Origin of the sequence: Vibrio rhizosphaerae, from assembly GCF_024347095.1 — a bacterium.
Classification (GTDB): domain Bacteria; phylum Pseudomonadota; class Gammaproteobacteria; order Enterobacterales; family Vibrionaceae; genus Vibrio; species Vibrio rhizosphaerae.
Genome location: NZ_AP024904.1, coordinates 1 through 57671 on the forward strand (window position 1 = coordinate 1; position 57671 = coordinate 57671).

42 protein-coding genes (1 of these 42 running past the window's edge) are annotated in these 57671 nt (G+C 46.2%); 24 read left to right on the plus strand and 18 right to left on the minus strand.

Annotated features, from left to right (window positions below; translation table 11 throughout):
* The first annotated feature begins 6 nt into the window (after positions 1–6).
* From OCV37_RS15270 to OCV37_RS15285, 4 genes are all read left to right on the plus strand, one after another.
* Entirely contained in the window at positions 7–1224 is a 1218-nt protein-coding gene (locus OCV37_RS15270) for an AAA family ATPase (protein WP_038184491.1), read from the plus strand.
* Positions 1225–1230: 6 nt separating this feature from the next.
* A complete protein-coding gene (locus tag OCV37_RS15275; RefSeq protein ID WP_038184489.1) occupies positions 1231–2202 on the plus strand; it encodes a ParB/RepB/Spo0J family partition protein in 972 nt (323 codons plus the stop codon).
* Between the two features lie 149 nt (positions 2203–2351).
* Entirely contained in the window at positions 2352–4385 is a 2034-nt protein-coding gene (locus tag OCV37_RS15280) for a GNAT family N-acetyltransferase (RefSeq protein ID WP_038184487.1), read from the plus strand.
* A gap of 152 nt (positions 4386–4537) precedes the next feature.
* Positions 4538–6217: a FapA family protein gene (locus OCV37_RS15285; RefSeq protein ID WP_038184485.1), complete on the plus strand. Its 1680-nt coding sequence runs from the start codon at positions 4538–4540 to the stop codon at positions 6215–6217.
* A gap of 55 nt (positions 6218–6272) precedes the next feature.
* Here the strand turns inward: OCV37_RS15285 and OCV37_RS15290 are convergent, their stop codons facing one another.
* From OCV37_RS15290 to OCV37_RS15305, 4 genes are read right to left on the minus strand one after another with little or no spacing between them, the layout of a single operon-like run.
* Positions 6273–8384, minus strand: a complete 2112-nt coding sequence (locus OCV37_RS15290) for a type I secretion system permease/ATPase (RefSeq protein ID WP_038184484.1) — start codon at positions 8382–8384, stop codon at positions 6273–6275.
* Positions 8385–8410: 26 nt separating this feature from the next.
* Entirely contained in the window at positions 8411–10324 is a 1914-nt protein-coding gene (locus OCV37_RS15295; RefSeq protein WP_038184482.1) for a bifunctional diguanylate cyclase/phosphodiesterase, read from the minus strand.
* Positions 10325–10330: 6 nt separating this feature from the next.
* Positions 10331–10999, minus strand: a complete 669-nt coding sequence (locus OCV37_RS15300) for a transglutaminase-like cysteine peptidase (RefSeq protein WP_038184479.1) — start codon at positions 10997–10999, stop codon at positions 10331–10333.
* Between the two features lie 51 nt (positions 11000–11050).
* Positions 11051–12442, minus strand: coding sequence for an HlyD family type I secretion periplasmic adaptor subunit (locus OCV37_RS15305; protein WP_038184475.1), 1392 nt, complete (start codon positions 12440–12442; stop codon positions 11051–11053).
* A gap of 247 nt (positions 12443–12689) precedes the next feature.
* Here OCV37_RS15305 and pdxH point away from each other — a divergent pair, with 247 nt between their 5' ends.
* Positions 12690–13340, plus strand: a complete 651-nt coding sequence (gene pdxH / locus OCV37_RS15310; RefSeq protein WP_038184473.1) for a pyridoxamine 5'-phosphate oxidase — start codon at positions 12690–12692, stop codon at positions 13338–13340.
* Positions 13341–13444: 104 nt separating this feature from the next.
* Here the strand turns inward: pdxH and OCV37_RS15315 are convergent, their stop codons facing one another.
* Positions 13445–15277 (minus strand): SUMF1/EgtB/PvdO family nonheme iron enzyme, encoded by a 1833-nt coding sequence (locus tag OCV37_RS15315; protein ID WP_038184698.1) that lies wholly within the window; start codon positions 15275–15277, stop codon positions 13445–13447.
* A gap of 157 nt (positions 15278–15434) precedes the next feature.
* Complete coding sequence (locus OCV37_RS15320; RefSeq protein WP_038184471.1) at positions 15435–16541, minus strand: PEGA domain-containing protein; 1107 nt, start codon at positions 16539–16541, stop codon at positions 15435–15437.
* Positions 16542–17075: 534 nt separating this feature from the next.
* Between OCV37_RS15320 and OCV37_RS15325 the strand changes: the two genes are divergently transcribed.
* The 4 genes from OCV37_RS15325 to putP all read left to right on the plus strand — a co-directional run bounded on the left by OCV37_RS15325 (position 17076) and on the right by putP (position 23622).
* Positions 17076–17891 (plus strand): AraC family transcriptional regulator, encoded by an 816-nt coding sequence (locus OCV37_RS15325; protein WP_038184469.1) that lies wholly within the window; start codon positions 17076–17078, stop codon positions 17889–17891.
* 306 nt (positions 17892–18197) lie between these two features.
* The gene (gene putA / locus OCV37_RS15330; protein ID WP_038184467.1) at positions 18198–21353 is read left to right on the plus strand and encodes a bifunctional proline dehydrogenase/L-glutamate gamma-semialdehyde dehydrogenase PutA; all 3156 of its coding nucleotides are present in this window, start codon (positions 18198–18200) and stop codon (positions 21351–21353) included.
* On the plus strand, positions 21343–22041 hold the full coding sequence (locus OCV37_RS15335) for a 1-pyrroline-5-carboxylate dehydrogenase (protein WP_038184465.1): 699 nt from the start codon (positions 21343–21345) through the stop codon (positions 22039–22041). Before putA ends, OCV37_RS15335 begins: the two co-directional genes overlap by 11 nt.
* 90 nt (positions 22042–22131) lie before the next feature.
* The gene (gene putP, locus OCV37_RS15340) at positions 22132–23622 is read left to right on the plus strand and encodes a sodium/proline symporter PutP (RefSeq protein WP_038184463.1); all 1491 of its coding nucleotides are present in this window, start codon (positions 22132–22134) and stop codon (positions 23620–23622) included.
* Between the two features lie 704 nt (positions 23623–24326).
* On the opposite strand, the gene OCV37_RS15350 is transcribed toward putP, so the two are convergent.
* From OCV37_RS15350 to OCV37_RS15365, 4 genes are all read right to left on the minus strand, one after another.
* Positions 24327–24866 (minus strand): MltR family transcriptional regulator, encoded by a 540-nt coding sequence (locus OCV37_RS15350; RefSeq protein WP_038184460.1) that lies wholly within the window; start codon positions 24864–24866, stop codon positions 24327–24329.
* Positions 24867–24933: 67 nt separating this feature from the next.
* Positions 24934–26079, minus strand: coding sequence for a mannitol-1-phosphate 5-dehydrogenase (locus OCV37_RS15355; protein WP_038184457.1), 1146 nt, complete (start codon positions 26077–26079; stop codon positions 24934–24936).
* A 63-nt stretch (positions 26080–26142) separates the two neighbouring features.
* Positions 26143–28032 (minus strand): PTS mannitol transporter subunit IICBA, encoded by a 1890-nt coding sequence (locus OCV37_RS15360; RefSeq protein ID WP_038184454.1) that lies wholly within the window; start codon positions 28030–28032, stop codon positions 26143–26145.
* A 685-nt stretch (positions 28033–28717) separates the two neighbouring features.
* Complete coding sequence (locus OCV37_RS15365; protein WP_038184451.1) at positions 28718–29074, minus strand: DUF413 domain-containing protein; 357 nt, start codon at positions 29072–29074, stop codon at positions 28718–28720.
* Between the two features lie 176 nt (positions 29075–29250).
* Here OCV37_RS15365 and OCV37_RS15370 point away from each other — a divergent pair, with 176 nt between their 5' ends.
* Positions 29251–30141, plus strand: a complete 891-nt coding sequence (locus tag OCV37_RS15370; RefSeq protein WP_038184450.1) for a LysR family transcriptional regulator — start codon at positions 29251–29253, stop codon at positions 30139–30141.
* Between the two features lie 13 nt (positions 30142–30154).
* Here the strand turns inward: OCV37_RS15370 and OCV37_RS15375 are convergent, their stop codons facing one another.
* Positions 30155–30595 carry a DoxX family protein gene (locus OCV37_RS15375; protein WP_038184447.1) on the minus strand — a complete coding sequence of 147 codons (441 nt, stop codon included), beginning with the start codon at positions 30593–30595 and terminating at the stop codon, positions 30155–30157.
* 279 nt (positions 30596–30874) lie between these two features.
* Between OCV37_RS15375 and OCV37_RS15380 the strand changes: the two genes are divergently transcribed.
* Positions 30875–31273, plus strand: a complete 399-nt coding sequence (locus OCV37_RS15380) for a hypothetical protein (RefSeq protein WP_038184444.1) — start codon at positions 30875–30877, stop codon at positions 31271–31273.
* 95 nt (positions 31274–31368) lie between these two features.
* Here OCV37_RS15380 and OCV37_RS15385 read toward each other — a convergent pair whose 3' ends face one another.
* The gene (locus tag OCV37_RS15385; protein ID WP_038184441.1) at positions 31369–33018 is read right to left on the minus strand and encodes a methyl-accepting chemotaxis protein; all 1650 of its coding nucleotides are present in this window, start codon (positions 33016–33018) and stop codon (positions 31369–31371) included.
* Positions 33019–33643: 625 nt separating this feature from the next.
* Here OCV37_RS15385 and OCV37_RS15390 point away from each other — a divergent pair.
* Positions 33644–35050, plus strand: a complete 1407-nt coding sequence (locus OCV37_RS15390; protein ID WP_038184437.1) for a glycoside hydrolase family 1 protein — start codon at positions 33644–33646, stop codon at positions 35048–35050.
* A 182-nt stretch (positions 35051–35232) separates the two neighbouring features.
* On the opposite strand, the gene OCV37_RS15395 is transcribed toward OCV37_RS15390, so the two are convergent.
* The 3 genes from OCV37_RS15395 to OCV37_RS15405 are packed head-to-tail and all read right to left on the minus strand — an operon-like array spanning position 35233 to position 37822.
* The gene (locus tag OCV37_RS15395; RefSeq protein ID WP_038184434.1) at positions 35233–36267 is read right to left on the minus strand and encodes a DUF2955 domain-containing protein; all 1035 of its coding nucleotides are present in this window, start codon (positions 36265–36267) and stop codon (positions 35233–35235) included.
* Between the two features lie 13 nt (positions 36268–36280).
* A complete protein-coding gene (locus OCV37_RS15400) occupies positions 36281–37339 on the minus strand; it encodes an HlyD family secretion protein (RefSeq protein ID WP_038184430.1) in 1059 nt (352 codons plus the stop codon).
* Between the two features lie 21 nt (positions 37340–37360).
* On the minus strand, positions 37361–37822 hold the full coding sequence (locus OCV37_RS15405; RefSeq protein WP_038184426.1) for a MarR family transcriptional regulator: 462 nt from the start codon (positions 37820–37822) through the stop codon (positions 37361–37363).
* A 577-nt stretch (positions 37823–38399) separates the two neighbouring features.
* Here OCV37_RS15405 and OCV37_RS15410 point away from each other — a divergent pair.
* Entirely contained in the window at positions 38400–39938 is a 1539-nt protein-coding gene (locus tag OCV37_RS15410) for a carboxylesterase/lipase family protein (RefSeq protein ID WP_211252083.1), read from the plus strand.
* Between the two features lie 135 nt (positions 39939–40073).
* Here OCV37_RS15410 and OCV37_RS15415 read toward each other — a convergent pair whose 3' ends face one another.
* Positions 40074–41990: a methyl-accepting chemotaxis protein gene (locus OCV37_RS15415; RefSeq protein ID WP_038184423.1), complete on the minus strand. Its 1917-nt coding sequence runs from the start codon at positions 41988–41990 to the stop codon at positions 40074–40076.
* A gap of 314 nt (positions 41991–42304) precedes the next feature.
* Between OCV37_RS15415 and OCV37_RS15420 the strand changes: the two genes are divergently transcribed.
* The 10 genes from OCV37_RS15420 to OCV37_RS15465 all read left to right on the plus strand — a co-directional run bounded on the left by OCV37_RS15420 (position 42305) and on the right by OCV37_RS15465 (position 53076).
* Complete coding sequence (locus OCV37_RS15420; protein WP_038184421.1) at positions 42305–43105, plus strand: DODA-type extradiol aromatic ring-opening family dioxygenase; 801 nt, start codon at positions 42305–42307, stop codon at positions 43103–43105.
* A gap of 102 nt (positions 43106–43207) precedes the next feature.
* A complete protein-coding gene (locus tag OCV37_RS15425) occupies positions 43208–43897 on the plus strand; it encodes an alpha/beta fold hydrolase (RefSeq protein WP_245609147.1) in 690 nt (229 codons plus the stop codon).
* A gap of 379 nt (positions 43898–44276) precedes the next feature.
* Complete coding sequence (locus tag OCV37_RS15430) at positions 44277–44609, plus strand: type II toxin-antitoxin system RelE/ParE family toxin (RefSeq protein WP_038184415.1); 333 nt, start codon at positions 44277–44279, stop codon at positions 44607–44609.
* Entirely contained in the window at positions 44596–44910 is a 315-nt protein-coding gene (locus tag OCV37_RS15435; protein ID WP_038184412.1) for a helix-turn-helix domain-containing protein, read from the plus strand. The genes OCV37_RS15430 and OCV37_RS15435 overlap by 14 nt, the downstream gene beginning before the upstream one ends.
* 439 nt (positions 44911–45349) lie before the next feature.
* Positions 45350–47491, plus strand: a complete 2142-nt coding sequence (locus tag OCV37_RS15440) for a TonB-dependent siderophore receptor (RefSeq protein ID WP_157635065.1) — start codon at positions 45350–45352, stop codon at positions 47489–47491.
* Positions 47492–47666: 175 nt separating this feature from the next.
* A complete protein-coding gene (locus OCV37_RS15445; RefSeq protein ID WP_038184410.1) occupies positions 47667–48575 on the plus strand; it encodes a Fe(3+) dicitrate ABC transporter substrate-binding protein in 909 nt (302 codons plus the stop codon).
* 44 nt (positions 48576–48619) lie between these two features.
* On the plus strand, positions 48620–49603 hold the full coding sequence (locus tag OCV37_RS15450; protein WP_038184408.1) for an iron chelate uptake ABC transporter family permease subunit: 984 nt from the start codon (positions 48620–48622) through the stop codon (positions 49601–49603).
* Positions 49600–50562, plus strand: coding sequence for a Fe(3+) dicitrate ABC transporter permease subunit FecD (gene fecD, locus OCV37_RS15455; RefSeq protein WP_038184405.1), 963 nt, complete (start codon positions 49600–49602; stop codon positions 50560–50562). Before OCV37_RS15450 ends, fecD begins: the two co-directional genes overlap by 4 nt.
* 2 nt (positions 50563–50564) lie before the next feature.
* Entirely contained in the window at positions 50565–51332 is a 768-nt protein-coding gene (gene fecE, locus OCV37_RS15460) for a Fe(3+) dicitrate ABC transporter ATP-binding protein FecE (RefSeq protein ID WP_038184403.1), read from the plus strand.
* Between the two features lie 187 nt (positions 51333–51519).
* Complete coding sequence (locus OCV37_RS15465) at positions 51520–53076, plus strand: hypothetical protein (protein ID WP_038184401.1); 1557 nt, start codon at positions 51520–51522, stop codon at positions 53074–53076.
* A 150-nt stretch (positions 53077–53226) separates the two neighbouring features.
* Here OCV37_RS15465 and glpK read toward each other — a convergent pair whose 3' ends face one another.
* Positions 53227–54741, minus strand: coding sequence for a glycerol kinase GlpK (gene glpK, locus OCV37_RS15470; protein ID WP_038184400.1), 1515 nt, complete (start codon positions 54739–54741; stop codon positions 53227–53229).
* Positions 54742–54829: 88 nt separating this feature from the next.
* Positions 54830–55687, minus strand: a complete 858-nt coding sequence (locus OCV37_RS15475; RefSeq protein WP_038184399.1) for an MIP/aquaporin family protein — start codon at positions 55685–55687, stop codon at positions 54830–54832.
* 517 nt (positions 55688–56204) lie between these two features.
* Between OCV37_RS15475 and glpA the strand changes: the two genes are divergently transcribed.
* Positions 56205–57671 carry the 5' portion of an anaerobic glycerol-3-phosphate dehydrogenase subunit A gene (gene glpA / locus OCV37_RS15480; protein ID WP_038184397.1) on the plus strand. 186 nt of this gene lie beyond the right edge of the window, so only the first 1467 of its 1653 coding nucleotides appear in the window; its start codon is at positions 56205–56207; the stop codon falls past the right edge of the window.

Genomic DNA, 57671 nt, shown 5'->3' on the forward strand with positions numbered 1-57671 from the left:
TTGGCAATGAAGAGAGAACACACTATAGATAATCTCTACCAACTCGCTGAACAAACCAAACAAGTTCAGGCTGATCGGATTGAGATCGTCCTTGAGGAACGTAAAGACGAGCACTTTCCCCCAATGTCAAAGGCATTGATGGAAACGCGTTCCGGTCTGACGCGACGGAAGCTGGATGAAGCGATTGCGAAAATGGAAGCTGAGGGACATCAGTTTACCAAAAATAATGCCAATCATTATTCGATCTCTCTTGCTGAAGCGCACATGTTAATGGATGCGGCCGGAGTGTCCACTTTCCATCAACGTAAAAAGAATAATGATAATAAGCCTTGGATCATTAATGTTCAGAATCAAAAAGGTGGCACAGGAAAATCGATGACTGCGGTTCATCTGTCTGCTTGTCTGGCTTTAAATCTGGATAAAAGATATCGCATCTGTTTAATCGATTTGGATCCTCAAGGATCGTTACGTCTATTTCTGAATCCTCAGATCAGTACGGAAGAGAATGAAAGTATCTTTTCTGCTGTTGATATCATGTTGGATAATGTGCCGGAAGATACGGTTGTTGATCGTTCCTTTCTGAATAAAAATGTGCTGATGTCCACCCAGTACCCCAATCTCAAAACCATTTCTGCATTTCCTGAAGATGCGATGTTTAATGCTGAAGCATGGCAATATTTGTCGCAAAATCAGTCACTGGATATCGTCCGGCTCTTGAAAGAGAAGTTGATTGATAAAATTGCAGATGATTTTGATATTATTGTGATTGATACCGGGCCGCATGTCGATCCGTTAGTCTGGAATGCAATGTATGCTTCCAATGCGCTGCTGATACCATGTGCTGCAAAGCGTCTCGACTGGGCATCAACGGTTAACTTCTTCCAGCATTTACCGACCGTCTATGAAATGTTTCCGGAAGATTGGAAGGGGCTTGAGTTCGTTCGTTTAGTCCCGACGATGTTTGAAGATGATAATAAAAAACAAGTTTCTGTTTTAACAGAAATGAATTATCTGCTCGGAGAGCAGGTGATGATGGCAACGATACCGCGAAGTCGGGCATTTGAAACTTGTGCTGATACCTATAGTACCGTGTTTGATTTAACTTCCGGTGATTTTGAAGGTGGGAAGAAAACACTGGCGACTGCACAAGATGCTGTTCAAAAAAGTGCGTTAGAGCTTGAAAGAGTGCTACATACACATTGGCCATCGTTGAATCAAGGGTAAGAGAATATGGCAATGAAAACATCAGAATTAAACGCAAAACTGTTTGGGAAAGCAGATAAGCGTCGGGCAACGACCCCACAAGAAGCGCAAAATGCAGCAAAAGCAAAAGCGCATGTGATTGAGTTAGCGGTGGCGGGGCAAGATTTAGTCACCTTTGAATTGCAACGTATACCCGCGGACAGCATTGCAACCAAGACGACTGTTTTTGAGCGTAATGCTCGTGAGCAGTCTTTTCTGAATGAACATGCATTGTCTGATATTCTGAGTACCTTGCAAGAACGAGGGCAACAATATCCGGCGGTTGGACGAAGAACAGCCAATGGTTTGATCGAAGTGCTCGACGGCAGCCGTCGTCGGATGGCCTGTATGTTGGCGAATCAGGATTTCCTCGTTTATGTTGCAGATGGTATCAATGAAGAACACGCCAAATTCTTGTCTGACGTGGCAAATGCACACAAACCGTTATCTCTTTACGAAAAGGGAAAAGAGATGCAGGCAAAGCTGGATAGTGGCGATGCTGAGGATCAGAAAGCGTTAGCCAAAATGTTCCAGTGTAGTGAAGCGTTGGTGAGTGGTGCGCTGAAGGCCGCCGCTTTACCACTTGAATTACTTCAGGCTTATCCTAATGTTGTTGAGCTTGGTCGCCCGACGATCGTAAAACTTCACAAGCAATATAGTGTGTTGGATGAGGAACAACGGGAGCAACTCTTAGATAAATGTCGTGCCGATGGTGAATTTGTCTGGCAAAAGAGTGATGCACAAGGGGTTGCCCGGTTAACGAAAGAAGTGACAGAGACGCTGGAACAATGGATGGCTTCATTGGCACCAAAGCAGAAAGCGGCCTCTCATAAAATTGAATTAGTCAAAGGACGTGCGAGTTATACCCGCAAAGGTAGTCAGTTAGTTCTAAACCTGAAGCGGGTTGATGACCAGCTGATGGATGAACTGTTTGAATTTATTCAGAGTAAAATGAAGTAGCGTCTCGATTGATTGTTTGAAATAAGCAAGCCCGGTGATTTTTCACCGGGCTTTTTTGTCTCTCCTACTCCTCATGAGAAACTCTTTCTTTTCCTCAGATGATTTGTATGATGTGATACCCATATCCCTGTTTTTACGGTTTTGTGTTTATGTCTGCTTTTTCTGAGGTTATCCCCCCATTACAGTCTTATCTGGAACAAACCTTCTATCGTGCCGGTATTGTGCTCAGAGGAACACCGCAATGGACTGAAGCTCGGCTACTGCAATTGAAGAATTATTTTGTTGGTCGATATATACAGCTTGGGGGGCATCCCAGAGAAGGATATGAATGGTTCAATATAAAGTCCGGCCGGCGTTTACTGGGGCAGGAATGTGGGCTGCTATTGGTTGATTTATCGGTTGGGTTTGATGCTGACAGTTTTAATGCTGCCTTAGGAACGCTCCGAGGCGGCGGGCTGCTGGTATGGGTTGGTGATTCGCAGTTACTGGCTGATAATTTAGAACCTGCCCAGCAGTGGCTACGGCGAGCTCTGGACCAACTCATGATAGTGGATGAGTTCCAGCCCGCTGGCAGCATTGATTTTCCGCCAATATCCTTGACGCAAGTCGATCGGTTTGAACAACAGCGAGAAGCCATCGCGTCTATTGTTCATGTTGTCGAGGGACATCGTAAACGCCCCTTGGTATTGACCGCAGATCGTGGTCGGGGGAAAAGTAGTGCTCTGGGCATTGCTGCGTCCATTTTAATGGAACGTCGTTCAGCTATTCAGATCAGGGTCACGGCACCTGTCTTTGCTGCCGTTGCTCCGATTTTTGAACATCTTCAGCGGATGCTTCCCGAAGGGCAAATACAGGGAAAGACCTTTATTTATCAGCAAGCCAGACTTCAATTTATTGCTCCGGATGAACTCATTCACATCCGGCCGGTCTGTGACCTGTTGTTGATTGATGAAGCTTCCGCAATACCCATACCACTGCTCACCGCTTTGACGCATCACTACCATCGTTTAGTATTTTCGACGACCATTCATGGGTACGAAGGGTGTGGCAGAGGATTTACGCTTAAATTTTTACCGTGGTTGAAACATCACCGGCCCGGTTTCACTCATCAACAATTATCAACTCCGATTCGCTGGGCTGAAGGTGATCCACTTGAGCAATGGCAGTATCAAACATTTTTACTTGATGCTGAGTTACCCGCCGTAGAGGATGTACAAGATGGGCCGGTTGAATATCGTCATTTGACGCGCGAGCTCTTACTCAATCATCCTGAATTATTTGCAAATGTCTTTTCGTTACTAACCCATGCCCACTATCAAACGACACCGAACGATTTAATGAGTATGCTCTCTGATACGAAGATGACGGTCTTGATTGCCGAGCGCTCGCATCATCTTATCGGCTGTATTCTTGCGATACGAGAAGGACCTTTATCGTCAGCCGCGGTGGAGAGAATTCAACACGGTCAGCATCGTCCTAAGGGGCATCTTGTTCCGACATCGCTGGTGAATCAACTTGGCTTGTCTGATACAGCGAGTTTATCTTGCTGCCGAGTGATGCGTATTGCGATTCATCCTGCATGGCAAGGTCGGGGATACGGCTCTGGTTTACTTTTTGCATTGAGTCGTCAATGTTCAACTGACTATATCGCCACCAGCTTTGGCGCAACGTCTGCACTCCTCCAATTTTGGGGCAAGAATGATTTCCATCCGGTGAAAATCGGTTCGCGCAGAGATCAGGCGAGTGGCTGTTATTCTGTTGTGATGATTTACCGCAACTCGCATGCGTGGTTTGATGCGGCGAGAAAACAATTCTCATACTATTTTCTGCATGCTTTGAAAACTGAACTGACTCGGCTCGAGCCCGATATTGTCCGGCAGTTGTTAAAGATGAGCGTCACTTTACCGATAATAGATATACCCATAGCATTGATTCAAAATTATGCGCAGGGTGGTTCCAACTATGAGAGTGTTGCGGTGTGGCTCTCCCTCTATATTTCACGCCTGCCACATGAGAGTATCGATATGATTGACGACTTATTGATTGAGAAAGTTTTACAGAATCAGGAATGGTCAACCATTGTTTCCCATGCATCTGTGACTGGCAGAAAACAAATTGAGCAGACAATCAGAGATAATCTTTCATCCCTTATTGCAAGTTTACAGTGTAAATCTGAGTCGTAATTACTCAGTTGAACTTGCCTATTTACACTGTAAATTTGCTAAGTTGGTGACCCAGCACTGAATTTTTAATGGCGCTTATTTAGTTGCGTCATGGGATGAGTAAAATATAAGCAAATAGAATAGATTGCGATATGTACGATAAGGGCGAATAGATGTGGAAAAGAATCTTATCTATTACAGAAGATAAAAAATCAGTCATCGCGAATCTGAAACCGATAGAAACGCTGAGTAAGAAATTATCGAAAAGCGGAATCATGGAAGCTTTAGCAAATTTAGGTGCCTCTGAGTTCTATTTGGATCAGGATGTATTGGAACGTTTTATCAATGATGCCAACGAAGGAAAAGGAGAAGCTTATCAAGATTGTGTCGTTGCAAAGCGTCTCCATGCGCAAGTGAGAGTCGATCTGGCTGAACAAGATATGCTTGCAAGTATGGTGGTCACAGGTGCATACGGTGGGCGAGGGTTATTTGGCAGTGATTTAGTTCATGCACTTGCTCAATCAAAAGTGACCAAAGGCATCAATAAAACGGCACTGAAAAAAGTTTTAATCGTCAGTCGCACTCTCTCCCCCGGAGAGATTTTCGTTCAACCTATTGCTCAAGGCAAAAATCCAATCAATGGGGTTGATACGAAATTTATTCCTTTAGTTGATGATGTGACCAAACGTGTCTTGGCGCCACAGCAGAAAGAAAACTCGTCAAAGCTCGATATGAGAAATTTGGGAGAAACCATCACGGTTGGGGAAGGCGATCAAGTGATGCGCCGCATTCCTGCCACAAAAGGAACGCCCGGCTATACGGTTCAAGGAAAAGTTATCCCCGCCAAAGCGGGGAATGACTCGCCCATGAAAGAAGGTAAAGGCACCGCTATTTCAGAGAAAGACCCCAATATTTTAGTTGCGACCATCTCTGGGATGCCGCTGATTAAAGATCGAAGTATCGATGTGGATAATGCATTGTGTATGCAAAATATCAATGTGGGTACGGGGCATGTGAAATTTAAAGGGGCTTTGATTGTTGCTGGCAATATTGAATCCGGCATGATTGTCCGTGCAACAGGTTCGATTACTGTCGGCGGATTTATCGAATCTGCAGATGTGCAGGCTCAGGGTGACATTCAAGTCGGGAAAGGCATTATTGGTCATACGACAAATGATGATGAAAAACGCACTTGTGTCGTGAAATCTGGTGCAACGATTAAAGCCAACTATGCACAATACTCTGAACTTCAGGCACACGACGACATTCATCTGACGGTACATAGTATTAGCAATAATATTCGTTGTGGGCAGGATCTGTATATTATCGATGAAAAAGAGAAGCAAGGGACATTAAGTGGCGGCATGACGAAAGTCGGCGGCAAACTGGTCTGTGTTAATCTCGGGGTTGAGGGGGATACAGCAACCCGCGTTGAAGCATTTGGCTGCTATGCGAGTTACAGAGAGCGTCTGGAACAGTATAAAGAACAGTACAAACAGACGCAGGCCAAAACCATGGATATCGTTCGTCGAGAATTAGAGTTTAATAAGAAACCCAAAGAAGAACGCACGGAAGAAGGGCGTGCAGCGATTGAACGTCTTAAACAGGAAACGAGCGAGCAGATGAATAAAGAAAAAGAGATGCTCGCAGTACTGGAAGATGAATTTGAAGATATGCTGAGAGAAAATACTATTGAGGTCAAAAGTAAAGTGTTCAGTCATGTGACCGTTCAATTTGGCGATGAACGCATTGTTATCAAACGATCTCATGGCCCGAGTATTTTTAATTTCACACAGTATGAAATCAAATGCCGCTCACTACTTGATGAAAATGATGTCGTCTCTGAAATCTGAGTTAATGCCGCGGCTCCCCGCGGCACACTGAGCATCTTTTTTGCTGATGGGCGGGTTAAACGGCCCGGACGTTTCCCTGACGCAGATTATTGAGCACTTCCTCTTTGGCTCCGTCTGCAATCACATACCCTTTTTCCATCACGATAATTCGATCGACAATATCCAGCATTGATGTTTTATGCGTGATAAGTATCAGTGTCTCGTTTGACGTTAACTGCTTAAACTGATGCTTCACATGCATTTCTGAGCGGTTATCCATGGCACTGGTTGGCTCATCCATGAGTAAAACGGGAGGACGGCCTAACAAGGCGCGGGCAATCGCAACCGCTTGTTTTTGTCCACCGGAAAGTAATTGTCCGCCTTCCCCGACTTGCCGTTCCATTCCTGCAGCATCTTGTTGAGTAAACATTGTTACGCCAGCCCGATTGGCGGCATCGAGAACATCCCGATCATCAACCAATGGTCTTCCGAGTGTGATGTTTTCCCGAATTGTCCCGAAAAATAGCAGGCTATCTTGTGGAACACAGCCAATATTTCTACGAATATCAATATGGTGTAGCTGAGAAATATTGGTATCGTCAATACGAATGTGGCCTTCTGTGGGCTTATATAATCCCATGATTAAGCGTTCTAATGTCGTTTTTCCTGACCCCACTCTGCCGATGATCGCAACTTTTTCTCCGGGATTGATGGTCATACTGACATCACGAATCGCGGCTGAAGCAGAACCGGGGTAATGAAACGTCACATTATCTAACTCAATTTTGCCTTTAAAGATGGGGCGATGAATATAGCGTTTACCTTCTTCTTGCTCATCCGGCATCGACATAATGCCTTCGATTAGCGTAAATGCCGATTTAGCCTGAGTATATCGGGTCGAGAGTAAGGAGAGCTGGATCATTGGTGCGATTGCTCTGCTACTGAGCATCGTCGCCGCAATCATGCTCCCCATAGTCAGGTCACCTTCAGAAATCAAATAAACACCGACAATAATCATTCCCACGTTACTGACTTGCTGAACAAATCCGGCAGCGTTCTGAACACCGTTGGTTATTTTTCTGCTTTTGATGTTCCAATTCGCCATGTGTGCCACTGCTTCTTCCCAGCGATATTGGAATTGACTTTGTGCACCGAATAATTTGACCGTTTCTAAACCGGCAAGACTTTCAATCAGGTTGGCATATTTCTGAGAAGCCAATCTGGAGCCTTCTTCGATGGCAACTTTGAGTTTTGCCTGAATGAAGTATGAGTAACATGCCAGTATCACCACACCGACAATCGGAACGATAACTAATGGACCTGACATTAACCAAATCAGTAACAGGAATAAGAAAGCAAATGGTAAATCAATCAGTGATGAGATCGTGGCTGATGTGAAAAACTCCCGGATGGACTCGAATTCTTGTAAATGTCTGGCAAATGCACCGACCGAAGGCGGGCGATTTTCCATCCGAATGCCCAATACCTTACTGTAGAGTTTTGACGAGATGAGAATGTCTGATTTTTTCCCGGCAACATCAATAAAATAGCTTCTCAGCAGTTTTAACGTGATATCAAACAGAAAGATACAGACGATCCCACTGGAAAGCACCCAGAGAGTTTCAAATGCAAGGTTTGGCACGACTTTGTCATAAACTAACCGGGAGAACATCGGGGCAGCAATCGCAAAGGCATTAATCAGCAGTGAAGCGATCAGCACATCGCGATAAATATTTTTTGATTGCCAAATCGTACTCCAGAACCAGTGTCCCTGATTTGTTTTTAAAACCTCCGGAGACCGTTCATCATAGCTGAACTGCTTTTTCACCATAAAGTAACGGCCGATATAACGTTCTTTCAGTTCTTCAAGAGAGTAGGAAATCGGCACCATACCGGATGCTTCCGTCACGACTTCAGCCTCTTGTTGCTCTTCATGAATACTGAGTAAGACACATGATTCGCCACCTTTTAATAAAAGTACAACAGGAAATATCAGCCGGGGAATATCGTCCAGTTTGGTGCGGTTTTCCTTGGCAACCAATCCAGCTCTTTCTGCTGCCCGGGGAAATAAAAACGGGGTTAGCCGTCCGTCTGATAATGGTAATCCATTAATCAGTGCTTCCGGGGAATTGGCTAAGCCATAATACCGACTGATATAAATCAGCGAGTTAAGTAATGTATCTTGCATTCAAGCTGACCTTTTGTATTCTTCCGTCACTTATCAACAATAAAGCCCTGGAATACGTCAATAAAGTGTTCAGCCAGAAAGTCCAGCTGCTCTTGTGTTTCTATCCTTGACGCGACTGTTGTAATGTCCAGATTATGCGCGGCTCTTGAAATCGATGCCAGTGTATATGTCTGTTTCTCATCTTTTAGGTTATGCGTAAATAAATAATCCAGCTTCACGTAATGTGGTCGGAATTCGTTGAGATAATCCAGTGTCTGGAAATGTCGTCCATAGTTATCGACACCAAAGTCCGCACCGGCATCTCGAATAGCATGACAGAAAAGTGCCGTATAACTGGCTATATCAATGAAACAGGCTTCCGGAATTTCAAAATGGAGTCGTTGAGCTGCTGATGGATTTTGCATAAGCAACTGTGAAACCCAGCGGATGAAACTCGGATCCGAGATACTGCTGGCAGAAATATTAATTGCCAGAATATCGCTGCCGCCTTCATCCTGAACTAATTTTTCGAACATTTGCTCAATCACATACTCATCGAAAATGTGACTGACGTTAAGCTGCTCCAGCGCAAACAGATATTGCGTGGCACTATATCGCTGGCCAGCCTTTTTGATAGAGGAGAACACTTCTTTGTGTAATTCCTTACCATCTTTGTCACATGCCGCCTGAAAACGAAAATGAACCAAATTATCTTTGATTGCTTCATCAACCAGCGCTTTCCACTGTTGTTTACCCATGACTAATCGATTTTCGTCACTGTTGATATAGCTGTATGGTTTAGTCCGGTTTGCTTTTGCCGACGCTAAGGCATTATCCAGCAATGACAGAATGTTGGTGGTGGTGGTTTTCGATTTATTCAGTACCATCCCCAGATATGCTTCCGGAGAAACGAGCCCTGTCGGATCGGGAGTCATGCCTGAGATGCAGTTCATAATATCTTCAGCAATCGACTGAATCTCATCGTCTTCTGCATGCGGGAAAAGAAAAGCGAATTCACTATTAGATAAACGCGCAATAATCGTTCCCGGAGCGTTCACCGAGAGTTTGAGATGCTCTGCCAGTGTTTCCACCTGTCTGTCTCCGCTCTCATACCCTTGAACCTCGTAGCTCTCTTCGATAAAAGCAGCCTGAAGCATCGCAACGGCACCGTCTCCGCCTTCGCTTAACCAACTCTCCAACTGATTCATATAGTAAGAACGATTGCCCAGTTTTGAGACAGGATCGAGATAAGCCCGATCGCGGAGTTGTTGTGCTTCTCTTGCCTGAGCCATAAACGATTTTTCAACCTGAGAAGACATCCGGTTGATGCCATCAACGACATGAACGAGATCTTTGGTCATTGGCGGCGGTAAAGGTTTTCCAAACTGGCTGCGTGCGACCTGCTCCATTTTGATCACTATTGCATGAAGTGGCCGTAGAGAGTGTTTGATAATCAGCGCTATTGCGATCAGCCCGAATAGAAAAACACAGCCGAAAACAATACTCAGGCGAATGAGGGCATCCCACAGCTGGCGGTATGCTTCACCCGGGTGGCTGACAATTTCTACTTCGGCTAATTGCATCCATCCACTGGTCACCACGCGGCTTTCATTGATAGGTTCAAACAACTTAAGGTGAGTGAACCATGCCGGTACTCCGTTGGGGGTGATTGGATAAGTCCGTACAATGGCTGGTCGATTATCGAAAAAGGTTAATTTGACCAGCGAATACGTACTGCCATCAAATAGCGCATTGATCACCGATTCAGCTGCAACCGTATCCTTATCTTCCAAATACGGCGCCAGCGCCAGCCCTACAGTATTGATGGTATTGCTGACTTCTGAACGTTGCTGTTGTTCAAGGTTGCTGCGAGTGGTATTAAATTGAATAATAAATACCGCACTAATCAGCAAAATAAACAGCGCAATCATTCCCATAACGATTTGCTTGTAAAGAGTCATATTTCCCTACCCATCGTAACTAACTATCGGTTTATTCAAAATGAGCGCCCGTTCCCGATCTCTCAAGTCATTCCACAGACTCAGGCGAGATGAATCGCCTGCCAGCTGACCGTTTTTCGATTTCATCAGCCATAGATTCCGACCATTGAAACTGTAGATCGGCAATAAATCTGTTCTGTTTCTTGCTGGCTTGATTTGCGGTATCAGATTATCGAGGATAAGAGGCTCTGCATCTGGTGTGTTGTAATAGGCCAACACCATATGAAACTGATTTAATTTTATGGCTTTAACATAGATTAATCTCAGCTTGTTATCCGGTATGCCGATTTCTCTGAGTGAGAAATATTTGGCAATTGTGAAATCCTCACAATCACCAGCATTGGCGCCCAGAAATTCCAGCGGGGTTGCCCAGTAGTCTTTTTTGCCCCATAGGTCGATATCGCTGACGAAGTGGAGTTGGTTAAAAAAGGCATTCACTTTTTCCAACTTTTCCTGAGTTGGAAGCGGTTTATATTCGGTCAAAGCATTTCGCCACGCTTCTACGCGTTTACCTGCTCGTTCACCGTAAACACGGATCACTGCATTCACCCATTTCTGTTCCGTCGTATCCAGGGCTTGCAAGGACGATACCGTCAGTAGTGATAGCATAAAGGTGACTGTCAGCCAGCGTTTCATAATGCCTCTATTGTTCTGATCGGATTGTTCATTGGCAAATGTCGGGCTCCATTATTCTTTCAGTGCATTTTCCTGAGCACCGAGTATCGGCTGTAAGAGATACTCCATCACGGTTCTCTTTCCGGTAATAATATCAACCGATGCAGTCATCCCCGGGATAATGGGAAGGTCTCCGTCATGATGCAAGGTTGTGGAAAAAGTCCTGACCCGAACAATATAGAAACTGTTGCCTTCTTCATCTTGAGAGGTATCAGCACTGATATGTTCAAGTGTACCTTCCAGTCCGCCGTATTTACTAAAGTTATAAGCAGTAAATTTAACGATAGCATGTAAATTCGGACGGAGGAAAGCAATGTCTTGCGGGGCGATTTTTGCTTCAACGAGTAATGTATCCTCCGATGGAACAATTTCAACAATGTCCATCCCCGGTTGAATGACGCCACCCACAGTATTGACATTGAGTGTTTTGACCGTGCCAGTGACAGGAGAGACGACCACCGTCCGGTTGACTCGGTCTTCCAGACCGACAGCCGATTCGGTGAGTGCCGATAACTTATCCTGAGCCTGATTTAACTTATCTTGTTGTTCAGAACGGAAGGTCTGTGCGGTATCAATACGACTATACATTGCTTCTTTGAGGGCCGCTTTTGCCAGTGGAATTTTTAATTGGGCAGAGGTCATGTCCCGGCGGATGTCGTTGACCTGCCGTTGTAATTTGAGGATTTCAATCTCTGGCACAACCCCTTCTTTTGCCAGCGGTTCAGTCATTTGAAGTTCTTTTTGAACGTACTCATAGCTTTGCTTCAAATTTTTGACTCTGGCTTGTAATTCGATCAGATCCTGATTCTTTTGTTTGATCTGTTGATCAACAACCGAAAGTTGGTTTCTCAAGTTGTCCAGTGCCTGAATGTACTGTGCTTTTTGTCTTTCCACCAATTCGGTTTTTTTTTCGGCCAGCGTTTGAGGGAACTTTAAATGATTGTAGGTGACGACAACACTTTGCTGCCAATTGGTTTCGTCAAATTTCTCATTAATTTGTACACTGTCAATCGACGCAGACAATTGGACAACGCTGGCTGTCAAGTTAGCAACTTCTTGCTCCCGTTCGCGGTAATCGGATAAGAAGCGCGTGTCATCAAGGAGGATCAGTTGTTGACCTTTTTCGACATGCTGACCTTCTTTGACCAGAATTTTTTTGACCAGACCACCTTCTAAGTTTTGAATCACCTGAACTTGGGAGGAGGGGATGACTTTGCCGGTGCCGACCGTCACCTTATCGATTTCGGCAAAAGAGGCCCAGATCGTTGCGATCACAAAAAAAACGACCATAACCCATAGCATAATCCGAGCACTATTTGGGGTGTTCAGCAGAAGTGCCGCAGTTTTATCGTCAACATAATCTAGTTCTTCTGATGAAAGCTCGCTGTAGCTGTCTTTGCGCATCAAGACATCCTATTTGGTTCGGATTACTCTATTGATTTTATTACTAGTCTGATGAAATGTTAAGAAGTGACGCCAGACCGATGCTGAAAATCGTTGAATTCTTTGATTGTCGACGGAAACTGTATCATACCTTCCCGAGATTACTTGGTTTTTCTTCAATTTGTTGCCGTTTAGGTTGGCAATTGACGTGATACTTGTCTTATCGATATGAAAGGCGCACAATCACGAAAAAAACGCAGGAGCGCTCATGAAACTCTCAGATATTCGTCGGGAATATATTCAAGGTGGTTTGAGGAGAAAGGATTTGTTGCCAAATCCTTTTCATCAATTCGAGCATTGGTTACAACAGGCAATTGACGCCAATATTTCAGATCCGACAGCCATGACAGTCGCCACTGTTGCTCCCGATGGCCAACCTTTTCAGCGGATTGTGCTATTGAAGGATTCTGGAGAGCATGGGTTTATTTTCTATACCAATCTGGGCAGCCGCAAAGCGCAGCATATTGAACACAATAATCGTGTGAGTCTCCATTTCCCATGGCATATGCTGGAGCGTCAGGTACATATCACTGGGCGGGCTCAGAAACTTTCAACGATGGAAAATTTCAAATATTTCTCCTCCCGTCCGAAAGACAGTCAACTGGCCGCGATTGCCAGTCACCAGAGTCAGCGTATTTCCGCCCGGGGGATACTGGAAGGGAAATTTTTAGAGCTCAAGCAAAAGTTTGCCAAAGGAGAAATTCCTGTTCCTAGTTTTTGGGGAGGATATCGGGTGATTCCTGAAAGCTTTGAATTTTGGCAGGGTGGGGAACACCGTTTGCACGACCGGTTCATTTATTCACAAAGTGAAGCCCTTCAAGGGGACGGGCAGTGGGAGATTAACCGTCTGGCTCCGTAACCTATGATGTGTGATGAAATGATAGATACAGAAAAGGGAAGCAATTGCTTCCCTTTTTAGTTGTGATCCCTAAACCACCGCACAAGGCGGTGGTTTAGGGTCGATTATTCTTTAATTTCTCTGACGACTCGAAAGCCGATATAGTTAGCGGCTGTTGACGGCTCAGAGAAGAGTTGACTATAGGCCACGGCATTGAGCGGAGAGAAACTCCAGGCACCGCCTTTAAGGATACCTTGAGGCGCACTGGTCCACTCCCAGACATTCCCGACAACGTCATACAGCCCCAGCGGGTTGGCTGGAAATGATTTGACCGGAGATGTACTTTTGTTGGCCCAGAAAGAACCACTCCATCCGGTATTGGCTAAGCCAGTCGCAAAATCATCACCCCACCAGTAATTGGTTTGCGTACCCGCCCGAGCGGCAATTTCCCATTCATCTTCTGTTGGGAGACGATATTTAAATCCAGTTTGCTTTGACAGCCAGTTGGTAAATGCTTTGGCATCATTTTGGCTGACGCAAACAACGGGTGATTGTGAGGATTGTTTAAACCCGGGATTACGCCAGTAGTGACCGGACTGTGGGGTCATTTGGTTATTGATCATCGCCACACACGTTTTCATCAGTTCTGCGTCTGAACGGTAATTAGTTTGGGTGACAAAAGCTTTGAACAGCCCGACCGTGATCGGCGTTGATGAAATTGCGAAAGCATGATCAAGGAAAACTTGAGTGGATGCATGTTCCCCGATAAAGAATTTCCCTTGGGTTATCGTGACCAATTCAGGACCTGAAAGGTCTGGTGATAATGCATCAGCAAAAGCATAGCCATTTTTCAACTGATTATGCTCTTCTTTCAAAACAGCCCGAATTTGGCTGTCTGATTTCAGGTCAACTTCTGTGTGATAAGAAACATAACCTGTTTTTTCGATGCGAACTTGATGGACACCTTCCGATAACGTTAACGTCAGTGGGGTATGACCATAACGAACATCGTCAATGATGACTTGGTCGTCATACAGATTGGAACGAAGTGTCAGATTAAACCAAGCCACTTCCTGCTGGATTGGCTGTTGGTTATCAAGGATACAGTACTGAGCATCAATATCTAAAAGTTGGCAAGGCGCAGCATTATCCGGTCTTGCTCCCAAGCGGGCTTCAACAATTGTTTGATAACGGCTGGCATCAGAGAAACCGGATTGAATCGTCTGGTGCTGCAAGACATGAATATTCAGGGAAGCCTTCGCCGCATGTTTAACCGCGATTGACGACTCGCTGACGCCGTTGAGCAAAGAGGTCTGAAACTGTTTGACGGCTTTTTGCAGCGCTAGTTTTATGGTCTGCTGTTCACATGCGGCAATGGTCATTGATGGATGACACCGGTTGGTGAAACTGACTTTCTCCGTGCCTTCTTTTAGTAACTCTTCCCGTAAACGTTTCGCTCTGGCTTTCAATTTATTGCGTTGAAGATCAGCAATGTTTTTCTGGAGTAGAGAAACGGTTGTTTCCTGATCTTTGAGTAATCCTTCCTGCTCTTCCAGCTGGTTATCCAATTCAAACAAACTCTTCTGATTTTGCTTGTATTTTGACCATGCATTCTGATAAGTGGACTGATAAGGGGTGATATCCAATTTGGGATCCGAGATCATCTTTTGATAAGCGTTTTCCAAATCTTTTTTGGTTTGGTTCAGCTGGGCTGAAAGCGCCTTATCTTGTTGACGAAGTTTATTGAGCTCGGCTTGTTGGTTTGCGACAGTCTGTTGTTTTTCTTGCAAAACTTTCTGGGCTTTTTCCAGCTCAGTATTTTTACTGAAAAGTGCATCGTCAATTTGGTTGACTAAAGGTGCGGCTTTTTCTGGCAATGCAGCATCTTCAGCAAAAGCGCTGAATGATACGAAACCAAGCAGGAGGGTTGATAATAGAGCAGTTATTCCTTGTCGCATGCTTTTGTACTTCAATGTTGGATCGTCAAGTCGTCTGATCGATTGTAAACGAAAACGCCATTCGGCCATAAGTCATATATCAATAACTTACAGACAAAATGGCGTCGTAACCATATCTTTGTGAATTGCTCCTAAAAAATAATTCACAAACCGGCATTTAGCTTTGCTTATTCGGACGAAGTTTGACCCATACCGTATCACTACTATTCACTGTAATGACTTGATTATATGTCTCATACCCGTCTTTAGACACTGTAAACTGATGGCGACCATGTGGCAGAACAATTTCAACCGGGGTGCTGCCATAACTGACACCGTCAATGGTTACAGAATCCTGGTATTGGTCAGAGCGGACGGTGATGTTCGCCCACTGCTTTTCCTTTTTTGGCGTATAGTTCTTCTGTCCTTGCAGACAGTATCGTGTTGATACGCCCAACAATTTACATCCGGCAGTTGCTTCTGGACGAGCCTGAAGTTGTGCTTGAATTTTGGTGTAATAATCGTTGTTTCCCTGAAAACCGCTCGACAAAATCTGGCTATCTTGAATCGACACATTCAGATCGACATTTTTCAGATTTTGCTTGGCGATGACAGACTCTGTCAGATTATCGAGTAGTTTATCCTGAAAGGCAGAGACTGCTTTCTGTTTGGTTAAGTAAACACCTTGATTCGCACATTCGCCCAACGTCATCGTGGTAGAACACGTTGTTTTATAATTGGTCTCAATGGTGTTGCTATCCATCAATTCAGCATTAATGCGTTTGACCCGGGCTTCAACCCGAGACTCTTTCAGATTATCGAGCTCACTTTTCAGACGGGCTTGTTTCTGTTTGAGTTGAGAGACACGCATTTCACTTTCAGTAATCGTCTGGTCGTTATCCAGTCGAGCTGCCTGATTTTGCTTTAGCTCATTCCAGACTTCCTGATATTTTTTCTGAAAAGTCGCTAAATCGATATCTGGATCTTCGAGAAGTTGGCTATATTGTTTGTCCAGATCCGACTTGGCGCGATTTCTTTTCGTTTCCAGCTTATCGCCTTCTCGTTTCAAGCGATCCTGATCATTCTTCAACTGCTGGAGTTTCGCGATCTCTGTGTCGTACTTGGATGAAATTGATTTAATTTCATCTTGCTTTGTATCTATTTTTGTATCAATTGTCGCAACAGGATCAGTCTGTGCGACATTTGCTTCATCAGCATATACAAATGCTGGTCCCAAAAGAGGGCTGAGCGCCAATACGAGCGCTGGGATGTGACGTACTATCATAGGTCCCTGCAACAATTTTTAACGTTTAGCCACAGTAACTCTGTGGAGAAGATAATGACTCGACAACTAGAGAAATATGAAGTAGCTGTCTCATAATTCTTACTCTATTGAAAGCATAAATAACACAAAATGTAACTTAGGTCTCTGATTTTGTATATTTTAAATATGCTACTTCCATTTTGAGCCGAATGAGAAAATATGCAAGTATTTCACCTCAATCTCTGCTCTGACTTCGCGTTTGAACATACACTCTCCGTAATTTATGTGCACTTGATCATTGTTCCGGATTTTGCTCAAACGTTCCGCGCCATACTTTATCGAGATTTAACGACATGCTTAATATACATGAACGGCAATTATTTTCACGGAATTAGTTACAGATTTAAATCCATTACTTCTGATAATCATCTATATGCTTATCGATGTCGTTATGTTTGAAAAAATCACGGTTCTGAGGTAAAAATCTACTATTCATATTGTTGACACTATATTGCGCATCGCTATTGTTGCACCGGATTTTGAGGAGGATGTGGGATGTCTGTGCAAAAAAAAGCTTCCCTGTCTATGCCTAATCAAACTCCGACGCCGAAACCGGCTGAAGTCATGACGCTGCCTTCAGGGATGGATTGTCATGCTCATTTCTATACACAAATCGTTGTGTGTCTCAATGGGATGACCGAGTTTGAAATCAGCGGATATGGTAACCGGGTCGGCCCGGGGCAGGGATGCATTGTCCACGCGGGCGCTAACCACGCCTTCGGTGGTATCGTGGATAGTGCTGATATCATGGTTCTCAATTTACCGTTTCCTTCGACAGAAACACCGCTGATGATGCAGCGACTCAATGATTTGCCGAATTCCGGGTGTTATTTTTGTCTTGATGAACCGTTTAAAAATCTGATTCGGATTTTGGGGCAGGAGATGTCTACGGCGCCGGAGGATTGTCTCTTGAGCCAAGCCTGTCACGATACGCTGGTGTCGATTTTACCTCGCCATATCACCGGTTATGTTCCGCATATTAAAGAGTCCCGTTTTGATATGGATGTCATCGATCATTATATCGAACGCAATATAGGAAGACCGATCTCGGTTGCTCAACTTGCCGGCAGTGTTTTTCTCGGAGAAAGCCAGTTCCACTCACATTTTAAAGCGACAACCGGCGTCACACCATATCAGTATGTGTTGAATAAGCGGGTGCAAATGGCAAAACGATTCATCGAACAGGGTGGATATACGCTGGGGCAAATTGCTGATATCACTGGTTTCTCTGGTCAGAGTGCCTTTTCTCATGCATTTATTCGGCTCGTTGGTCTTTCCCCGTCTGCTTATAAAAAACGTTATCAAAAATAAGATATTGCTCCCAAATAACCCCGATTCCTGTGTTTCCTTTCTCATTTATTTTTCATGTCATTGATGGTCTGAACTGATCGATTCCGGTCGGTTTTTCTGCTGTTCAAATATGTTTATTTCTTTCGATGTTCGCTACAAAAACATGTCGATAGGTTGATTTAATTGATGTGATTGTGTTTTTAATTTGTTAAATATCGGAGCTTTTCGCAAAAAAAACGGAGTTTTTGACAAGTAATCCGTAGATGCCCAGAATACACTGCTAGCTATTGTAAAAGGCCCATTCGGGATGACGTTGAGGGAAAACGCATGTTTACTGCAAATGATGTGTTGAAGTCGGAGTTTGTTGAGCAGCCACTGAACAAACTTTGGGCACTTATCTCGCCACTATATATGGCGGATGAGTCACAATGGCTAGAGGAGTTGCTACCACTGGCAACACCGACTGAACAAGAAAAACAAGAAATCACAGAAAAGACGACCCAGTTGATCAAGTCGATCAGAGCCGATAAGAAGTCTGTGCAAATGATAGATGCGCTGCTTCTGGAATATAGTCTGGATACGCAGGAAGGTATTTTATTGATGTGTCTTGCGGAAGCTCTGATGCGTATCCCTGATGCTGAGACGGCAGATGCTTTTATTAAAGACCGGCTGAGTGTTGCTGACTGGCGTTCTCATTTGAAGAACTCTGACTCTGTTTTCGTCAATGCTTCAACATGGGGATTGATGATTACCGGTAAAGTGCTTGAGATGTCAGATATTCAGAGTACGAGTCCGATGCAGGCATTAAATCGGTTGGTCAACCGATTCTCTGAGCCGGTTATTCGTCAAGTTATGCATCAAGCGATGAAGGTCATGGGACGCCAGTTCGTGTTGGGCCAATCGATTGATGAAGCCCAAAAAAATGGCCAGTCAATGCGTGACAAAGGATATACCTATTCCTTTGATATGTTGGGTGAAGCTGCACTGACCAGTGCGGATGCCAAGAAGTATTGTCAGGATTATCTTGCTGCGATTGAGTCGGTTGGTAAAGCTTCAGGAGCGGGAACGCTGCAATCATCGCATTCTGTTTCGATCAAACTATCGGCACTACACCCCCGTTATGAAGTGGCCAATCAGGAACGGGTCATGACCGAGTTGTTAGAAACGCTGGTCGTGCTGGTGAAACGCGCAAGAGAGTTTGATATCGGTATTTCGATCGATGCGGAAGAAGCGGATCGGTTGGAGCTGTCTCTGGCATTGTTTGAAAAGTTATACCGCCATGATGTCACTCGTGGTTGGGGCAAGCTCGGGATTGTGGTTCAAGCTTATTCAAAACGAGCATTGCCGGTACTGACCTGGCTGACGGGTCTAGCGAAAGATCAAGGGGATTTAATTCCGGTCCGGCTGGTAAAAGGTGCGTATTGGGATAGTGAAATCAAGTGGTCACAGCAAAAAGGTTACACCGGTTATCCGGTATTTACCCGCAAAGAAGCGTCAGATGTTTCTTATCTGGCCTGTGCTCGTTTTCTTTTATCTGAACCTGTTCGCGGTGCTTTATTCCCTCAGTTTGCCAGTCACAACGCACAAACTGTTACGGCCGTTGCTGTGATGGCGACACACCGTGATTATGAATTCCAGCGTCTGCATGGTATGGGGGATGCCCTGTTCCACCAAGTGATGAGCATTTATAAACCTGCGATCAGAATTTATGCGCCGGTAGGGAATCATAAAGACTTACTGCCTTATCTGGTTCGCCGTTTATTGGAAAATGGTGCCAACAGTTCTTTTGTACATCGTCTGGTTGATGCCCGCTGTCCGATTGATTTACTCAACCGTCATCCTGTGGATGCATTACAGTCGTATGAGACGTTGCATAATGCTGCTATTCCGTTGCCACCGGATGTCTATCCTGATCGTCGTAATTCATACGGCGTCAACATTGATATTGAAAGTGAAGCTGAACCTTTTGAACATCAAGTTGCTGAACACTTAAACCGACAGTGGCGTGCTGCCCCGATCATTCAGGGCGAAGATCAATACGAAAGCATGATCAAGGAAAACGCCGCGGTTACTGCTGTGACGTCTCCCTACGACAACCGGATTGATGTCGGAAGCGTGATCATGGCAAATGCGCAGCAGATTGAGCAAGCGATCGAGATTGCGCAGGGCGCATACCCTCAATGGCGTGATACTGAACTGGCAACCCGTGCAGCCTACCTGACACATTTTGCTGACCTGATGGAATCGCATCTGCCGGAACTGGTCGCATTGTGCCATCAAGAAGCCGGTAAAACGATTCATGACAGTATTGATGAAGTTCGTGAGGCCGTTGATTTCTGTCGTTATTATGCCAATCAGGTGCTGAAACTTACCCCGACATCGCATATTGATTTCAACGGTGCAGAACGACATACGCAGTATCAAGGTCGTGGTGTGTTCGTCTGTATCAGTCCATGGAATTTCCCATTAGCCATCTTCGTCGGACAAGTCGTAGCCGCTTTGGCTGCCGGGAATACCGTCATTGCGAAACCGGCTGAGCAAACGTCACTGATTGCATTCCGTGCCGTTCAACTCCTGTTGGAAACCGGGCTGCCTGCCGATGTGCTCCATTTACTCCCCTGTAATGGTAAAGAAAGTGGTCACTTACTGACGTCTCATCCGTCGATCGCGGGGGTCGCTTTTACTGGTTCAACGGGGACCGCGCAGCGTATCAATCAGACATTAGCGGAAAGACCCTGTGATCCGGTGCCTCTGATTGCCGAGACAGGCGGACAAAATGCCATGATTGTTGATAGTACGGCATTGCCTGAGCAGGTTGTAAGAGATGTTTTACGCTCGGCATTTGCTTCCGCCGGGCAACGCTGTTCCGCACTCCGTGTGTTATTCATCCAAGAGGATGTCGCTGATCGGGTTATCACATTGATTCGCGGCGCAATGCAGGAGCTCTCAGTCGGTGATCCAAAGCTTCATCGTACAGATGTGGGGCCGGTGATCGATAAAGCAGCGCAGAGCCGGTTATTGGCACATATTGAGAATATGAAACAGACTCAAAAACTAGTTGCTGAACTGGAATTGAATGATGAATGTTCGCATGGCGTGTTTGTCCCACCGACGGCTTTTGAAATTAGTGGGATTGATTGCCTGAAAGAAGAACATTTTGGTCCGGTACTCCATATTGTCCGGTATCGGGCAAAAGACCTGCCAACCATTGTTGAACAGATCAACCAGACTGGTTTTGGTCTGACTTTAGGTATTCATAGCCGGAATGAAACCACCTACCGGTGGATTGAAGCACATGCCCGGGTCGGAAACTGTTATATCAACCGCGATCAGGTTGGTGCCGTTGTGGGCGTTCAGCCTTTTGGCGGGCAAGGATTGTCAGGCACAGGGCCGAAAGCTGGCGGGCCTCATTATCTCTATCGGTTCACCCGCCCTTTTTATAGTGAAACAGCGATCAAACAAGGAGCGGAGCATGGTGAATAAAACAACATATTTTTCCGATGCTGCTTTGGCATGGCAACAATGGAATTTAACGGACTTTAGTTCTAAAAGTGAGCATTTACTTCGTCTTGCTCAGTCTCTGGAACTTGACGCAGCTGATTTAGCTCAGGTGATTAACTATCATCTTAACTGTGCCAGAACACGGATCGCTGAGGTTCAGTCTTTGGTTGGTCCGACCGGAGAAACCAATGAACTCTATAGCTCTGGACGGGGTGTTGTGGTGATTCTGCACAAACGAAGCGGCGCAAATGCTACTTTGGCAGTGGTTGCTCAGTTAGCAGCGGCTTTAATTGCCGGGAACAGCATTTTACTGTGTTCAGATGATGAGACGCTGAATTCACGTTTGGTGTCAGCGCTGGAAAACAGTAGTTTTCCGGTTCATCTGGTACAAATCGTTGCGGTTGATGCGTTCAATCAGCTTATGACATGTGATATCCGTCAGGTTGGCCTGATTTGTGAGTCACAAGATGCACGTTTAATTAATCAAGAATTATCTAAGCGCACTGGCGTGATTATCAGTCCGGTTATTGAAACGGATATGGATCAGCTGCCGATGGCGCATGATACGGCTCTCGTGTTGCGTTTTATTACCGAACGGACACGCACTATAAATATAACAGCAATAGGGGGAAATGCTTCTTTATTGGAAATGGGAAGCTCGAACCACTAAAACCTGCTTTTCCAGAGTCTGCCGGCTTCCGGGCAGGCAGACATTTGGAGAGGAACAGGGAAGGCGATCAATATAAAAGAGGAATCAATTATGGAAAATAGCTTTGCTATTACAACGACCTTTATCGTATACCTCATTATGATGTTAGCGATCGGGGTCTATGCGTACTTACGAACGAAAAACTCAACCGACTACTTTCTTGGTGGCCGCTCTTTAGGACCTTGGCCTGCGGCGTTGTCAGCCGGAGCATCCGACATGAGTGGTTGGTTGCTGTTGGGGCTGCCCGGGTATGCTTATGCTGCCGGATTAGAATCCTTATGGTTAGCCGGCGGATTACTACTCGGAAACTGGTTAAACTGGTTCATTGCAGCAAAACGTCTCCGAACTTACAGTATTACCACCGATTCGATTACCATTCCTGAGTTCCTATCTCGCCGTTTTAATGATCAGTCGAAGTTGATTCAAACAATTTCTGCATTTTTCGTTTTGTTGTTTTTCCTTTTTTACACCAGCTCAGGCTTAGTAGCTGGCGGGAAACTGTTTGAAACAGTCTTTGGTCTCGATTATTCAACGGCAGTGATTATCGGTACGGTGTGTGTGGTGTCATACACGTTGTTTGGTGGGTTCCTTGCGGTTGCATGGACTGACTTAGTTCAGGGCCTATTGATGGCGGCTGCTTTGCTGATTGTCCCAATGGCGATGATGCAAGATGGTTTTGCGGTGTTGGGTGATAATCTCACCAAGATTAACCCAGAGTTACTGACCATTTGGCGCGGCATGGATGGGAAACCATTAGGAGCGATTGCGATTATTTCTCTCGCGGCCTGGGGCCTCGGATATTTTGGTCAGCCTCATATTTTGGCGCGTTTTCAGGCGACTCGTTCAAATAAAGATCTGCGTACAGCACGTCGGATTGCAATCGGCTGGTCTGCATTAGCGATGTTTGGTGCCGTGATGGTCGGACTGGTGGGTTTGGTTTATACCACAAACCACCCGACAATTACCTTAGAGGATGGTGAGAAGATCTTCATGCTATTGGTGAATGCGGCTTTCCATCCGGTTATTGCTGGTATTCTGTTAGCTGCAATCCTCGCTGCAATCATGAGTACTGCGGATTCTCAGTTGTTAGTTTGTTCATCGGCATTAGCAGAAGATTTCTATAAACAAGTCATCAAGAAAGACGCAACCTCTGAAGAAATTGTTCGGGTTGGTCGTCTCTCCGTGATGGCAATTTCTATTCTGGCCTTGGTACTGGCGATGACACCGGATAGCTCTGTTCTGGGATTGGTTTCTTATGCATGGGCCGGTTTTGGAGCGGCATTTGGTCCTGCGCTTGTGATCAGCCTGTTCTGGTCTCGTATGAACCGTAATGGCGCTTTAGCCGGCATCATTGTGGGTGGCGTGACCATAGTCATTTGGAAACAATTGACCGATGGCATTTATGATATTTATGAAATTGTACCGGGCATGATCTTTTCAACATTGGCAATTGTCGTTGTCTCATTGTTGAGTCGTGAGCCGGAGCAAGCCGTTCAAGCACAACATAAAACCTTCTTGAAACAGCTTGAAGAGCTGGATTAAAGACGAAAATGATTTCAAGAACCCCTCTTTTTGAGGGGTTTTTTTTCGATACAACATGGTCAATTTAGTGATTGATAACGGTGACGGAGATACTCGGTTGGGCTCTTTTAAGAATAATCAATCAATATTTGTCGACTAATATCACAAAAATGATGTTGTTTTTTGAGAAAGTGTTTCTATATAGATAAATACACTTATTATTAGCTATAAGTTGTTTACTTGATGAGGTTTGTCATGTCTGAAGCATATTGTTCCGTGTGTCATAAAGTCACCCCACATAAATCAATTATGCGACGTTGTCAGACTGAACGTTGTACACGATGGGAAGAGATTCAGTTATTTCTTTCTTCTCTTATGCGTGGTAATCATTATTATAAGATGGAAAGGCAATATTTTTGTCGGGTGTGTAATCACCAGAATGCCAGACCTGCACTTCCCCTTACGAATAATCCCCGGAATGAGCCACGAATTTCTTAGTCGGGCATGAATTGCTCTGGCTAAGGCTTTCCCCTGACTCTTTACAGTGTAAATTATAGCAATAGCTATATATGTGTGCTATTTGTCTTGGCAGACTTTGACTTTACGCAACGGAATGTCTTGATGAACTTTCGTAAGACTCCCCAGATGATGATTTGAAGAGCCTTTTGTTTGGGAGGATGGGAATGGTTCCTATGTCGTAGCACGACATATTCCCACTTGACGTGCTACGTAGTAAAAGGGCTTTCAACATTGAGCATGTTACATATCTCAACAATTGCGAGTGACAGACTTGATTTAATCACTTGTTGCTGGCGATTCAGCTGTAATTGATAAAGTTTTGTATCTATCTCTTCATCATCGCTGAGTGCTGGTGTTAATTGAAAACTTCCCATTTTTTTAAAAGCGCTAATTTTGTGGATGGCATCCAGTATTTTTGGATCGGTGAAATGATATTCCGTGCCATCTTTGTTTAATTGGTTTCTGAGACGAACGATTGTATCGATATCGTGATAAACCTCATCCGTTATCACACCTAATCCAAATAGCAGCTTAATCCGGACACTTAAATCACCCAATGGTCCTGAAGACTCCAGCAGCGGATTAATCACAGCCTTTACGGCGAGGTAATCACTCCGGAAGATACGTTGCACCAGTGAATCGACCGACTGTTCAAAGATGTTCACAGCTGCGATGAAAAAACCTCTGACCGATGAGGCTACATTTAACTGCTCAATAATGTCTGCTTCGTTAATTTTCTCTACCATAAAGAAAGCATCATAGTTAAAAAGGAGGCGGGAGCAGGAGCTGGGCTCCCAACCTCACTTATTATTTTTAGAGGGTGTTATAGATAGCTTCGACTTGCTTAGCCTCTGTCCCGTGTTCATCCAGATTGGCATAGTGGGCTAATGTTGCCAGAACACCATGCTGACTCAGATATGCCTGTAACTCGACGGCCTGAGGATCTGACGCGTTCGTATATTTTAATGCAGCAGCAATACCTTTCAACAGCGCTGTATTGGCAATACTGTACTCCATTGTACCACGTAATGGTTTGATTAAACGGTCATTTTCTCCGAGCTTACGGATGGGTTGACGGCCAACCCGTTCCACATCATCGATTAAATACGGATTCGCGAATCGGGACAGAATTTTCTCGATATAAGCGGCATGAGCCTGACGATCAAATTGGTAACGATGAATTAAAACTTCACCGCTTTCTGTCATCGCTTGTTTGACGTCGGCATAGATAGCCTGATCTTCAATTGCTTCTTTGACGGTCTGAAACCCCTTGAGACAGCCCAGATAAGCGGTAATACAATGCCCGGTATTGAGTGTAAACAATTTTCGCTCGATGTAAGCCATCAGGTTATCGGTTTTTTCCATGCCCGGAATCTCAGGAATATCACCAACAAATTGCAATTGATCAACGATCCATTCACTGAAACTTTCGACCGTTACATCGAGAATATTATCGGATGTTTCCGCTGGTGGGACGATGCGATCGACCGCAGAATCAACGAAGCCTATCAGCGCGTCAGCCTTGGTATGGTAGTCTGCTGCCAGATGCAAATAGACTTGTTCTTTAAGATGTGAGGAACCCCGGATCATGTTTTCACAAGCGATGATATTCAGGGGGGTTGTGTTACCGCTATCGAGCCGTTTCTGAATGCCGGTTGCAATCGTTTTCGAGATGATATCCAGTACGTTTGGCCCGACAGCCGTGGTAATTAGATCAACCTGAGTGATGTGTTCATCAATCTCGTCACTGGCAGAGTTCACGGCCGTGACATTCTTGACCGTTTGCCACTGGCACTCAGAGCCAACTATTTTGACTTGATACTGTCCGTCCTGACGTAGCTTTTGGACGATTTCCTGATTGACGTCTGCAAAAATAACGTGGATTCCTGCATCTGCCAGAAGTTTGCCAATAAATCCCCGTCCGATGTTACCGGCACCAAAATGAATTGCCTTTTTCATAGACTTTTACCTACAAATTGTAATCAAAGAAAAGTAGAGGTGGATTCCCTCTACTTATGAGCCTTATGCGGTGGGATTTCCCAACACTTCCAGAATGGCGTTCACATCAGTGGTTGACGTGAGCGTGGTGATCGCATCCGGGTCATCAAGCGCATTGGTGATCGTAGAAATGACCGCCATATGTTCATCGTTCTGTGCTGCGATACCGATAACCAGTTTGGCAATGCCATCCGGCTCATCGGTAAACTGAACACCGTCCGGGTATTGGCAGATGACAATGCCCGTTTTCAGAACGTGATTTTTCGCTTCGATGGTCCCGTGCGGTACCGCGATGGATTCACCCAGATACGTAGAGACCATCTTTTCTCTTTCAAACATGGCATCGATATAGCTGGGATCGGCATATCCGAGTGCGACGAGCTGTTCTCCCGCATAACGGATGGCTTCTTCTTTGTTACTTGCTTTGAGGTTTAAGTGAATGTTACGGGCTTCAATTTGGAATGCCGGTTGGCTCTCTGCGTCCGTGTTTTGAGGCGCAACGGATTGACCGGCATCAGACTTTTTTATCTCATTGACGAGATTGTTATACAGTTCGTTATCCAAAAAGTTGGTTAAGGAAATGTGGCGTGCCGACGGTGCATGTTTGCGGGCCCGATCGGTTAAATCTTGATGCGTAATGACGACATCAACATCTTGAGGTAGATGGTTAATGGCCAGATTGGTGACCTGAATATCTAACCCCGCGGCTTGTACTTTTTTACGCAGCATACTGGCACCCATTGCACTGGAGCCCATGCCGGCATCACATGCGACGATGATCTTTTTAATATCCCCTGTAAATTGCTGAGTCACTGATGAGCCTTTGGATTCAGCTTTCATTTCTTGCATTTGAGTTGTTGCTTTTTCCAGAGAATCTTCAGCGTCGGTTTCCTGAGCTTTTTGGGTTTTCATGAGCAGTGATGCAACCGTAAACGAGACGGCAGCTGCGGCAGTGATTGAACAAAGCACACCGATGATCGAGCTTTTCGGCGTCATGAGTAATACAGCAAAAATTGAACCGGGTGAGGCTGGAGATACCAGACCGGCACCAAATACTGTTAATACAAATACACCTGTCATCCCGCCAGCAATGGCTGCAAGAATCAGACGAGGATTCATCAGGATATACGGGAAATAAATTTCGTGGATCCCGCCTAAGAAGTGAATGATAGTTGCACCACCGGCGGTCTGTTTTGCTGTCCCTTTACCAAACACGATATAGGCGAGAAGAATGCCCAGTCCTGGCCCCGGATTTGCTTCAATCAGGAAGAAAATCGATTGACCGGTTTCACTGGCTTGTTGAATACCCAGAGGTGAGAAAATGCCGTGGTTGATGGCATTGTTCAAAAACAGAATTTTCGCGGGTTCGACAAAAAGTGAAGTTAAAGGGAGTAGGTGAGCTTTTACCAAGACGTCTACACCGGTCGCAAGCGCTGTGGAGAGAACTTTGACGAACGGACCAATCAGGAAGAAAGCGATGATCGCGAAAATCATACCAATAATACCGGCCGAGAAGTTGTTGACCAGCATTTCGAAGCCGCTTCTGATTTTTCCGTCTACTTTTTTGTCAAACGTTTTAATCGCCCAGCCGCCGATTGGGCCTGCAATCATCGCACCCATGAACATGGGGATATCTGCACCAACGATCACGCCCATTGTTGTAATCGCACCAACAACGGCGCCTCGTTCACCACCGACCAGTTTACCGCCGGTATAACCAATCAGAAGTGGTAATAAATAGGTAATCATTGGGCCGACAAGTGCAGCCAGTGTTTCATTCGGTGTCCATCCCGTCGGAATGAACAATGCAGTAATAAATCCCCATGCGATAAATGCCCCAATGTTTGGCATAACCATGTTGGACAAGAACCGGCCAAAATTTTGTATCTTGACCTTTGCATCTGGTGATATCATATGGATTCCCCGTTCGATGTACTCATTTGATGTTGTTGTGTTAACGGCTCGCCAAAGCCGTGGAATTGAATCGTTCAAAATCAATCTAGCACACAATTTTTCAACTGAACTGAGAACGGGTTTTTTGTGACTGGAATCAAAAATTTATGGGGTTCCAAGTGTCTTTTTAGTGATTTAAATCTACTTTTAATGCTGTAATTTTTTTACATTTCATTGATAACTATAAAGTCAACTTGTTTTTTAAGATCAATATCTCTTTTTTAGGAATTTGATTTTTATATTTATAGTGATCAAGGTCACTATTTTGTTAGTTTTTATCCGTGTTTAGAATTTAAGTGTGATTTAAATCTCATTCTGCTATTTATTTTGATTGTCAAAATAAAGACTCAGAGAATTGAGGGCCAGTTTTGTAAGAAAGATACATATCTGCATGGTGTGTGATTGTCTGTTATACGGGCCAATAATAATGGGTTGATTGTCGGTGGAAGGTAATTGGTTGCTGGCGGAAGAGAAAAGAGTACCGCTTAAAGATTGTTTTGCGCACTCTGGGATAAGTGCGCTGTGACTTTATGATAAGAAGGAAACGCGAAATCAAGCACCGCTCAGGTGGCGGGGGCTAGAACAGGCAGAATCACAAAGAGCAGAGATAGGACTCTACTCTGGTTATGATCAATGATGCGGGCACTTAGCTTTCTGTTTCGATATCCGAATCATCAACAAATTCGTCGAGTGCATCCGGTTTATTACGGCCGTTCAGTGTGTGGAAGCGTTTTCTGCCACGAGCAAGACGAACGTATTTTAACCAGACTCGCTCCAGTTTTGTGGTGGCTTTTTCTGGCTGTTCGAGCACGAGAAGAAAGCGTCTTTCATCGGCATTTACAGGTTCAAGCTCCCCTGATTCCAATTGGGACATCGTTTCACCAAACTGAATGAGCAACTCCTCTTCAGCCAGCGTGAAATCACCTGATTTCGCAAATCCCCGCGGGAATTTCTTATTGTCGTAAAAACGCTTCTTTCCATAACGGAATTCAGTCTCAGACATATCAACCTCGCATCAATGCAGCATTACACTTTTGTATTGAATTACGGCGAAAGTTAGGCGTAATCTAAGCAAAAGAAAAACAAAAATTTTTTATCGTCATCATTGCATTTCATTATGTATATGCGTATATCCTAAATCACTTTAAGATGCAGTTTCAGTAAGAATAAAGGGTTGCTATGGACGTCAAAGTCTTTCGTACTTTTCTGGAATTGGCCCGGGTACGCCATTTTGGCCGGGCAGCAGAAAATTTGTATTTAACGCAGGCAGCAGTGAGTGCGCGTATCAAGCAACTGGAAAGTTACTTTGATACCCAGTTATTCACCCGGGATCGCAATAATATTAAGTTGACCTCTGCCGGAGAGCGTCTGATTAGTTATGCCGAAGTCATGGTTGCGACCTTACAACAGGCGAAGTTCGAATTATCACTGGAAAGTGGTAAAGCACTTCAGTTAACCCTTGGCGGGACCCCCAATATTTGGGATGCATACTTACAACACTGTCTGAGTAAAGTAACCGATACGTTTACTGGCTACGGATTTATCGCTGAAGTGATGGGACGGGAGCAACTGAGTCGTGGATTGCTTGAGCGCACGCTGGACATGGCATTTGTCTTTGATCCGATTAAAGCTGAAGAGCTGCATTGCCGGAAGGTGACGGACCTGACACTGCTGTTTGTGTCAACTCAGCCGCAGTCAGTCGATGATGCTTTCAAACATCACTATGTCTATGTCGACTGGGGGGCTCGGTTTGCTGCTGAACATGCAGAGCGGCACCCACGAGTGACGACCCCATTTTTACGGACGTCAACAGCCAGAATCGCGCTTGATTTCATTCTTGAAAAGCAAGGAAGTGCTTACTTACCAGCATCACTTGTTGAACCGTTTCTGCGGACAGGCCAACTTCACTGTATCGACGGTGGCTCTGAATGGAAAAGACCGGTTTATCTGAGTTATCGCAAGAACAGCTCATCGGTTGATGCGATCGGACAGGTTGAGATGCTGGTGAAAGATATCGACCCGCTGACGGCTTTCTCGTTGCAGCAAGCGGGCGATATCGGCAGGGATTAGAATCGATGCGTTATCATTTGATAAGGCGCAGGATAGCTTGGTCCAGACTGACTTTTCCTGAACCGGAGAAAATCAGTGAGGTACATGCCGCCAGAAGGGCAAGCGCATATTCATAACCATTGTTAGACAGAAACAGACCGTTGTTGATGTGTACGGAAAAAATTGCGACAACCATCGTAAAAGCGGTGACACATGCTGCCGGTCTGGTGAGAAGTCCGAGTAACAGGAACAGACCACCGAAAAATTCGCCGCTACCGGCAAGGGCTGCCATCAGCATACCCGGTTCAATACCAATCGAAGCCATCCATTTGCCGGTTCCTTCAAGGCCGTCCCCGCCAAACCAGCCGAAGAGTTTTTGAGCACCGTGGGCCATAAGAATTACGCCGACCGGAACCCGTAGAATCAGTGGTGCATATTGCGTATTTGAACTGAGTAATTGACGTAAAAATTGCATATCATTATTTCCTATATCAAAAAAATTGAATTCGCTTTGATGCTGTTGAGTCTATTAAAGAATGAAATTGATGGATGATAAATCTGTTATTTTAAACAAAGTTGTTTGAAAAAATTGAATAGTGGGATGAGGCAATTGTCATGATATGTGAATGGATTCAGTCAACGACGGCTATACTGTCATTAACCTCCGTCTATCGAAATCATGAATGATTTGTGAGGGAGTTGGTACGTTTTTTGTTAGGAAATAGCGTACTCTGATGAAGGAGGGGGAATAGATATGAAACAATTCAAATATGCTGTAAAGCCGTATCTGGTCGTTCTATTGTCTTCTCTGTCACTGTATGGATGTTTTCAGGAAGAGTTAGAACATTGGGTGAATAAAGAAACCTATGCGTTTCAGGGGATTTACGAAAATCAGCACAACACGGATTTGATCGCTTTTCACGAAGCAAAGGCTTCTATTCAGAGTGAAGGGAAAGCGATGGTGGTTCCTTTTCAGGTGGATGGTAACTTTATTTATATTCAGGTCAGACAAAGTTCTAAAGAGAAAAGAGAAGATATCGTCATGCGTATTCATGGTGATGGCGAAGTGCTGACATGTAGTGCCTGTGCGAAATATCATTTGAGTAATATCTGGGTTCGGACTACGCCTGACAAACCGACACCAACGGAATGACGCTTATCATTCCGTGTTGTATGTCGTCGGCACAGCCCGTTGACCTGCTTCTCTGCGCATCTCATGATGCAGAACAGACATCATTGGATTTTCATTCAGGAAAGCTTAAATGATGCGACCTGCTGAGACAGTTTCTGAATCGATAACGTCACTTCATTAATTGCCTCATTTGCTTCAGATGCATTGACCGTCACCTCTTTTGAGCTTTTACGCATTTGCTCCATATTGTTATTTACTTGATTGACCACCACGCTTTGTTCTTCAGTTGCGGCTGCAATTTGCATCGAAAAGTCAGTAATACTATTGACCCGTTCGATAATCAGATTCATGGCCGATCCCGCAGAATCGGTATAGCCTGATGTTTCAACGGCTTTTTCTGTCCCGGATTTAATCGTATCGACCGCTTTTTTCACGCCGGCATTCAGTTCTGAGAGTGTGGTTTGAATGCTTTGTGTGGATTCCTGAGTTTTCTGTGCTAATGCGCGAACTTCATCGGCAACGACAGCAAAACCACGTCCGGAATCACCAGCCCGGGCTGCTTCGATAGCGGCATTGAGCGCCAGCAAGTTTGTTTGTTCTGCGATCCCCCGAATCACATCGACGACAGAGTTGATACTCTGGCTATCCTGTTCTAGTTTGCTGATTACACTCGCTGCACCTTCCATCTCTTGCACAAGTGCGCTGATCTGATGAATGGCATTTTGAATGCCTTGATGTGAGCCGGTGACATCTGTCTTGGCATGATTGGATTCATCGGACGAACGCTGAGATTGTTGGGCTACCTCAGAGATGGCTGTATTCAGCTCAGAGATTGAGTGGGCAATATCATCAAGAGCCGTATTTTGGTGCGCAGCACTGGTGCCGGTCTTGGCGGTCAGACTTTTTAACTGATCGGCGTGATGGTGAATGCCCGAGACTTCGCTTTCAATCGTCAGCAACATATTATGCAGATAAGTGATAAATTCATTGGTTGCTCTTGCAAGCAGTGAAAGTTCGTTGTTACCTGTGTCCGGGAGCCGGAGTGTTAAATCACCACCGGATTGACTCAACTCTTTCATCTTGTCAGTCAACGCTTGTAACCGGGTCGAAATCAGACGTGGAATATAAAATAAGAACCAGAGCCCGATAACCACAGACACGAGACACGTTACCATCGTATATTGTTGTTGCTGTTCTTCTAAATGGTGAATCTCTGCAGCGACTTGTTTGCGACGTGCTTCTAATCTTTCACCGAATTGGTCGTAGTAAATCCTTAGCTCGGAGAACATGGTTTCCTGATCTTCCGTCAGAACGACATTCGCCTGTTCATATTGATGATTATTGACAAGGCTGATGATCTTCTCTGCAATGTTTTTCCATCCATTGAAAGCATTGATATAAGTTTGATGCTCCTGAGGAATCAGTTTAATCCCCGCCGCTTCTCCGAGTTTTCTCGACGCGAGCATTCTGTCGTAAGCTTGTTGCTGGTTGTCATGATACTCATCGAGTTGCGCTTGAGGGTTTTTCTGCTGTGAGGATAAGTAGATATAGTTCCGTAATGCGACAGCAGACTGGTACAGATCCCGGTCCGCATTTAATACAGTCGCTGTTGCGGGGGATAGATACTCAGTGAGCATCTTGGTATTTTGAGTAATCTGATGGTTTACTTTTAACCCGAGTGCTGAAACCGTCAAAATTGCTATCAGCAAGAACGCGATGGGCGTGAAGATCTGATATTTAATTTTCCAACTGGAAAAGTGACCCATGATATACCCCTTTATCTGTTGATATAATTGTTTTTAAGCGTTTGCTTCTACTACATTTTTAATCATAGTCACTGTAAGTTTGAACGTTTGCTTTTATTCATCGATTCTTATCTGGCCAGATAAAATTTTCTGATCTGTATCACAATCAGCAGGGCGCTTTACTATTTGCGGGGATGAGGTGGTATAAGCGGGGGATAAATTGGTTTATGATTCTCTTTGTATAGGCATGATCTGACGGATACGGAACGAATACGCCGGTAGACGTTTTCGGAATGTCAGTCTGCTATGAAAAAATTAGGATTGTTACCGCGTTCGCGGGCAAAACCTGAAAGACTCAACTGGCCGCATGGCGAGTTCATTCTTTCAGGTTTTTTTTGTGCTCAATTCGGTTGGTTTGGACTGGTAAATCATCATTTCAGGTCAATATGCCCGAAAGGTTGCGGTTATTGATGTATTGAGTGAACCGTTCTGGGCATGACCGGGTTGCTCTCAGAAAACGAGGGCTGCAGGTGCCGTGTCGGGTACCGATGATAGAAAACCGATGAACGGGTAGCTACATGAGTGATGAAAAGTATCGGTTACAAAAATATGGTTCACATCAGAATTAAACAGGAGAAAAGAGAAAATGAGTTTTAAATTTCCCGATTCATTTTTATGGGGTGGCGCAACGGCTGCAAATCAGATTGAAGGCTCTCATTTGAGCGATGGTAAAGGGTTATCTACTTCCGATGTCTGCCCTTATGGTGCATTTGGTGAAATCGTGCCGCGTCAGGCTGGTGATTTCAATATTAAAGATTTAGCGATCGATTTCTATCATCGCTATCCCGAAGACATTGCACTCTTTGCTGAAATGGGATTCACCTGCCTGCGTTTATCCATTGCCTGGAGCCGGATTTTTCCCAATGGTGATGACGCGCAACCGAATGAAGCAGGTTTGGCGTATTACGATAAAATTTTTGCTGAGTTGGCAAAGCATGGTATCCAACCGTTGGTGACGCTCTCTCATTACGAGATGCCCCTGAATCTGGCAGAAAAATATCAGGGTTGGGCCAGCCGGGATGTGATTGGCTTTTTTGAAAAATATGCTCGCGTGGTATTTGAACGCTACGGTCATGCGGTCAAACTTTGGCTGACATTCAATGAGATTAATGTCACGTTACATGAACCATTCACCGGCTCTGGTTTGCCGAGAGATTGTGATGAGCAAATGCGTTATCAAGCGATTCATCATCAATTAGTGGCCAGTGCCAAAGCGGTGAAAGCGTGTCATGAAATGATTCCCGATGCCAAAATCGGCAATATGATTCTGGGCGCGATACAGTATCCATTTACCTGTAACCCTGATGATGTTATGCATACTCTGACACAAAACCGCGAATGGTTGATGTTCGGTGATGTTCAGGTAAGAGGTTATTATCCGAGTTATATGACACGGAAATTCAAAGAGCTGGGTGTTGAAATCAACATCACGCAAGACGATCGGGAAGCACTGAAAGAAACCATCGACTTTGTTTCGTTTAGCTATTATATGAGCGGCTGTGCCAGTGCTGATCCGAATGAGCAGGACAAAAGCGAAGCAAATATGCTGAATATGGTCGCAAACCCGTATTTAAAAGCCTCTGAATGGGGGTGGCAGATTGATCCGGTTGGACTGCGTTATCTGCTTAACTTCTTGTATGACCGCTATCAACTGCCGCTGTTTGTGGTTGAAAATGGTTTTGGTGCCAAAGATGTCGTCAATGAGTCAGGTGAGATTGTTGATGATTATCGGATTGATTATCTTAATGATCATCTCTTCCAAGTGGGCGAAGCGATTCAGGATGGTGTTGAAGTGATGGGTTATACCAGTTGGGGGCCGATCGATTTAGTCAGTGCCAGTACAGCGCAGCTTGCGAAACGTTATGGCTATATTTATGTCGATCGCAACGATGATAATCAGGGAACACTTGATCGAGTTCGCAAGAAAAGCTTCTATTGGTATCAGGATATTATTCAGTCTCAGGGCGAAAAACTGACACCGCCAAACGCTTAAAGAGATCGGCCTGTCGAGCTTGTCTGTGTAACCGCGTATGACGAATGGCTGAAATACAGCAAGCCGTCAAAGACGATTGGATTGAGTGTCCTCAGACCTCAATCCTTTTTTTATAACTTTACAGTGTAAAACGGCGCGGGATTGGATGTGCCAGATGATATCCGGGCAACGTTGAGTCGGATTCAGTGCCCGTACTTGGTTGCTTCAATACGATTCAAGATGCGATGGATCAGATACGTGGCGCTTAATGTGGCAACAATGGCAAATAAAATACTGCTGATCCGATATAACGCATTGAATGTTAGATCACTGGTCGGTGTCAGATACTGGCCAAATAGAATTCCCAGCGTGGTTAATCCCCCGAATCCGACTCCGGAACCACTTGCTTCTTTCGTGTGCAGATAGCTAAATAGCATGGTCCCAATCCATAGCAGTGGGATGACAAGTATCAACTGGTTCGAGCGGTCATATAAAATAATCTGACAGCTCAGCCCGAAAACCACGCCCAGAATCGTCCCCATCGCTCTTTTTCTGGCATATCCTAAAGCGCCATTCCAGTTCATCGGAAACAGCAGTAACAGGCTGGTGGACTGCGCGGACATCGAATCACTGAGATTGAGTGTCTGAAACACGAGAAACGATAAGGTCGCAACGCCGGTACCTAATAGTGTCTCATGGCGGAAACGATGAGATTGCTTGGGCTCAGACGGTGGGGGCGGTGACTGTCTGGGAGCGACATCAGGGATGAGATAGTGCATCAGATATGCAATACCAATTGCCAGAAGATTTGCGACCATATTACAGCTGATCATGTCGTTGATATCTGTGGTGGAATAGCTGGCAAAATGCAGCATGATACTGAGATTCAACACACAATTTGCACCGAACAGGAACAGCGGTCCGCGTGCCATGCAAGCAAATTTGGAGAGAAACAGCAGTACGGCAATCAATGTCATGATTCCCGGATGTGCCCCGAATAAACCGCCGAGTAAACCGACTTCCAGCGAGCAGATCACGGCCGATGCGACCACTTGTCGGGCGATATGTCCGTTAAGCACCGGAATCATTCCCAGCAATAGCATCGGAACTACAGTGAAGAAGACCCCAAAGTCCCAGCCAAAGTATTTACTAAAGGTAAAACCAAGGGTCGCGCCCGTGGCAATTCGTAAACACTGCCGGAGATCGTTTTCATTGAGAGGATGTGTCCATAAGCGCATCTTATTCTCCGGATCAGTAAATGTAGTGTAATAGGCTCAGCGCATAAATTTGCATCCACGCAAACCAGGCAAACACCGATTGTTGAGGAATCAGCTGTACCGTTGCTCTGGCACCGGTAGGCAGATTCTCTGGCAGTGGGTGATCCAACGAAAGATGCAGACGAATGCGTTGTGCATCTCTGACCCAACGGTTCGAACTGGTCGGCGTCGCAAGTGAACCATTGGCATCAAACTGGCCGCTGCTGACCCCGGCATCAATGGTGCTCACGGTTGCGTGATAGAGGTGACCCGGATCGCGATCAAAGGTAATCAATGCAGGCGTGTTATGACTGAAATTACGCAGGCTTTTTTCCCGGAAGTCCGCGATAATATCGAGTTTTTTATCGACCAGTGCAATCAAAGGCGTGCCTTTGTTGGCGTAAGTCCCGACCATGAGTTGCAGGTTCGTGATAATCCCGGCGTGTTCAGCTTTAACCTGAGTATAAGAGAGATTGAGTGCGGCTTGTTGGAGACGGTTTTGAGCCATCTTCACTGTCACATTCTCATGGGTCGTTGTCCCGCGACGAACCTGAAGCTCTTTCAGTCGGGCTTTCGCCGCCATCAGATTTGCTTTGGCTGCGGTCGCATTACTCAACGCATCATCACGTTGTTGTTGGGAGACGCCGTTACGGGCAAAGAGCTTCTCCAGCCGTCTGGCCTCACGAATTTTTTGGTTGAACACAATTTGATTCGCTTCAGTCTCAGCCTGTGCCGCTGCAATCGAGGCATCTAATTGCTGGTTGTTCTGAATTGCTTTTTCCAAATCGATTTTTGCTTGCTCGACTGCAAGCTGATAAGGCGCCGGATCAATCTCAAATAAGATATCTCCCTGCTGAACCTGTTGATTATTATGCACATAGACGTGACTGATTTGTCCGCTGACTCTGGGCGCCACTTTGGTAATGACGCGGGTTGCCATTGCTTGTGGTGTCAGTGGCATCACGGTATCGGCCAGTAAAAAATAGGCAAAAAGCACGATGAAAATCGCACTGGCGTATTTCACCCAGCGTGCAAATTTTTGATCGGGGGTCATCTTGTGAAACTTCCTTCGGTATTATGCTGGTTGGTGCAGGTTTTCCTGAGCATTATGAGCAATTTTGTCTAATGTTTTGCTCAGTTGGTTGAGTTCGTCTTCGTCAATATTGATGAGCATACAATGTCTGACGTGTAGCACTCTTTCTTCAATTTGTTTTAAAAGTTCTTTGCCACTGTCTGTCAAATGGACGACTCGGGCTCGTTTGTCGTGTGGACAACAGTGACGTTCGATAAAATTTTGCTCTTCAAGCAGTTTTAGGGTTCTCATCAGTGAACCAAGTTCGATTTCAAGGGCATCAGCTAACATCTTTTGGCTGACCTTGTCACCGAGGCGCTGGAGTTTCCACAGGGCAACCCAGCGACTTTGAGTCAACCCGAGCGGTGTAAGCTCCTGATTGGCTACGCTATTCCACAAACGAGCAGCCCGGGCGAGTTGTTCGGCAAGCGATAAGTTCTTCAGAATATTCAGATCATCAACCATGGTGGATTGTCTCAATTACTAAGCGTGCTCAGTAATATATAGTAGTTAGCAGGCTAAGTAAATATTTTTGATTTAAGTCACAAAATTAATGTTAAATTTATTGATAAGCAACTGAATTCATTATTGATCTGTTATCAGCTTCACAGGGTGAATGGGAAACATTTGAGTTAAAAACTATATCTCACTAGATTAGTTGCATAACCGGATTGTTACTGTGGTATTTCTCTGACGTATGATTTTTTATCGACGTCTGAGGACGATGCAGGCAAAACCTAGCTGTTCCTGAAGTCTTGCTTCTGGAGGCTAGGTTTTTTTATGGATTCGTATGATGAGTCTTATATTGCTGACGTTGTTGTGGATTGGGAAACCAATTCACTCGGTTTTAGTCCGGGTCTTATGTCTCGCGGTTTTGTGACTGGCGAGACCATAATAGTGATTTGAACTCGGTAAGCCTGATTGAATTAACATAAAAACCGAGAATGAATTGATATTCCAATCGATGAAACGGAGAATACTTGAAATGAAAAAGAACCGCATTTATATGCTGGCGCTCGCAATCATAGGGGGGAGCTGCAGTGTGTCCGCACATAACAATACAATGGTAGAGATCAATAATGGTTTGATGCAGGGCGTACAACATGACTCGGTCATATCCTACAAAGGGATCCCTTATGCACAACCTCCCGTCGGAGACCTACGCTGGCGAGCACCACAACCCGTCAATGCTTGGGATGGCGTTTTACAAGCGACAGACTATGGCAGTGACTGTATGCAAGAGCCTTTCCCGGGGGATGCGGCACCGCTCAGTGGTAAATTGTCTGAAGATTGTCTGTTTCTGAACGTGTGGCAACCCGCAGAGCCAAGCCGGACATTACATCCTGTGATGGTATGGATTCATGGTGGCGGTTTTGTCAACGGCGGTTCTTCCGCGACAAATTATGACGGGACATCTTTTGCCAAAAACGGGATTGTGATGGTGAGTATCAACTATCGACTGGGACGTTTTGGCTTTTTTGCCCATCCGGCTTTGACCGCTGCACACGAAGATCCTGCGCTGGGGAATTATGGACTGATGGATCAAATTGCGGCATTAAAATGGGTGAAAGACAATATTGCTCATTTTGGTGGCGATCCAAATCAGGTGACGGTTGTCGGTGAATCTGCCGGTGGTTTGTCGATTCATGCACTTTTAACGTCACCGATGGCTGAAAACTTATTTGAGCGGGCGATTATTCAATCAGGCGCCGGTCGCCGTCATTTCAGCGGCCGCTATCTGAGTCATGAAAATGCATCCGGTGAAGCTTCGGCAGAAGCTGCCGGATTGTTGTTCGCGAAGAAGTTTAATATTGAGGGGCAAGGACAAGCTGCGTTAGAGGCTTTACGGGCATTACCTGCTGAAGATGTTGTTGATGGTTTAAGTATGATGAATCTTGACGGTGTGACATACACCGGCCCGATGATTGATGAAACATTGATTACTGCGCATCCACAGCATATCTATAACACTGGGCGTGGGCTATCTGTACCGCTCCTGTTGGGAGCAACCACCTCTGAAATCCCGGTTTCATCTCCGTTTACCAAATGGCCTGAAACCGTCGATGAAGCACTGGCAATTTTCGGCCCGGTGGGCTCAAAAATTGCGAAATATGCTTATGGTGTGACACAAGATACACCGGTGACGAAGCTGGCACTGGATATTATTCGGGATACAGGCATGGTTGAGCCGGCTCGCTTTGTGATGAAAGCGGCAGATGCGCAGGGCCAAACCGTTTATGGCTATCGCTTTGGTTATGTGGCTGACGCCTTGAAGCCAACCTCAAATGGTGCGGATCATGCCAGTGATATTGTATATGCATTCAATACCTTGCATGCGCAATATCATGATGCGGTCACCGCTGCGGATCAGGCAATGGCTGATCAAGTCCATCAGTATTGGGTTAATTTTATTCGTCATGGTAATCCGAATGGGTTAGGTGTACCGCATTGGTCTCATTACCGGAGTTGGGCCGACAACCTGATGATGTTCTCCAATGAGGGCGCTGATCAGTCCGGTATGGTTTTTGACCCTTGGAAAGTTCGCCTGACGCTGATTGAATCGATTCAGCCACCGTTGTGAGTCACGGCCTTTCGGCTGACCTCTCATCCGGGAATGAGACCAATTCATGCATGATAAAAGCGCACTTGCAAGTGCGCTTTTTTGATCGAGGTTATTCTCCGGTTTCAACCGCCAACATCAGATTAAAATCAATGATTAGAGTTTAAAGCGTCCGACGATGTTAATGAGGTTATGATTGACATGGTTAATGCCTTCCATGCCAGACAGAGATTTCTGTCCGTTCAGGTTTAATTCACTGACGATTTCATTCAGGGCGGACATATTACGGCTAATCTCATGGGTGACACTGCTCTGCTCTTCTGCCGCTGTTGCGATTTGCGAGCTTAAGTCATTAATTTGGTAGATGAACTCGGTCATTTTTTCTAAGCTGACCGCAACATTGTCAGAACCGACCGAGGTCTCCTGACAGCGTTCCCGGGTATGTTCCATCGATTCAACAATGGTTTCCGTTCCCTTGAGCAGACGAGAGAGTGCTTCTTCTATTTCTTCAGTGCTTTGTTTCGTCCGACTGGCCAGATTTCTGACTTCATCGGCAACCACAGCAAATCCGCGGCCTTGTTCTCCGGCTCGTGCTGCTTCTATTGCGGCGTTGAGAGCCAGCAGGTTGGTTTGTTCTGCAATGCTGCCGATCACCGTCAAGATCGAATGAATACTCTGAGTTTCATCACTCATATTCTGAATGTGAGTGGCAGAGTTCTCGACATCGTTGATTAAAGCAGAAACGGTCTGTTGCGACTGCGTCATAATCTGTCTTGATTCCGCACTGGTATGATTTGCCTGTTCGGTCAAATTAGCGGTATGGGAAGCATCGGATGCCATCGATTCAGCCGTCGCGTTCATCTCTTCAACCGCCGTGACAACTTGTTCCGTTTCGATCACATGATTTTTTAGAATTGCAGAGTTATGTTCCGAGAGTTGTTTCATGTCGCCGATACTGGTTTGAAGCTGGCCTGATGCACTTTGGATCTCCTTCATCATCGCTTGCAAGTTACCAATGAAGCGGTTAATCCCATCGGCGATTTGGCCTAAATCATCGCTAGAATGAACTTCCAGACGCTGGGTCAGATCACCATCACCACGTGAGAGACCTGCAATCATATTTTTCAGCGAAATAATCGGGCGATATAAGAGTTGAATAACAAAAAAGGCAATGATGACACTCACGATGGTCGCAATGATGGTTGTGGTAATAGCCGTATGTTTTGCGGAGGTGAGGCCTTTAAATGCAACGGCTTTATTGAGACCAATGACGAAATACCAGTTTTTATTGGCGACCTTAATCCGATGGGTAAATAAAATTTTATCCTGCCCGTTGAGCACATAGTCTTGTACCGTCTGCTCTTGTTGAACGGCTTTGGAAACGACGTCTTTGAACCAGTCAAAATCAGTCCCTTTATCGCCGGGTTTTAGGATATCAGAAGATGAGGCCAGCACGGTTGTATCCTGATTCAAAATTAAAGCGACGGAACCTTCAATATCGTTTGCCTTTTTAACCAGCTGACTCAGGAAGGAGAGCTGCATATCAACCCCGATCATCCCATCTTTAATTTTCTGAACCATACTGACCCAATAAACATCAGGATTTGCTTCATCCGGATAAGGTTCGGTCATCGATGGACTGACCGCCTTGCGACCATCCTGATAGTAGCTCATGGTTCTGATATCACCACTGAACTTATGATCCGGCCAGGCATCGCTTGCCTGATTCCAATAGGCGTCACCGCTGGCTTCCAAACCGATGAATGAGCTGCCGGTATTGAGTGTGGTTGCAAAAATTTTGGCTTGATTAATGTAGTCCTGAGGGGTTTTCCCGGGAAGCGATGTATCTTTATACATATCACCGATGCCTTTGAGCCCAGCCACTTTCTCGCTGATAAACTGCTCAACTAACGCGGCTTTACTGGTGACATAATCCGTTCCGGAAGCTTTGATCAATTGAGAAATTGTCTCCGCTTGTTTTATATAAGCAATGTAGTTGGAAATTGATACAGAAGCACCGACGAGCAAAATAACGGAAATAAGTAATATTTGTTTCAGTCCATAATTTTTCATATTGAATCCTTTCGGATAGTTATGCTGATAAAGTTATTTGTAAGAGATTGTTTCAAGTTTAGTCCCATTTTTTTGCAGCTTAAAGAATTTGTCTTGATATAAATACCAATAACAGCGAGTTTAAATTTGAATGGTTTGATGTGAATGGTTTGAGGTGAATTGTGCCGGCGACTTGGGCTTTCCCGACCACATCGCTGAGCTGCATGTTTCTTCCATGTTTTCGAAGGTGTTATTCAACCGATAAGGGTTTTATCACGAGTCTGTTGAGCCGTATGATGAAGTCTCTAAAAAGTTGCGAGTGAAGAGAGGCAATCATGAATCATACGATCATGCCGACACTGTTTGTTTCCCACGGTTCGCCGATGATGATTGTGGAACAATCTGAAACAACAGATTTTTTTAAACGAATGGGTCAGAGCATCCCAAAGCCGAAGGCGATTGTCATGTTCTCTGCCCATTTTGATGTCGCAGGTCCGGTGATGATTACCAGTGGGCAAACCTTGGGGACGATTCATGATTTTTACGGGTTTCCTCAACCGCTTTACGAGGTTGAATATCCGGCTCACGGTGCACCGGATTTAGCGCAAAAAGCCGGTGAATTGTTGCGAGATCATGGTTTCTCAGTCGAACTGGATGATACGGTGGGGCTGGATCATGGCGCATGGGTGCCGCTGCAATATATGTTTCCGCATCGGGATATTCCGGTGATCAGTATTTCGATCAACCGTCAGGCGAGTGCTCAGACTCACTACAAGTTAGGGCAGGCTTTATCATCTCTGCGGCGAGAAGGCGTTCTGTTCATCGGTTCCGGCGGCATCAGTCATAACCTGAGAGCTGTATTTTCTGCCGCATCAGATCCGGAAAGCATTCATAAAATGCAAGTGTTCACCGATTGGGTCGCTGAAAAAATAGAGCAGCGGGATGTTGACGCGATTAATCACTATTTACAAACAGCCCCTTATGCGCAGTTTAATCATCCGACACCGGATCATTTTCTACCACTGCCCTGTATTCTGGGAACCAGTGACATATCCGAAAACGGGCAAGTGTTGCACCGCTCTGTGGATATGGAATTGCTGGCGTTAGATGCATACGGGTTTGGATTTGCGGTATAGAAAGTAGGTACTCACTTTATGCCTTACACTTTATATACAAGGAAGAAAGAAGGATCGAAGCAAAGGAGAACACATTGAGTCACTGGAATTTACCTCATACATTTGATTGGGGAGCTCTCGGGTCACTACAAAGTCTACTACTTTGATTTGCTTGGGTATGGTGATTCGGACAAGAGTCATGCCGACGTTTCTTTAGGCATACAAAACAAGTTATTAGATGCGTTAGTTGATTACTGGCAAATTGAATCCCCCTATATTATCGGTCATGATTTTGGTGGTACTACGGTATTGAGAAATCATCTTCTGGATAAACGGGATTACCGAAAAATTGTTGTGATTGACCCTGTCGCCCTATCACCCTGGGGCTCGCCTTTTTTCAAACATATTGAAAAACACGAAAGTGCTTTTGCCGGTGTGCCCGACTATATTCATGCTGCCATTGTTGAAGCGTATGTAAAAACAGCGGCTTATCAAAAACTGGATCAGGAAACCATTCGTGGGATATTAGCACCGTGGACGGGGGAACAGGGGAAAGCTGCATTTTATCGGCAAATTGCGCAAGCAGACTCAAAATTTACCGATGCGTTTCAAGATAAGTTTGTGGAAGTTAACGCACCCGTGCTCATCTTATGGGGTGAGGAAGATCAGTGGATACCTTGTGAGCAGGCGTATGTGCTGCAAAGTAAAATTGAAGGTGCCAAGCTGGTGACTGTGCCGAATACCGGTCATTTAGTGATTGAAGAAAACCCCGCGATGTTAGTCAAAGAGATTCGGAATTTCTTTGAGGTTTGAATGTCATAGCCGCTTTCCAGAACCAGCTTTACGGGCGTCCTGCCCGGATAGGCGGCGCTGACTCTAGAGAAGATATTGTGTGTCATGCCTCGAAGCCGAAGGCTGAGACAAATATCAGGGAAAGAAATAAAAAAGAACCGAGTCGCATTTTATCCATTCACAATACTAAGACCATGATAAACAGTGTTTTTTGCTGATTGCTTCTTTTATGTTACAGCGATGTCATTCACCAGTTTGAAATGCCCTTAATGAAAATATCCCTCGACCCTCTCCCTGAATTCAAACAGCAATTGCTTGTCATGAACGCAGCGATCCTCAACCTGAACACAAGCTTTAGCTCGTATGGTTTGCTATCTATACGTTAATTACGTACACTTTTATGAAAAGTATATTTATCGAATCGACCATCTTTGAAAAGTACCGCAGTGAATACCTTAGTGATGAAGCGTTTAGACTTTTCCAAGCGGAGCTGATGTTAAACCCTAAGCGGGGAGACGTCATTCAAGGTACTGGTGGATTGAGAAAGATTCGGGTGGTAAGTAAAGGCAAGGGGAAACAGGGTGGTTCTCGCGTGATCTATTACTTCTTCGATGAAAAACGACGTTTTTACTTGCTCACCATTTACAGCAAGCATGAAATGTCAGACTTAACCACAGACCAAAAGAAACAATTGAAGGCTTTTATGGAGGCGTGGCGTAATGAGCAATCGTGACTTATTTGCAGAATTAAGTTCAGCGCTTGTCGAGGCTAAAGACCATTCGAATGGCAAGATTACACTAAAAAAACATAAAGTGAATGACGTGAGTGAGTTAAGTCTTTCACCTGATGAAATCGTGAGTATTCGCGAACAGTTTAATATGTCTCGCGGTATATTTGCGCGTTTACTACACACATCATCTCGTACGTTAGAAAGCTGGGAGCAAGGGCGCAGCGTACCAAATGGGCAAGCGATCACTCTCCTGAAACTGGTTCAGCGTCATCCGGAGATCTTGTCGCATATTGCAGCGTTATAAATCTACAAGCGTGGTGTGAATTAGCCGCAGCACCTTTCCTAACCGTTAGCCTCCAGCGTTGCAGTTTGACGCACAATTGCGTTTTTCGGTTTCAGAGACATCGGTGCCCAGTGCGCCAGTTACGCTTGCCAAGATGCAAGCGTAACCAGAAGCTCTTTTTTGTTGGGCTTGGTCGAACATTGTCCAGAACCAAATTTTACGGGCGTCCTGCCCGGATAGGCGGCGCTGACTCTAGAGAAGGCATTGTGTGTCATGCCTCGAAGCCAAAACCAGTTCCACCCCTCATCACCACAATACACAACAAAATGCATTAACTTCCCGGCAATTTGACGTCATTTCAGTGATAAGTTTAACAATTACTTGAAATAAGAATTAAACTCATTTAGATTTTCGTCTTCTTTGATACATATCTCATTTTATTGACGGATCAAACTATCCCATGTTTCATGCTAAATACAATAATCAAGCGCAGACATCTGTGATGCCGGGTAAGAAAACACCGCTCGCACTGATGATCGCGCTCAGCTTTTCTGCCGCAGCAGTGGCAAGTGACGAGACCAAAACAACCCCAGCCGATGCAACTATGACAGTTCATGGCCGGGCGCTGTCACTTTACCGGACACAAGAAACCGCGTTTGCAACCCGGACACCAACCGCCATTGATGATACACCGCAGTCAATTCAGGTCCTTCCTCGTCAGTTGATCGAGGATCAGGCGGCGCGGCAAATTACCGATTTGTACCGTTCAATGAGTGGTGTCAGCCAATACAACTATTCTCATGTAACATTCCGCGGCTTCCGTCAGGATCATGTTTTATACGATGGTGTGCGCGGTGATCCGTTTGAAGGGCTGGCGATTCCGCAGTTATTTAATATTGAGCGGGTGGAAGTATTGAAAGGCCCTGCGGCTGCCGTGATGGGCAGTGGCGAGCCGGGGGGGACCATCAACTATACGACCAAAAAGCCAACTTACGAGACCAAACGTCACGTTGCTGTGACCGGTGGGAATCAGGATTATGCCAACGCTCAGGTTGAATTATCCGGGTCTGCCAATGCTGATCAGTCACAACGTTACCGGCTTGGTATTTATCAGGATCATGAGAATCCTTACCGTAAAAATACCGATACCCGCAACCGTATCATCGATTTAGGTTATGAGTGGGATGCCGGAGACGATACCACGATTGGTTTGCAATATGTCAATGTTACGCAGCACATCGGCGGGGGCCGGATTCGTGGGATTCCGACCGATGACGACGGTAATTTCTTGGCCGATGCATCATGGAATGCCAATGATGCCAGCGATTACCACGATCTGGATGCGCAAGTCTATCAGGCTCGTATCAATCATAATTTCAATGACTGGCTTTCCGGTGACATGACTTTCCGTTACTTTGAAAATGAAGATACGCAAAAGTTTCATGAATCGAGAAGCTTGAAAGATACCAACAAAGACGGCAGAAATGATACGGTCACCCGTGAATACCGGGATCAATTGAGAGCGCATAAAGCTGGCTCTGTCACTGGGAATCTAATCGCGCAACTAGACCAACATACCATTTTGTTCGGTGCAGATTATTACCGACTGAACAAGAAATTTACCTATTATCGTGCCCAGCGGAAAGGGGGTGTCTCGGATCGCAGTCTGACGAACCCCGACTACACACCGGATGATGTTTCATCTTATAAAAAACCACTCTTCAAGCAGAGTGACTCTCGTGAAGAACGTTACGGCGCTTATCTTCAGGATCAGTGGCAAATCACTGACGCGTGGAATGTTCTCTCAGGTGTCCGGCTGGATGGCTACCGCGATGAAGTCATTGATTTGAAAAACAAGACCAAGGAACAGTATTCCGGTACCGGATTCTCTTATCGGATTGGCTCGACGTATAAAATTAACCCGCAGTTCCACCCTTATGCGGTGATTGCAACCGGCTTTGTCCCGCAAGATGCGGCCGCTCAGATTTCTGATAATGGCGGGCCGTTCGATCCCGAAGAGAGCCTGATGTATGAAACCGGGGTAAGAACTTATCTGTTTGATAACCGGGTCAACATGAATGTGGCGCTTTACCATATTACTAAGGAAAACGTACTTCAGACCGATCCGAATGACAGCGATAAGCAGGTGGCGTATGGCAAAGTTCGCAGTCAGGGGATTGAAGTCGATGTGCTGGCCGACCTGACAGAAAACTGGGTGGCGAATCTGTCTTATGCGTATAACGATACGCTGGTCAAACAGGGGTACGGTCAGTTCTCTAACCGGACGGTTGGTAAGCGTTTTGCCAACGCACCGCATAACCAACTTGGCTTGTGGACGCGCTATCATTTCCCTGCGATTGATTCATCGATTGGCTTTGGTGCAGATTATGTCAGTGAACAGCTCACACAAAGCGCCCAAAGAGTGAAGCCTTTTACGGTATACGATATGTCATGGCAGACACAGTGGCAGGACTGGAAGTTCCAGTTGAATGTGAAGAACTTGTTTGATAAATCCTATGCGGTCAGTGGCTTCACCGAAGCCACCGGCCCGTTTATCGGCGAGCGCCGGCGTGTTTACTTACAAGCGGATTATTCATTCTAAGCTGTTTCGGCCCGGAATCTTCCGGGCCTTTTTATATCAGCGCTTTATCTTCGTCATGCTTGATATGACTGAGACAAACCGATGCCTGATGCTGGTGTTATATCTGAGTTTTTCGTAATATGAACAATTCTCATTTATATAGCTCAATGCTTTGATTTTTTTGGATGTTTTGCACATGCTGAAATGTTTTATGCGCCGTGTTGCTTTGCTATTTTTGCTCTCTTGTGGATTTGTGCCATCCGTTCTGGCGGTAACGGTGCAGGATCAGCGCGGCACCTTTTCCATCGATTATATCCCCAAGCGCATTGTCGTTCTGGAGTTCTCTTTTGCCGACGCATTGGCAGCCGTGCATGTGAGCCCGATCGGTATTGCCGACGATAAAGACGCTGACCGGATACTCCCGGCTGTCCGCGCGCAATTTTCTGACTGGGTTTCGGTGGGGACGCGTTCTCAGCCGTCACTGGAGATGATTGCTGAGCTCAAACCCGACCTGATTATTGCCGATGTAGATCGTCATGCGGCGGTGTATGACGCACTGAATAAAATCGCGCCGACCCTGATGTTACGTTCTCGGCGCGAGACGTATGCGGATAACCTTGCTGCTGCGGCAATCATTGGTCAGGTAGTCGGTAAAGCACAAGCAATGCAGCAACGCTTAGCTTTACATCAACAACGGATGGCGACATATCGTCAGCAACTGCACACGCTGCAAGGCAAAACGTTGTTGTTCGGGGTGGCGCGTGAAAATGGCTTTTATGCCCATGCCAACGATTCATATGCGGGCGGGGTCGCGCAAGCGTTAGGATTTCAATCACCACCGGCACTATATGATGATCAGGCCAGCCACCAGATTGGGCTGGAACAGCTGCTGGCAATCAATCCTGACTATCTAATTGTCGGAGACTATACCCCGAACAGTATTATCCATCGGTGGAAAAAGCAGCCTTTGTGGCCGATGTTAGGTGCTGTACGAGCCCATCATGTGCTTTCTGTCAGCGGTAATCTTTGGTCACGCTGTCGGGGGATTCTGGCGGCTGAATATATGGCGAAAGATCTGCTTCAGTTGGTTCCGTCATCGTCATGAGTCTTCCCCGCCGCGCTATATTTCCCGGAGCTGCTCACTCTTATATGTTGCGTATGATGCTGTTGTTGTGTCTGAGTGGTTTGATTTTGGTGCTCGGATGGTGGGGGTTATGCGCTTTTTCTGCGATTCCGATGTCACTCACGACCCCCTACGATGCGTTCTTTTCATCCCAGCCGCTGAGTATTGCTGAAACGGTAATTGTTGAAATTCGTCTGCCCAGAGTGATTGAAGCCCTACTGGTGGGCGCAGGGCTGGCGGTTGCCGGGCTGCTGATGCAGACGCTGACCCGCAATCCGCTTGCATCGCCGAGTCTGTTTGGTGTCAATGCCGGTGCCGCTTTGGGCGTTGCGCTGACATCAACGCTGTTTTTGCAGCAAGCTTATGTGAGTCAGCCGGTTGCTGCGATTATCGGCGGCGCGCTGGCTTGGTCGATTGTGGTGCTGCTTGGCGGTGCGTGGCGCAGTGGCGCTGAGCGTAAACAACTGGTCTTGGCTGGTATTGCGGTCTCTGCATTGTGCGGTGCGATGACCAAAGCAATGGTGATCTTGGTGGAAGATCAAGCCTCCGGCGTCATGACGTGGCTCGCTGGTTCTTTTGCCAGTGTGGGCTGGCAGCATGTTTCGCTGAGCTGGCCGTCGCTAGTGGTTGCTTTGCTGGTGGCATGGCTGCTCTCTCCCAAGCTCAATTTATTAGCGCTGGGGGATGAACGGGTCAAAAGTCTGGGTGTACGGCTGACATGGCTACGGGCGTTGACCGGATTACTGGTGTTCATCATTGTCGGCGTGTGTGTCAGCGCGGTCGGTTCGATTGCATTTGTCGGGTTGATCGTGCCACATATGGCGCGGAAATTGTTTGGTTATGATTTGCGCTGGCTGATTCCGGGCGCAGCGCTGGTCGGTGCGATATTAACCTTAAGTGCTGACATTTTTAGTCGCTGGGTGGCCTTTCCGACGGAAACCCCGGCGGGTGCCGTTCTGGCCTTAGTCGGGGCACCTTGTTTTATTTATCTGGTCAGGAAAGAACGATGAATCGTGGATTAAAGATGGCGTTACTCCTGAGTGGATTGATTGTGGTGAGCGTCATTGTCAGTTTGAAATTTGGTGCGGTGGCGATCAGTTGGGAACAGTTGTGGCAAGGGGTACACAATCAAGGCGCATTTGCTTTTACCATTTATGAATACCGGTTGCCGCGGGCTGTGGTCGCGATTCTGGTCGGAGCGATGTTAGCGACTGCCGGAGTGTTGATTCAGGGGGTGATCCGCAATCCGCTGGCGTCCCCGGATATTCTCGGCATCAGTCACGGTGCCGGGTTAGCAGCCGTCGGGATGATGATTTTATTTCCGGCGGTGTCTGTTTTGTGGTTGCCTTGGGTGGCATTGGCCGGGGGTATTCTGTCTGCGTTCATTCTGATGCTTTTGGTGCGTGCTAATCTCGCGCCGGTAAAACTGGCAATTACCGGTGTGGCACTCGCAGCCTTTTATGCCAGTGCGATCGATTTTATTTTGTTGGTTCATCCTTTAGATATCAATCAGGCACTGCTATGGCTCACGGGGAGTTTATGGGGGCGCAGTTGGGATCAGGTGCAGTTACTATTGCCGTGGTGCGTGTTGTTGCCTGCAGTGCTGGGCCTGAGCCATCCGCTGAATATTTTGGTTTTGGGTGAGCAACGGGCGACCAGTCTTGGCATCACGGTTCATTTCACGCGATTGATTGCCTTGGCAATTGCTGTCGGATGGACGTCGGCCGCGGTGGCGATTTGCGGCCCGATTAGCTTTTTAGGCTTGATTGCGCCACATTTAGCCCGCCAACTGGTCGGCGGAAAACATCAGATTTTGTTGCCGACCGGGATGTTGGTCGGTGCTTTGATCTTACTGGTTGCCGATTTTGTTGGCCGGGTGATTGATCCGCCGATTGAACTGCCGGCCGGGATTCTGACGGCGGCAATCGGTGCGCCGTACTTTTTGTATTTATTAGTCAAAATGAGATAAGCATGGGACTGAAGACAGAACATCTTGATGTCGGATATGGTGGTACACCGGTTGTTCAGCAGGTGAATTTGCAGATTTTATCAGGCAAAATCACCGCTTTGCTCGGGCCGAATGGCTGTGGCAAATCGACCCTGTTGAAAGCCTTGGTGCGTATTCTGGCGCCTCAGTCAGGTTCGGTGCAGTGGCAAGGGCAAGATCTTCGTCATCATTCCTCGCAGGCGATTGCCCGCGTTTTGTCATTATTACCGCAGTCTCAGGAAGTGCCGGAAGGGATTACTGTCCGGGATGTGGTTGGTTATGGTCGTAGCCCTTATACCCGCTTTTGGGGACAGTTAACCGCGACTGATCAGCAGCAAGTCGAGCAAGCGATGCAGTTAACCGGCGTGACGGCATTTGCCGAACGACCGGTTTCCGAATTGTCCGGCGGGCAGCGTCAACGGGTCTGGTTGGCGATGACACTGGCACAGGATACGGATTATGTTTTTCTCGATGAGCCGACGACCTATCTTGATTTAAACCATCAGGTTGAACTGATGAAACTGATGCGCCGCTTGAACCAGCAGGGCAAGACTGTTGTCACGGTGTTGCATGATATTAATCAGGCCTGTCGTTATTGTGATCATCTGATTGTGATGCAAGCCGGTAAGGTTGTGGCGCAAGGTGAACCGACAGAGATATTAACTACGCAGTTGCTGGCGGATGTCTTTGAGCTGGATGCGGAAATTCACCGGGATCCGATAGCGGGCACGCCGATGTGTGTGGTGAAGTAGGAGGGCTCTGCCCCGTTTTATTTGTCCACTACAGTCACGAATGGGAAGGACATGTCCAAAAAATCGTCATGTTGACGTAAGGATGCGCGATTCCCCCTGCTTTTTCCCGACTCTACAGCAGTATTACATGATCCCAACAGATAAGATCTTGCCCAACCGTTCTTGAAGATTCTGGTGAGGACATAAAATGTGCAACCCTGTAATTGATCGTATTATTGAAGATTTATCCAATCAGGTAAGAATGCAACATATGGGGGGGAAAAGAAAAGATGGTCGCTCTAACCGCACCGAAATCAGCGCTGTCAATTTGCTCGGACAGCTCAAACCTCTGCTGAAGCAAAAGCTGACCTTATGTCAACAAGCGATCAGTAAACAAAACCTGTGTGACCTGAGAAACTCACAACGTCAAATCGACAGCATACAGTCGAAATTGCTGGCTTTGCAATTGCGCTACGAAACTGCTCAACAGCTGAAACAACTGTGCAACGCCATTAGCCGGGAGCTGCTTTGTGATGTATTGGTTTCCCAACGTGACGGTAGCCGCTTCGGATATCTTACCGGTTTGTCCGGTGGGGAAAACGGCGGTTTGGCCACCCGTACTAAACAAGGTTTTAGCGTATTTTCTACCCATAACGCCAATGTCATCATGATACCGATAACAGGTATTGCGGACGCGGACCGATTGGGCGTGCCTACCGACGTTGCCCAAGCAGCGACGGCATTGGCGACTTTAGTACAGAATAATTTCAACACCGGATTAGATGACCTTAACTTGTGTGGCCACTTAAACGGAATTTCACAAGAAGTTTATGAGCACACGAACCAAGTCGATGTATATGGTCTGGTTCATGAACTGGGCATGTACGACTATGCCATGACCATCATGGCGGCCTATAAATCACTATTTATCCCGCCTTCGGGTATGGGCCACTTACCTCCGTTTTTTATCGATCGTCAGACTTGGGAGCCTTATCACGATGAGCAAGTGGGACTGGCCAGCCGCAGTCTAATCGTCGACGAAACCGGACATTCTCATTCCACGAGGGTCCGTATCAACCTCAATGAACTCAAAGAAACCCTGGTGGATTTTGCCCTGTTGGTCGCGGCGCTGGACCAAGGCAAGCCTGTCTACGGCTCTTGCCAGGGGGCCCATGTCGGTTGGTTGTTGGTCGGCGGTGAAATGGTCAAATGGAACAAGTACATCTTTACCAATGGTCTAACAGACAATGACCAATCGCAATTACAAGAACTTCCCAATCAAACCGTAATCAATGATCCACAATTGAATCCCGGGGCCAATACAGATCCGCAAGCAGGTAAAGTGACCAAAACTTTGGACATTGACAGCTACGGATCTGATGAAAAGGTTGTGTTGTCTTACGGCGATAGTGAGCTAACAGCAGAAACCGACTTTGCCCACGCCACGGTAATGATCCACGATGAGACTAGGCAACTGCTACTTGAAGGCGTCCGAGTGTTGAAAATGCACCCATTACATACAGTGGCGCAGGACTTACTGCTCAACCCATTGAATAAAGCAAATAACGGTAGTAACCCAGTGTCGACAATTGCCAAAGACACAGCACTACGAACAGCGGCAACAGCGGTTGAACAGTTCAGTTACAACACATTGACTGGTACTCAAAGCCACCCGTTCAAGCATATCCATGATGAAAACTCGTTAAAATTCGTGTCAAAAGCACTGGGTAATCTTGGTGTTAAACTATACAAGTTGGTAGACTGACAAAGCGACTGAGCACTCAACTTTACCACTAAACCAGCGTAATGGAACAGGCTCAGGACAAAGGATTGATCACCTCCCTATTTTTACTGAACGCCAATAAAAAGCGCTAAGCCAGATTGGCTTAGCGCTTTGCATAATCGGTGTGTCTGATTACTCTTCGTTGTGCATTTCTGCCCAGCTTTGCGCACATTTGACGGCGCGTTTCCAGCCTTTATAACGACGTTGACGTTTCTCTTCATCCTGATGAGGAATGAAGGTACGGTCAATCTCGGCTTTGTTTTTCAGTTCGTCCAGACTATCCCAGAAACCGACGGCGAGGCCTGCCAGATAGGCAGCACCCAAAGCGGTGACTTCGGTGACTTTTGGACGCAGCACCTGAGTATCGAGCACATCTGACTGGAACTGCATCAGGAAGTTATTCGCAACCGCGCCGCCATCGACTCTTAGCCCTGCCAGTTTGATACCGGAATCGGCCTGCATGGCATCGAGTACGTCACGGGTTTGGTAGGCAATACTTTCGAGAGTGGCCCGAATAATGTGGTTTGAATTGACACCACGGGTCAGGCCGACAATCGTGCCGCGGGCATAGGCATCCCAGTAAGGCGCGCCTAAACCGGTGAACGCGGGGACAACATAAACACCGTTGGCGGTGTCTACTTTGGTGGCAAAGTATTCGGAATCACTGGCATCGGAGATGAGTTTCAGTTCATCACGCAGCCACTGAATCGCTGCGCCTCCCATAAACACGGCTCCTTCGAGTGCATAAGCCGGTTCACCACTCGGGCCACAAGCCAGTGTAGTCAGCAGACCGTTATTCGAGATGACTTTTTCTTGTCCGGTATTCATCAGCAGGAAGCAGCCGGTGCCGTAAGTGTTTTTCGCCTGTCCTGCCTGCACGCACATCTGCCCGTACAACGCGGCTTGCTGGTCGCCGGCTATCCCCGCGATTGGAATCCGCGTTCCGCCTTTCCCACCGATATTGGTTTTACCGTAGACTTCCGAGGATTTTTTGACCTCGGGCATCATCGACAGCGGAATACCGAATTCGGAGAGGATCTTCTCGTCCCACTGCAACGTATTAATATTGAACAGCATGGTCCGGGAGGCGTTGGTGTAGTCGGTGACATGAACGCGTCCTTGGGTCATCTTCCATACCAGCCAGGTATCGACGGTACCAAACAGCAGTTTGCCGGCTTCAGCATCTTCACGGGCACCTTCAACATTATCCAGAATCCATTTAATTTTGGTGCCGGAGAAGTATGGGTCTAACAGCAGTCCGGTATTTTCCCGAATATAAGATTCGAGTCCTTGTGCTTTGAGCGTTTCACAAATTGCCGCGGTCCGGCGACATTGCCAGACAATCGCATTGTAGACCGGTTTACCGGTTTCTTTATTCCAGACAATGGTTGTTTCACGTTGGTTGGTAATCCCGATAGCTGCCACTTCATCACTGCGAATCCCGGCTTTACTAATGGCTTCGATTAATGTTGAACTTTGGGTTGCATAGATTTCCATCGGGTCATGTTCGACCCAACCGGCTTCGGGATAAATTTGAGTAAATTCACGCTGAGATACGCTGACGATATTGGCGTCATGGTCGAGTACGACGGCCCTTGAGCTGGTTGTCCCTTGGTCAAGGGCGACGACATATTTTTGCTCAGTCATGGTTCATTCCTTCATCTTTTATTGTTTCATGTTTTATTGAGTCGCTGCTTAACTTCTTATTGCTGTTATCGATGGTGATTCAGAGCCGTTAAATATGCGCTTCGGTATTTTCTTCTTCGGTCACATCACACTGATTGGGGATCGTGCAACCGACACCGACCGTCGGCAGATATGCTGCGATGAATTTAGGATAGGCCCAGGCACCAAAGCACGCACCGGCAATCGGTCCGATGATCGGCACAATAAAATAGGGGATATCCTTACCACCGGTCAAGGCAAAGTCCCAACCTGCCAGATAAGCGAACAGTTTGGGGCCGAAGTCCCGGGCTGGATTCATTGCAAAGCCAGTCAATGGACCGAGTGAGCTGCCGATCACCGCAATCAAAATACCGATCAGCAACGGGTTCATTGCGTTTCTGTGTGCGCCGTTATTTTCATCACCGAGTGCCAGAATCGCAAACATCAGGACTGCCGTAATCGTAAATTCAACCGCGACGGCACCAAAGAAGGATAATGATGCATTCGGGTAGGTTGAAAAAATACCGGCGGTTGCCAGCGCTTCCTGACTGCTGCGTAGTATGTCATGGGTGACTTCATAGTTAACAAAGAGGTTGCTGTACAACGCATAAATCAATGCCGCAGAACAAAATGCGCCGAGGATTTGTGATGCGATGTAGGGGAGTACTTTTGCTTTGTTAAAACCGTGGAATGCTGCTAAAGCGATCGTGACCGCGGGATTAATATGTGCGCCGGAGACACCTGCCGTGCAATAAATTGCAATCGACACGCCGAACCCCCAAATAATACTGATTTCCCATTGTCCATATGAAGCGCCGGTGAGGACCAGAGCCGCCACACAGCCAACACCGAAAAATATCAGTAACCCTGTTCCGATAAATTCAGCGATGCATTCCCCGAGTAGGGTATGTTGTTTTGTTCGAGCCATAGGTAAGAGTCCTTGTTTTACTCACATATATGCACGTATGCCGGGCTTATTTTGCATAAAATCCTTTTTACGAAAACAAACAAACATAATTAATGAGTGTTCGAGCACAGTTGTGTCTTTTTTATTTCTATTTTTGTTAATTAGAGCATTATTTTAAAGTATGGTATTCCGTTTAGTCGGTCAATGATGATGTCTAAGCACTACTTTGGGCCGGGAAATGGCCATATTGTTAATGGTTGTTTAATAAAGTGTTTGAGGGGTATTGCTTTTTTAGTGAGTGGATCACTTGCCATGATTGACCGTTTATCGCGGGTGATTCATTTGCCCGTAAGCTGAGCGCCGCCTTTTCCCCCTGAGCGGATGATGAGTGTGACCAATCTCTTATTCCGATGACCATCAATTGAACAATATGATGATTAAAATGTTCGTTCGCTCTTTTGTGAGCAGTATATCGAACATTTTGGATAATAAATGACACACTATTTATCAGTGTATTGATATCAGAAGGTTCATATTCATGGCGGTTGCCCGAAGATTAGAAACAGAGGTCGTGATTATTGGCGGCGGTGCTACAGGCACCGGCATCATGCGTGACTGTGCGTTACGTGGCATCGACTGTATTTTGCTGGAACGGGATGACATCGCATCCGGGACGACCGGGCGCAATCATGGCTTATTACATTCAGGGGCGCGTTATGCGGTGACTGATCCCGAGTCAGCCAAAGAGTGCATTCAGGAAAATCAGATCCTCAGACGAATAGCCAGACACTGTGTTGAGCCCACCGATGGTTTGTTCGTGACTTTGCCGGAAGATGATTTGGGGTATCAGGAAACGTTCATCGATGCGTGTCAGGTTGCCGGGATTGAAACGACACGTTTGAGTGCCAGAGAGGCGCTGGCTTTAGAGCCGCATGTGAATCCGCAGTTACTTGGTGCGGTCAAAGTGCCTGACGGGACATTAGATCCGTTTCGTCTGTGCAGTGCTAACGTACTGGACGCAAAAGAACATGGTGCGCGAGTGTTGAACCGAACATCGGTGCAGGGGTTGATTCGTCAAGGGGATACTGTGCTCGGGGTTCGGGTCTGGCGTTCGGATACTCGTGAGCACTTCGAGATTTACGCGCAGCAGGTGATCAACGCAGCAGGCATCTGGGGGCAGAATATTTGTGAATATGCTGACCTGAAGATTCGTATGTTTCCCGCGAAAGGTTCTTTATTGATCCTTGATTACCGGATTAATAACCTCGTGATTAATCGCTGCCGCAAACCGGCTGATGCCGATATTCTCGTGCCCGGCGATACTATTTCTTTAATCGGGACAACCTCTGAACATGTCGATTATGACCAGATCGACAACTTGCAGGTGACGGAACGTGAAGTCGACCTGCTGTTAAAAGAAGGGGAAAAATTAGCGCCGATTATGGCCAATACCCGGGTATTACGGGCCTATGCCGGTGTACGGCCGTTAGTGTCTGTGGACGATGATGGCAGTGGTCGCAATATCAGCCGGGGTATCGTGTTACTCGATCATGAAGCGCGTGATGGTCTGAAAGGATTGACGACGATTACCGGCGGTAAATTGATGACGTATCGTCTTATGGCCGAATGGGCAACGGATATAGTCGCCCAGAAACTGGGTCATTCAACGCCGTGCGCAACGCATATCAAACCCTTGCCCGGTGCCAATGGGATAGCGAAAAAGGTGAAAAAAACAGCCAGCCTCGCCAAACCTGTTTATGAGTCGGCGATTTATCGTCACGGTGAGCGGGCCGAACAATTTTTGACCGACACGCCTGAAAGTCAGGCGGTGATCTGTGAATGTGAAATGGTGACGGCTGGCGAGATCGCGTATGCCATTCAGCAGCTGGACGTTAACAATCTCGTCGATCTCAGGCGTCGGACGCGATTAGGTATGGGCCCATGTCAGGGCGAGTTGTGTAGTTATCGGGCTGCGGCACTATTTTCAGAATACGCAGCTATGGAT

Excerpts from the sequence above, each read along its gene's own strand:
- OCV37_RS15270 (WP_038184491.1), top strand. The coding sequence starts at position 7 with ATGAAGAGAGAACACACTATAGATAATCTCTACCAACTCGCTGAACAA.
- OCV37_RS15275 (WP_038184489.1), top strand. The coding sequence starts at position 1,231 with ATGGCAATGAAAACATCAGAATTAAACGCAAAACTGTTTGGGAAAGCA.
- OCV37_RS15280 (WP_038184487.1), top strand. The coding sequence starts at position 2,352 with ATGTCTGCTTTTTCTGAGGTTATCCCCCCATTACAGTCTTATCTGGAA.
- OCV37_RS15285 (WP_038184485.1), top strand. The coding sequence starts at position 4,538 with ATGTGGAAAAGAATCTTATCTATTACAGAAGATAAAAAATCAGTCATC.
- OCV37_RS15290 (WP_038184484.1), bottom strand. The coding sequence starts at position 8,384 with ATGCAAGATACATTACTTAACTCGCTGATTTATATCAGTCGGTATTAT.
- OCV37_RS15295 (WP_038184482.1), bottom strand. The coding sequence starts at position 10,324 with ATGACTCTTTACAAGCAAATCGTTATGGGAATGATTGCGCTGTTTATT.
- OCV37_RS15300 (WP_038184479.1), bottom strand. The coding sequence starts at position 10,999 with ATGAAACGCTGGCTGACAGTCACCTTTATGCTATCACTACTGACGGTA.
- OCV37_RS15305 (WP_038184475.1), bottom strand. The coding sequence starts at position 12,442 with ATGCGCAAAGACAGCTACAGCGAGCTTTCATCAGAAGAACTAGATTAT.
- pdxH (WP_038184473.1), top strand. The coding sequence starts at position 12,690 with ATGAAACTCTCAGATATTCGTCGGGAATATATTCAAGGTGGTTTGAGG.
- OCV37_RS15315 (WP_038184698.1), bottom strand. The coding sequence starts at position 15,277 with ATGCGACAAGGAATAACTGCTCTATTATCAACCCTCCTGCTTGGTTTC.
- OCV37_RS15320 (WP_038184471.1), bottom strand. The coding sequence starts at position 16,541 with ATGATAGTACGTCACATCCCAGCGCTCGTATTGGCGCTCAGCCCTCTT.
- OCV37_RS15325 (WP_038184469.1), top strand. The coding sequence starts at position 17,076 with ATGTCTGTGCAAAAAAAAGCTTCCCTGTCTATGCCTAATCAAACTCCG.
- putA (WP_038184467.1), top strand. The coding sequence starts at position 18,198 with ATGTTTACTGCAAATGATGTGTTGAAGTCGGAGTTTGTTGAGCAGCCA.
- OCV37_RS15335 (WP_038184465.1), top strand. The coding sequence starts at position 21,343 with ATGGTGAATAAAACAACATATTTTTCCGATGCTGCTTTGGCATGGCAA.
- putP (WP_038184463.1), top strand. The coding sequence starts at position 22,132 with ATGGAAAATAGCTTTGCTATTACAACGACCTTTATCGTATACCTCATT.
- OCV37_RS15350 (WP_038184460.1), bottom strand. The coding sequence starts at position 24,866 with ATGGTAGAGAAAATTAACGAAGCAGACATTATTGAGCAGTTAAATGTA.
- OCV37_RS15355 (WP_038184457.1), bottom strand. The coding sequence starts at position 26,079 with ATGAAAAAGGCAATTCATTTTGGTGCCGGTAACATCGGACGGGGATTT.
- OCV37_RS15360 (WP_038184454.1), bottom strand. The coding sequence starts at position 28,032 with ATGATATCACCAGATGCAAAGGTCAAGATACAAAATTTTGGCCGGTTC.
- OCV37_RS15365 (WP_038184451.1), bottom strand. The coding sequence starts at position 29,074 with ATGTCTGAGACTGAATTCCGTTATGGAAAGAAGCGTTTTTACGACAAT.
- OCV37_RS15370 (WP_038184450.1), top strand. The coding sequence starts at position 29,251 with ATGGACGTCAAAGTCTTTCGTACTTTTCTGGAATTGGCCCGGGTACGC.
- OCV37_RS15375 (WP_038184447.1), bottom strand. The coding sequence starts at position 30,595 with ATGCAATTTTTACGTCAATTACTCAGTTCAAATACGCAATATGCACCA.
- OCV37_RS15380 (WP_038184444.1), top strand. The coding sequence starts at position 30,875 with ATGAAACAATTCAAATATGCTGTAAAGCCGTATCTGGTCGTTCTATTG.
- OCV37_RS15385 (WP_038184441.1), bottom strand. The coding sequence starts at position 33,018 with ATGGGTCACTTTTCCAGTTGGAAAATTAAATATCAGATCTTCACGCCC.
- OCV37_RS15390 (WP_038184437.1), top strand. The coding sequence starts at position 33,644 with ATGAGTTTTAAATTTCCCGATTCATTTTTATGGGGTGGCGCAACGGCT.
- OCV37_RS15395 (WP_038184434.1), bottom strand. The coding sequence starts at position 36,267 with ATGCGCTTATGGACACATCCTCTCAATGAAAACGATCTCCGGCAGTGT.
- OCV37_RS15400 (WP_038184430.1), bottom strand. The coding sequence starts at position 37,339 with ATGACCCCCGATCAAAAATTTGCACGCTGGGTGAAATACGCCAGTGCG.
- OCV37_RS15405 (WP_038184426.1), bottom strand. The coding sequence starts at position 37,822 with ATGGTTGATGATCTGAATATTCTGAAGAACTTATCGCTTGCCGAACAA.
- OCV37_RS15415 (WP_038184423.1), bottom strand. The coding sequence starts at position 41,990 with ATGAAAAATTATGGACTGAAACAAATATTACTTATTTCCGTTATTTTG.
- OCV37_RS15420 (WP_038184421.1), top strand. The coding sequence starts at position 42,305 with ATGAATCATACGATCATGCCGACACTGTTTGTTTCCCACGGTTCGCCG.
- OCV37_RS15430 (WP_038184415.1), top strand. The coding sequence starts at position 44,277 with ATGAAAAGTATATTTATCGAATCGACCATCTTTGAAAAGTACCGCAGT.
- OCV37_RS15435 (WP_038184412.1), top strand. The coding sequence starts at position 44,596 with ATGAGCAATCGTGACTTATTTGCAGAATTAAGTTCAGCGCTTGTCGAG.
- OCV37_RS15440 (WP_157635065.1), top strand. The coding sequence starts at position 45,350 with ATGTTTCATGCTAAATACAATAATCAAGCGCAGACATCTGTGATGCCG.
- OCV37_RS15445 (WP_038184410.1), top strand. The coding sequence starts at position 47,667 with ATGCTGAAATGTTTTATGCGCCGTGTTGCTTTGCTATTTTTGCTCTCT.
- OCV37_RS15450 (WP_038184408.1), top strand. The coding sequence starts at position 48,620 with ATGTTGCGTATGATGCTGTTGTTGTGTCTGAGTGGTTTGATTTTGGTG.
- fecD (WP_038184405.1), top strand. The coding sequence starts at position 49,600 with ATGAATCGTGGATTAAAGATGGCGTTACTCCTGAGTGGATTGATTGTG.
- fecE (WP_038184403.1), top strand. The coding sequence starts at position 50,565 with ATGGGACTGAAGACAGAACATCTTGATGTCGGATATGGTGGTACACCG.
- OCV37_RS15465 (WP_038184401.1), top strand. The coding sequence starts at position 51,520 with ATGTGCAACCCTGTAATTGATCGTATTATTGAAGATTTATCCAATCAG.
- glpK (WP_038184400.1), bottom strand. The coding sequence starts at position 54,741 with ATGACTGAGCAAAAATATGTCGTCGCCCTTGACCAAGGGACAACCAGC.
- OCV37_RS15475 (WP_038184399.1), bottom strand. The coding sequence starts at position 55,687 with ATGGCTCGAACAAAACAACATACCCTACTCGGGGAATGCATCGCTGAA.